The 51,115-nt window shown below is 55.8% G+C and carries 47 protein-coding genes and 1 riboswitch; of the genes, 31 read left to right on the forward strand and 16 right to left on the reverse strand.

All coding sequences use genetic code 11. The features are described 5' to 3' along the window. Nucleotides 1-276: 276 nt before the first annotated feature. Nucleotides 277-780: a DUF6622 family protein gene (locus EDC90_RS15185; protein WP_132313119.1), complete on the reverse strand. Its 504-nt coding sequence runs from the start codon at nucleotides 778-780 to the stop codon at nucleotides 277-279. Between the two features lie 80 nt (nucleotides 781-860). Between EDC90_RS15185 and EDC90_RS15190 the strand changes: the two genes are divergently transcribed. The 6 genes from EDC90_RS15190 (at nucleotide 861) to EDC90_RS15215 (ending at nucleotide 8,569) form a co-directional block, all read left to right on the forward strand. After that, nucleotides 861-1,697, forward strand: coding sequence for a LytTR family DNA-binding domain-containing protein (locus tag EDC90_RS15190; RefSeq protein ID WP_132313121.1), 837 nt, complete (start codon nucleotides 861-863; stop codon nucleotides 1,695-1,697). Nucleotides 1,698-2,116: 419 nt separating this feature from the next. Next, nucleotides 2,117-5,122, forward strand: a complete 3,006-nt coding sequence (locus EDC90_RS15195) for a helicase-related protein (protein ID WP_132313204.1) — start codon at nucleotides 2,117-2,119, stop codon at nucleotides 5,120-5,122. A gap of 4 nt (nucleotides 5,123-5,126) precedes the next feature. Further along, nucleotides 5,127-5,537, forward strand: a complete 411-nt coding sequence (locus tag EDC90_RS15200) for an RNA-binding S4 domain-containing protein (protein WP_132313123.1) — start codon at nucleotides 5,127-5,129, stop codon at nucleotides 5,535-5,537. 229 nt (nucleotides 5,538-5,766) lie between these two features. Beyond that, on the forward strand, nucleotides 5,767-6,105 hold the full coding sequence (fdxA, locus tag EDC90_RS15205) for a ferredoxin FdxA (RefSeq protein WP_132313125.1): 339 nt from the start codon (nucleotides 5,767-5,769) through the stop codon (nucleotides 6,103-6,105). 531 nt (nucleotides 6,106-6,636) lie between these two features. Continuing rightward, nucleotides 6,637-7,206: a CarD family transcriptional regulator gene (locus EDC90_RS15210; RefSeq protein WP_132313127.1), complete on the forward strand. Its 570-nt coding sequence runs from the start codon at nucleotides 6,637-6,639 to the stop codon at nucleotides 7,204-7,206. A 490-nt stretch (nucleotides 7,207-7,696) separates the two neighbouring features. Then, nucleotides 7,697-8,569 carry an RNA polymerase factor sigma-32 gene (locus EDC90_RS15215; RefSeq protein WP_132313129.1) on the forward strand — a complete coding sequence of 291 codons (873 nt, stop codon included), beginning with the start codon at nucleotides 7,697-7,699 and terminating at the stop codon, nucleotides 8,567-8,569. Nucleotides 8,570-8,624: 55 nt separating this feature from the next. Here the strand turns inward: EDC90_RS15215 and EDC90_RS15220 are convergent, their stop codons facing one another. The 4 genes from EDC90_RS15220 to thiB all read right to left on the reverse strand — a co-directional run bounded on the left by EDC90_RS15220 (nucleotide 8,625) and on the right by thiB (nucleotide 13,639). Beyond that, on the reverse strand, nucleotides 8,625-10,088 hold the full coding sequence (locus EDC90_RS15220) for a M48 family metalloprotease (RefSeq protein ID WP_165972855.1): 1,464 nt from the start codon (nucleotides 10,086-10,088) through the stop codon (nucleotides 8,625-8,627). Nucleotides 10,089-10,278: 190 nt separating this feature from the next. After that, complete coding sequence (locus EDC90_RS15225) at nucleotides 10,279-10,932, reverse strand: thiamine ABC transporter ATP-binding protein (RefSeq protein ID WP_132313133.1); 654 nt, start codon at nucleotides 10,930-10,932, stop codon at nucleotides 10,279-10,281. 10 nt (nucleotides 10,933-10,942) lie between these two features. Then, nucleotides 10,943-12,571 (reverse strand): thiamine/thiamine pyrophosphate ABC transporter permease, encoded by a 1,629-nt coding sequence (gene thiP / locus EDC90_RS15230; RefSeq protein ID WP_165972854.1) that lies wholly within the window; start codon nucleotides 12,569-12,571, stop codon nucleotides 10,943-10,945. A 51-nt stretch (nucleotides 12,572-12,622) separates the two neighbouring features. Further along, the gene (thiB, locus tag EDC90_RS15235; RefSeq protein ID WP_132313135.1) at nucleotides 12,623-13,639 is read right to left on the reverse strand and encodes a thiamine ABC transporter substrate binding subunit; all 1,017 of its coding nucleotides are present in this window, start codon (nucleotides 13,637-13,639) and stop codon (nucleotides 12,623-12,625) included. Between the two features lie 41 nt (nucleotides 13,640-13,680). Continuing rightward, nucleotides 13,681-13,800: riboswitch (TPP riboswitch) on the reverse strand. 186 nt (nucleotides 13,801-13,986) lie between these two features. Between thiB and EDC90_RS15240 the strand changes: the two genes are divergently transcribed. From EDC90_RS15240 to EDC90_RS15260, 5 genes are all read left to right on the forward strand, one after another. After that, nucleotides 13,987-14,424 carry an FKBP-type peptidyl-prolyl cis-trans isomerase gene (locus tag EDC90_RS15240; protein ID WP_132313137.1) on the forward strand — a complete coding sequence of 146 codons (438 nt, stop codon included), beginning with the start codon at nucleotides 13,987-13,989 and terminating at the stop codon, nucleotides 14,422-14,424. 395 nt (nucleotides 14,425-14,819) lie between these two features. Further along, the gene (locus EDC90_RS15245) at nucleotides 14,820-16,436 is read left to right on the forward strand and encodes a glucan biosynthesis protein (RefSeq protein WP_132313139.1); all 1,617 of its coding nucleotides are present in this window, start codon (nucleotides 14,820-14,822) and stop codon (nucleotides 16,434-16,436) included. Further along, nucleotides 16,420-16,599 carry a hypothetical protein gene (locus EDC90_RS15250; protein ID WP_132313141.1) on the forward strand — a complete coding sequence of 60 codons (180 nt, stop codon included), beginning with the start codon at nucleotides 16,420-16,422 and terminating at the stop codon, nucleotides 16,597-16,599. Before EDC90_RS15245 ends, EDC90_RS15250 begins: the two co-directional genes overlap by 17 nt. 50 nt (nucleotides 16,600-16,649) lie before the next feature. Beyond that, entirely contained in the window at nucleotides 16,650-18,473 is a 1,824-nt protein-coding gene (gene mdoH / locus EDC90_RS15255; protein ID WP_132313143.1) for a glucans biosynthesis glucosyltransferase MdoH, read from the forward strand. Nucleotides 18,474-18,479: 6 nt separating this feature from the next. Then, on the forward strand, nucleotides 18,480-19,631 hold the full coding sequence (locus EDC90_RS15260) for an OpgC family protein (protein ID WP_132313145.1): 1,152 nt from the start codon (nucleotides 18,480-18,482) through the stop codon (nucleotides 19,629-19,631). Between the two features lie 8 nt (nucleotides 19,632-19,639). Here the strand turns inward: EDC90_RS15260 and EDC90_RS15265 are convergent, their stop codons facing one another. Next, a complete protein-coding gene (locus tag EDC90_RS15265; protein WP_132313147.1) occupies nucleotides 19,640-21,157 on the reverse strand; it encodes an MDR family MFS transporter in 1,518 nt (505 codons plus the stop codon). 127 nt (nucleotides 21,158-21,284) lie between these two features. Here EDC90_RS15265 and EDC90_RS15270 point away from each other — a divergent pair, with 127 nt between their 5' ends. The 5 genes from EDC90_RS15270 (at nucleotide 21,285) to EDC90_RS15290 (ending at nucleotide 26,238) form a co-directional block, all read left to right on the forward strand. After that, nucleotides 21,285-21,803 (forward strand): MarR family winged helix-turn-helix transcriptional regulator, encoded by a 519-nt coding sequence (locus tag EDC90_RS15270; RefSeq protein ID WP_132313149.1) that lies wholly within the window; start codon nucleotides 21,285-21,287, stop codon nucleotides 21,801-21,803. Between the two features lie 48 nt (nucleotides 21,804-21,851). Continuing rightward, the gene (locus EDC90_RS15275) at nucleotides 21,852-22,514 is read left to right on the forward strand and encodes a thiamine diphosphokinase (RefSeq protein ID WP_132313151.1); all 663 of its coding nucleotides are present in this window, start codon (nucleotides 21,852-21,854) and stop codon (nucleotides 22,512-22,514) included. Between the two features lie 3 nt (nucleotides 22,515-22,517). Further along, entirely contained in the window at nucleotides 22,518-24,344 is a 1,827-nt protein-coding gene (locus EDC90_RS15280; RefSeq protein ID WP_132313152.1) for an ATP-binding cassette domain-containing protein, read from the forward strand. Further along, a complete protein-coding gene (locus tag EDC90_RS15285; protein ID WP_132313154.1) occupies nucleotides 24,344-24,895 on the forward strand; it encodes a gamma-glutamylcyclotransferase family protein in 552 nt (183 codons plus the stop codon). The genes EDC90_RS15280 and EDC90_RS15285 overlap by 1 nt, the downstream gene beginning before the upstream one ends. A 116-nt stretch (nucleotides 24,896-25,011) precedes the next feature. Then, nucleotides 25,012-26,238 (forward strand): AI-2E family transporter, encoded by a 1,227-nt coding sequence (locus EDC90_RS15290; RefSeq protein WP_132313156.1) that lies wholly within the window; start codon nucleotides 25,012-25,014, stop codon nucleotides 26,236-26,238. Here EDC90_RS15290 and EDC90_RS15295 read toward each other — a convergent pair. Beyond that, nucleotides 26,229-26,801: a L,D-transpeptidase family protein gene (locus tag EDC90_RS15295; RefSeq protein WP_207903927.1), complete on the reverse strand. Its 573-nt coding sequence runs from the start codon at nucleotides 26,799-26,801 to the stop codon at nucleotides 26,229-26,231. The genes EDC90_RS15290 and EDC90_RS15295 overlap by 10 nt on opposite strands. A 139-nt stretch (nucleotides 26,802-26,940) precedes the next feature. On the opposite strand from EDC90_RS15295, the gene EDC90_RS15300 reads away from it, so the two are divergent. Further along, nucleotides 26,941-27,624, forward strand: a complete 684-nt coding sequence (locus EDC90_RS15300; RefSeq protein WP_132313158.1) for a response regulator transcription factor — start codon at nucleotides 26,941-26,943, stop codon at nucleotides 27,622-27,624. An 86-nt stretch (nucleotides 27,625-27,710) separates the two neighbouring features. Continuing rightward, complete coding sequence (locus EDC90_RS15305) at nucleotides 27,711-28,157, forward strand: Crp/Fnr family transcriptional regulator (RefSeq protein ID WP_132313160.1); 447 nt, start codon at nucleotides 27,711-27,713, stop codon at nucleotides 28,155-28,157. Nucleotides 28,158-28,310: 153 nt separating this feature from the next. Here the strand turns inward: EDC90_RS15305 and EDC90_RS15310 are convergent, their stop codons facing one another. The 3 genes from EDC90_RS15310 to EDC90_RS15320 all read right to left on the reverse strand — a co-directional run bounded on the left by EDC90_RS15310 (nucleotide 28,311) and on the right by EDC90_RS15320 (nucleotide 30,719). Next, nucleotides 28,311-29,228 carry a rhodanese-related sulfurtransferase gene (locus EDC90_RS15310; protein ID WP_132313162.1) on the reverse strand — a complete coding sequence of 306 codons (918 nt, stop codon included), beginning with the start codon at nucleotides 29,226-29,228 and terminating at the stop codon, nucleotides 28,311-28,313. A 101-nt stretch (nucleotides 29,229-29,329) separates the two neighbouring features. Beyond that, nucleotides 29,330-30,241: a CHAD domain-containing protein gene (locus EDC90_RS15315; RefSeq protein WP_132313164.1), complete on the reverse strand. Its 912-nt coding sequence runs from the start codon at nucleotides 30,239-30,241 to the stop codon at nucleotides 29,330-29,332. A 1-nt stretch (nucleotide 30,242) separates the two neighbouring features. After that, entirely contained in the window at nucleotides 30,243-30,719 is a 477-nt protein-coding gene (locus tag EDC90_RS15320; RefSeq protein ID WP_132313166.1) for a CYTH domain-containing protein, read from the reverse strand. 165 nt (nucleotides 30,720-30,884) lie between these two features. Between EDC90_RS15320 and EDC90_RS15325 the strand changes: the two genes are divergently transcribed. The 3 genes from EDC90_RS15325 to EDC90_RS15335 all read left to right on the forward strand — a co-directional run bounded on the left by EDC90_RS15325 (nucleotide 30,885) and on the right by EDC90_RS15335 (nucleotide 32,502). Continuing rightward, nucleotides 30,885-31,526 carry a 2-dehydro-3-deoxy-phosphogluconate aldolase gene (locus EDC90_RS15325; RefSeq protein ID WP_132313168.1) on the forward strand — a complete coding sequence of 214 codons (642 nt, stop codon included), beginning with the start codon at nucleotides 30,885-30,887 and terminating at the stop codon, nucleotides 31,524-31,526. Between the two features lie 74 nt (nucleotides 31,527-31,600). Next, nucleotides 31,601-32,293, forward strand: a complete 693-nt coding sequence (locus tag EDC90_RS15330) for a GNAT family N-acetyltransferase (RefSeq protein ID WP_132313170.1) — start codon at nucleotides 31,601-31,603, stop codon at nucleotides 32,291-32,293. Beyond that, complete coding sequence (locus EDC90_RS15335; protein ID WP_132313172.1) at nucleotides 32,290-32,502, forward strand: hypothetical protein; 213 nt, start codon at nucleotides 32,290-32,292, stop codon at nucleotides 32,500-32,502. Before EDC90_RS15330 ends, EDC90_RS15335 begins: the two co-directional genes overlap by 4 nt. On the opposite strand, the gene EDC90_RS15340 is transcribed toward EDC90_RS15335, so the two are convergent. Further along, nucleotides 32,499-33,995: a UbiD family decarboxylase gene (locus EDC90_RS15340; RefSeq protein WP_132313174.1), complete on the reverse strand. Its 1,497-nt coding sequence runs from the start codon at nucleotides 33,993-33,995 to the stop codon at nucleotides 32,499-32,501. The genes EDC90_RS15335 and EDC90_RS15340 overlap by 4 nt on opposite strands. Nucleotides 33,996-34,104: 109 nt before the next feature. Between EDC90_RS15340 and ubiT the strand changes: the two genes are divergently transcribed. From ubiT to ubiV, 3 genes are read left to right on the forward strand one after another with little or no spacing between them, the layout of a single operon-like run. Next, a complete protein-coding gene (ubiT, locus tag EDC90_RS15345; protein ID WP_132313176.1) occupies nucleotides 34,105-34,611 on the forward strand; it encodes a ubiquinone anaerobic biosynthesis accessory factor UbiT in 507 nt (168 codons plus the stop codon). Further along, complete coding sequence (gene ubiU, locus EDC90_RS15350) at nucleotides 34,602-35,579, forward strand: ubiquinone anaerobic biosynthesis protein UbiU (RefSeq protein ID WP_132313178.1); 978 nt, start codon at nucleotides 34,602-34,604, stop codon at nucleotides 35,577-35,579. The genes ubiT and ubiU overlap by 10 nt, the downstream gene beginning before the upstream one ends. After that, on the forward strand, nucleotides 35,570-36,493 hold the full coding sequence (ubiV, locus tag EDC90_RS15355; protein ID WP_245511079.1) for a ubiquinone anaerobic biosynthesis protein UbiV: 924 nt from the start codon (nucleotides 35,570-35,572) through the stop codon (nucleotides 36,491-36,493). The genes ubiU and ubiV overlap by 10 nt, the downstream gene beginning before the upstream one ends. Here the strand turns inward: ubiV and EDC90_RS15360 are convergent, their stop codons facing one another. The 3 genes from EDC90_RS15360 to EDC90_RS15370 form a co-directional block, all read right to left on the reverse strand. After that, entirely contained in the window at nucleotides 36,494-37,534 is a 1,041-nt protein-coding gene (locus EDC90_RS15360; RefSeq protein ID WP_132313180.1) for a nickel/cobalt transporter, read from the reverse strand. Next, nucleotides 37,525-38,181, reverse strand: a complete 657-nt coding sequence (locus EDC90_RS15365) for a DUF1007 family protein (RefSeq protein ID WP_132313182.1) — start codon at nucleotides 38,179-38,181, stop codon at nucleotides 37,525-37,527. The genes EDC90_RS15360 and EDC90_RS15365 overlap by 10 nt, the downstream gene beginning before the upstream one ends. 83 nt (nucleotides 38,182-38,264) lie before the next feature. Further along, the gene (locus tag EDC90_RS15370; protein ID WP_132313184.1) at nucleotides 38,265-39,164 is read right to left on the reverse strand and encodes a LysR family transcriptional regulator; all 900 of its coding nucleotides are present in this window, start codon (nucleotides 39,162-39,164) and stop codon (nucleotides 38,265-38,267) included. A 539-nt stretch (nucleotides 39,165-39,703) separates the two neighbouring features. Here EDC90_RS15370 and odc2 point away from each other — a divergent pair. Together odc2 and EDC90_RS15380 are read left to right on the forward strand one after the other, a co-directional pair. Continuing rightward, nucleotides 39,704-40,837: an ornithine/lysine decarboxylase gene (gene odc2 / locus EDC90_RS15375; protein WP_132313186.1), complete on the forward strand. Its 1,134-nt coding sequence runs from the start codon at nucleotides 39,704-39,706 to the stop codon at nucleotides 40,835-40,837. Between the two features lie 127 nt (nucleotides 40,838-40,964). Beyond that, nucleotides 40,965-41,564: a GNAT family N-acetyltransferase gene (locus tag EDC90_RS15380; RefSeq protein WP_132313188.1), complete on the forward strand. Its 600-nt coding sequence runs from the start codon at nucleotides 40,965-40,967 to the stop codon at nucleotides 41,562-41,564. A gap of 163 nt (nucleotides 41,565-41,727) precedes the next feature. Here EDC90_RS15380 and EDC90_RS15385 read toward each other — a convergent pair whose 3' ends face one another. Both EDC90_RS15385 and EDC90_RS15390 read right to left on the reverse strand, forming a co-directional pair. Then, a complete protein-coding gene (locus tag EDC90_RS15385; RefSeq protein ID WP_132313190.1) occupies nucleotides 41,728-42,813 on the reverse strand; it encodes a lysine-2,3-aminomutase-like protein in 1,086 nt (361 codons plus the stop codon). A 97-nt stretch (nucleotides 42,814-42,910) separates the two neighbouring features. Beyond that, nucleotides 42,911-43,945: a LacI family DNA-binding transcriptional regulator gene (locus tag EDC90_RS15390; protein ID WP_132313192.1), complete on the reverse strand. Its 1,035-nt coding sequence runs from the start codon at nucleotides 43,943-43,945 to the stop codon at nucleotides 42,911-42,913. Nucleotides 43,946-44,246: 301 nt separating this feature from the next. Between EDC90_RS15390 and EDC90_RS15395 the strand changes: the two genes are divergently transcribed. The 5 genes from EDC90_RS15395 to EDC90_RS15415 all read left to right on the forward strand — a co-directional run bounded on the left by EDC90_RS15395 (nucleotide 44,247) and on the right by EDC90_RS15415 (nucleotide 50,818). Further along, the gene (locus EDC90_RS15395; RefSeq protein ID WP_132313194.1) at nucleotides 44,247-45,602 is read left to right on the forward strand and encodes an ABC transporter substrate-binding protein; all 1,356 of its coding nucleotides are present in this window, start codon (nucleotides 44,247-44,249) and stop codon (nucleotides 45,600-45,602) included. Between the two features lie 233 nt (nucleotides 45,603-45,835). Beyond that, nucleotides 45,836-46,846, forward strand: a complete 1,011-nt coding sequence (locus EDC90_RS15400; RefSeq protein ID WP_132313196.1) for a carbohydrate ABC transporter permease — start codon at nucleotides 45,836-45,838, stop codon at nucleotides 46,844-46,846. Between the two features lies 1 nt (nucleotide 46,847). After that, nucleotides 46,848-47,993 (forward strand): carbohydrate ABC transporter permease, encoded by a 1,146-nt coding sequence (locus tag EDC90_RS15405; RefSeq protein ID WP_132313198.1) that lies wholly within the window; start codon nucleotides 46,848-46,850, stop codon nucleotides 47,991-47,993. Nucleotides 47,994-48,035: 42 nt separating this feature from the next. Continuing rightward, entirely contained in the window at nucleotides 48,036-49,703 is a 1,668-nt protein-coding gene (locus EDC90_RS15410; protein ID WP_132313200.1) for an alpha-glucosidase family protein, read from the forward strand. A gap of 17 nt (nucleotides 49,704-49,720) precedes the next feature. After that, nucleotides 49,721-50,818, forward strand: a complete 1,098-nt coding sequence (locus EDC90_RS15415; protein ID WP_132313202.1) for an ABC transporter ATP-binding protein — start codon at nucleotides 49,721-49,723, stop codon at nucleotides 50,816-50,818. Nucleotides 50,819-51,115: the final 297 nt, after the last annotated feature.

Here is a 51,115-nt window from a genome sequence, read left to right on the forward strand (position 1 = left end):
ACGACCTGTGGAGAGCGGTAGGCCACGTGTGCGCACTGTTCTCGCCACAGGAATGCTGGAACTACTTCAAATCAACAGCATGCGTTGCAGACTAATCGCCCGATGCTCTAATATACTGAAAAATATGGTTTATAAATTGTTAATCCGCTATATCTGGTGGTGAACAAAACGGGAAAATGACGGTGTCAGCGATTCGTCTCTGATTCGTTCCGGCTTTGGTCTGAAAGTTAATTCTGGTGTCAGAATATGCGGATTTTTCCGCACATTCTGCTGTATTCACACCGCGTTTAAAACCGTGCGGGCCTTGTGGATATAGGCCGCAGAACGGGCGACGGAGAAGCCCGTGGCCAGACCGACAAAGAAATTGACCGTTGCCATGAACATCGGGTGAGAGCCAAGCTCGGGATTAACGGCCAGACCGGCATTTTGAACATAAAGAGCGGCAAAAAGCGTCAGAACCATCACCAGCGTGTGCCATTCACCCTCAATGTGTACGGTATTCTCACCGGCAGCTTTGAGACGGCGTTGCGGGCGGATGGCCAGAACCAGCCCAATGCCAGCAAGCGCTCCAAGGGCAAGGCCGGTGGCTGCTGCAGCTGCATAATCCAGTGTGACAAGACGATGAATTGCCAGGATCATGAACAAGGCAGGGATGATGACGAGCGCGCGCTGGTGTACGTCGCGTGCCTTAAACTGCTTGAGTCCGCGCAGAATGAGCACGACCAGAATGACCCAGACATAAATCGGCGTGCCTTCGATGATTGCGATGATCATATCCATTTCCTCGTCTTCCTTTCGGTTTTAGGACGCGATAATCTGCGGCCTTCAATGACGTTCAAGAGCCGCTCAGAAAAGCACACATGAATGAAACGCCGGAAAACTTCGTGGTTCGCAGTGGCCTGCATTTCGCGCTTCGTGAAATGCGGCGCGATTTCTCAAGCTGGCGTACATATGGTCTGCTCACGATTGTCATTCTGATCCTGGCCTGGTCTGGACCGTTCGGCACCCTGAGCGAGTTCGCCTTCGCAGAAAGGCTGGTTTACTGGGTCGCGGTTGTCTGTCTTACCTACGGCGCGGCACATTTTTTCGGCAATTGGGCCGGTTGGTATCTGCGCTCACACAAAGTGCCTGCACCACTGCATTTTGTTCTCATTACAGCGGCAGCCGGTTTGGCGAGCACAGTTGCCGTTATTCCCGTTACCATCCTCGTTTCAGGGACTGATGCTATTTTGCCGGGCGCGCTTTTTTCAACCGCCTATCATGCCTTTTTGGTCGCCGCTGCCGTCGTCGCCGCAATGATGCTTCTGGGAGAGAATGAACAACGAACCGAAAAGGCGGTGGACGTGGTTGCGGCGGATGAAAAGGCGACCCTTCTTTCAACGCCGCGGCTGGTTGCGCGGCTGCCGCTGCAAAAACGCGGGCGCCTGCTGTCTGTCAGTGTCAGTGATCACTATGTGGATGTCGTCACGTCCGCCGGCCGCGAAATGCTGTTGATGCGCCTGAAAGACGCCATTGATGAAACCGCGCCGGTTGAAGGGCTGCGTATCCATCGCTCACACTGGGTCGCGCTGGAGGCTGTCGCCGAAGTCGCGCGTGAGGACGGCAGAATTGTTGTGGTGACCTCAGCAGGTGCCCGCCTTCCTGTGAGCCGGACTTATCTGCCCGCGTTGCGTGAAGCAGGGCTTACGCCCGGGTAAAATCCGGCTTTTGTTCGCGTCCAGCTGTTAACACTTTGTCAGGAATGGTTAACAGTCGCGCTCTGCAATTGCCTGTTGTTCTCATGGCGGGCGTAACGCGAATCTAAATATAGATATGGAAATGAGTTCAATCGCAAAATGTAGCCGTGAACAAACCCGAAACTGAGTGGTGTCAGCGATTCGTCGTTGATTCGTTCGCGTCTGTTCTGAATATTAACAAAAACGCGCTTTTTCACCCTGAAATCTTATAGGCCCCTTGCTTGCAGCATCGTTGCAAGCCATTTATAAAGCCAGCGTTCGCTTTCATCGGCTTTCAGGAACAAGTGCGGTGAAAACTGATGATATGAAGCACGAACCGGGGGCAGGTGTTTTGGCCCTGGTTGCAGGAATTTGGGACCGGGACATTGAATGCACGCGCAATGATCTTGAGCGGTCGCGGCGTAACCGCGATGCTCGGTCCGACCAATACCGGCAAAACGCATTATGCGATCGAGCGTATGGTCGCACACTCATCCGGCGTGATCGGCTTGCCGTTGCGTCTTCTGGCGCGGGAGGTCTACGGGCGTCTCGTCGAGCGTGTTGGCGTCAACAACGTTGCCCTTATCACCGGTGAGGAAAAGATCGCCCCGCCCAAGGCGCGCTTCAGCGTTTGCACGGTCGAGGCTATGCCGCGTGAAGCCGATGTGGCTTTCGTCGCCATCGACGAAGTTCAGCTCGCCGGAGATCTGGAACGCGGGCATATCTTTACCGACAGAATCCTTCATTTGCGCGGCCGCGAAGAGACGTTGTTTCTCGGCGCAGCGACCATGAAGCCGATTCTGCAGTCCATGCTGCCCGGCATTTCGGTGATTGAGCGGCCGCGCATGTCGCAGCTGATCTATGCGGGACAGAAGAAAATCACGCGGCTGCCGCGCCGCTCTGCAATCGTCGCATTCTCCTCCGATGAGGTTTATGCCATCGCCGAGCTGATCCGCCGTCAGCGTGGCGGGGCTGCTGTGGTTCTGGGGGCTTTGTCTCCGCGCACACGCAATGCTCAGGTCGAGCTGTATCAAAATGGCGATGTTGAGTATCTTGTGGCGACTGATGCAATCGGCATGGGGCTTAATCTGGATGTCGATCATGTTGCATTCGCTCAGGATCGCAAATTTGATGGCCATCAATACCGCAATCTGAACCCGGGTGAACTGGCACAGATCGCCGGACGTGCTGGCCGTCATATGCGTGATGGCACATTTGGTGTGACCAGCCGTGTCGCCCCTTTCGATGCCGAACTGACGGAGAAGATCGAGACACATACATTCGACCCGGTTCGCGTTTTGCAGTGGCGTTCCAAGTCACTGGACTTTTCCTCGCTGGCTTCATTGCGAAGAAGCCTCGATGAGGTGCCGCGTGTGCAGGGGCTGACCCGCGCCCTGCCTGCTGTCGATCAGCGCGCACTGGAGTTTCTGGCCCGGAATCCGGAGATCGCCGAGAAGGCCGATCGGTCAGACCGGATTGAGATGCTTTGGGAAACCTGCGCACTGCCGGATTATCGTCGGATTGCTCCGGCACAACATGCCGAGCTGATTGCCTCGCTTTATCTCGATATCATCGAGCATGGAGCGGTGAATGAAGACTATATGGCGAAACAGGTGAAACATGCCGATCGAACGGATGGTGAGATCGACACACTTTCGGCCCGTATCGCCCAAATAAGAACCTGGACATATGTGTCGAACAGGCCCGGATGGCTTGCCGATCCGACACACTGGCAGGAAAAGACACGAAAAATCGAGGATCGGCTGTCAGATGCCCTGCATGAGAGGTTGACGAAACGCTTCGTTGATCGCAGGACATCAGTGCTGATGAAGCGCCTGAGAGAGAATGCAATGCTTGAAGCTGAAGTAAGCGTAAATGGGGATGTCTTCGTTGAGGGACATCATGTGGGGGAATTGGCGGGCTTCCGTTTCAAGGCCGCGTCGGGGGCTGAGGGTCCTGATGCCAAGGCAATTGAAGCGGCGTCGCAAAAAGCGCTTGCGCTGGAGTTTGAAGCGCGCGCCGCGCGTCTGCATGCCTCCGGTAATGGTGACCTGGCGCTGGATTCGTCCGGTCTGGTCCGTTGGCTTGGCGATCCCGTTGGCCGTCTGGTCGCCGGAGACAATGTCCTGCGGCCGCGTGTCGTGCTGCTGGCCGATGAACAACTGACCGGGGCAGCACGCGATCATGTCGTCGCCCGCATCGAGCGGTTCGTCAATCACCACATTCAGACTGTTCTGAAACCGCTTGACGATTTGTCTGTGGCAGAGGATCTGGATGGCCTGGCGCGTGGCCTCGCGTTTCAGCTGGTGGAAAATCTCGGCGTTCTGTTCCGTCGTGATGTGGCGAACGAGGTGAAGTCGCTCGATCAGGATGCGCGTGCTTCGCTGCGCCGCTATGGTGTGCGTTTCGGCGCCTATCATGTTTTCGTTCCGGCACTCTTAAAGCCAGCTCCGGCGGAGCTGATTACCCTTCTGTGGGCGCTGAAAAACGACGGCCTCGACAAGCCCGGCTATGGTGAGCTGATCTCTGTTCTGGCCGCCGGTCGCACATCGGTCGTCACGGATCCGAGTTTTGAGCGCGAATTTTACAAGCTTGCCGGCTTCCGTTTCCTCGGAAAGCGGGCGGTGCGGATCGATATCCTTGAGCGTCTGGCCGATCTCATTCGTCCGCTGACCCAGTGGAAACCGGAAGAGGGGGCGCAGCGTCCCGAAGGTGCATTTGATGGACGCCGGTTTGTAACCACGCCTGCGATGATGTCGATCCTGGGTGCGACACCGGATGACATGGAGGAAATCCTTAAAGGTCTTGGCTATCGTGCCGATACCGCGAGCCCTGACGAAGTTGCGCAGATTGAGGCTATTCAGGCTGAGCGTGACAAGGAGAAGGAACAGGCTTCCAAACCGGCAGGTGTGGCTGTTGAAACTGTCGCCAGAAAGCCGGCTGTAGCGGAACAGGCACAGAGCGCCGAGGCTGCGCCTGGAGAAGCAACAGCAACGCCTGAGAAGAACGAAGGCACTCAGCCTTCAGAGACTGAGCCTGCCGCCAATGCTGGAGACGATGCAGGCGCTGCATCTGCTGAAAGCGGGAACGCTTCTGAAAAGCCCGAAGAGGAAGAGCCCAAGCCGGTTCTGCTCTGGCGGCAGGGTGGTCGTAGTCAGAATGACCGTAACCGCACACAGCAGGGCCGCGGCAATCGTGGCGAAGCGCGTGGACGCGGAAATCAGAACCGCAAGGGCGGTGGCCCGCGTGGCGAAGGCGATCACAAGGGCGGCAAAGGACCGCGCAAGGATCGTCCCGGCGATAACAACAAGCAGCAGCGCCCGCAGCGCCGTGAACGTGACAAGCCGGTCGATCCGGATTCGCCTTTCGCCAAGCTGGCGGCTCTGAAGGCGCAGATGAAGCGGTAAATCAATGGTGGATGCGCGCGACACCGAAAATGCAGCCGTGTCGGCTCCGCAGCGGGTCGACAAGTGGCTGTTTTTCGCGCGTATCGTCAAATCGCGGTCACTCGCCCAGAAAATGGTGCGGGATGGGTATGTGCGCGTAAACGGCAGCCGCATCTACAGGCCAAGTGTCGAAGTTTCTGTTGGCGACCGTCTGGAGGTTTCGCTCCAGCGCCGTGAGGTTAGGCTGATTATAGCTGGTGCAGGAACCCGTCGCGGGCCTTATTCGGAAGCGCGCCTGCTTTATAAAGACGTGAGCCCGCCCCCGGAGGCCAGAGAGAAGATATCGGCTTTCGAGCAGGCTCAGCGGGTGCCCGGTTCCGGTCGCCCGACCAAGAAAGAGCGACGCGAGATGATGCGGTTTCGCGGTGATGACTGAAAGCCCGGAGAAAAAACGGCTTTTGGAAAAATCTACCCTACGCTTTCTGATTGGTAGTATGAAATAGCCTTGCCCGCGGCCCGGAAACCCATTACCTCACACCCATGAAAGTACTCATGCGCAGCTTCGTTTCTAAGCAGAGGTCGCGCAATCCCGGTAAATGGCATCCTGCGTTGGTTGACTGCGCATGTCAGCTTGCCGGAAAATGAAGGAATATCTGGAGTCTCGCATGACGTATGTCGTGACCGATAATTGTATCAAGTGCAAATATACTGACTGTGTCGAAGTCTGCCCGGTCGATTGCTTCTATGAAGGCGAGAACTTTCTCGTGATCCATCCTGATGAATGCATCGACTGTGGTGTCTGCGAACCGGAATGTCCTGCTGAGGCAATTAAACCGGACACCGAGCCGGGGCTCGACGACTGGCTGAAGCTGAATGCCGAATATGCAGAAACCTGGCCCAACATCACGATCAAGAAAGAGCCTATGGACGGCGCTGAAGAGATGGATGGTGTTGAAAGCAAGTTTGAGAAGTTTTTCTCCACCAAGCCGGGTTCGGGCGATTAAAGCGCCGGACGGAATTGCCTGATCAGTTTTTTTCATTGACGCGGTGCGTACAAACAAGAAACCCTGAGCATCCGGAGATGCGCAGTCACCGGCTGTTGTTTTGAGCCTGAAAATGGCTCAGATCTGGCCTCGGATTTGTCATTTTCGGTCCCTATCCGTTTTTTTGCGGCACATCACATTTAGGGGCTTGGCGAATGCTTTCAATTCGGTTAGGTCTCAGCCATGCTCCTTGTTCGCTGGCGGCATTTTGTCGCGGGCGTGTCTCGCATTGCTTTATCTTACAATTTATGATACAACTTCGGGACTGATCCAAAAAACGGCAGCTATGCCTGTTAGCCCGAGAAAGCAATCATCAAGCGTCCAACATTTTCCATGACCAGCAATTGGCTGCACGAGTCTGCGAATTCGTGACGTTTTCCATTGCCCGTTTAGCGGAGACAGTGGGCGGCAACCGCCGTTGACCGCCCATCCGGATGATCATTGTCCGGAACCGGCGCCCGCCGGATGCGTAACAGGGAGTTTGTAAAGCATATGACGATACAACAAAAAAAATCCTCAGGCCGTCACGGTTTCAAAACCGGTGAGTCCATTGTGTATCCCGCACATGGTGTCGGTACGATCAGTGCTATTGAAGAGCAGGAAGTCGCGGGCATGAAGCTCGAGCTTTTCGTGATCGATTTTGACAAAGACAAGATGCGTCTGAAGGTGCCGGTTGCCAAGGCGATGAGCATCGGTATGCGTAAACTGTCAGAAGACGATTTCGTTGAGCGCGCACTGAAGATTGTTCAGGGTAAAGCCCGGGTCAAGCGAACCATGTGGTCGCGCCGTGCACAGGAATACGATGCCAAGATCAATTCCGGGGATCTGATTGCCATTGCTGAGGTTGTCCGCGACCTTTACCGGGCAGATGATCAGCCGGAGCAGTCTTATTCAGAACGCCAGCTTTATGAAGCAGCACTTGATCGTATGGCGCGTGAAGTGGCTGCGGTTAACAAGGTTTCCGAAACAGAAGCCGTTCGTCTCGTCGAAACGCATCTTGCCAAAGGTCCCAAGCGCGGCAAGGCAACCGATGAAGACGATGCACAGGAAGAAGCTGCTTAATCAGGCAGCATTTCAGGTGTAGTGGCCCCAAACGGTCATTCATTGAAAATCCGGTCCTTTGGGCCGGATTTTTCTTTTTGAGGGCACGAAAAAACTGTGTTCTGCCATTGCCACCAAGGTCTGACAAAATGCCGGTCTGGCCAGACAAACAATCTTCCCGCAAACGCATTATCTCCCTGCCTGTCCGTTCCGCTGTGTTTTCGCAGTGGTCAGAAAGCTTGGCTGACAGCGCGATAGAGCGTCGGGCAAAAATCAGCTTCCGCTTTTCGATAATCCGATGCGTTAAAAGAAAGCATCTGAAGGGCTCCCACCTGAAATTGTCAGGAAAAGTGAACCAAATAGCCCTTTCTCACGTTTACACTTTTAGTGATCCGCCTGAAGCGTGTTTCCGGAGAAACGATTTCCGGTATCACCTGCCAGAACACATGGCTTTAAAGGCGGCTTTTCCCGGCTCTAACGCCGGGCGACAGGGGAACGCGGGAGACGTAAGATGAATCATTACAGCGCCGAAGATCACCGCATTGCCAGTGCAGCGATGGCCGCACCCTATCTCACGCGCGAGCAGGAAACTGCGCTTGCCACCCGCTGGCGCGAACGTGAGGACAATAAGGCCCGCAACGACATTGCAATGGCGCATTTGCGGCTGGTTGTCGCCATGGCGTCCAAATTCAAGGGCTTTGGCCTTCCCAAGAGCGATCTTGTGCAGGAAGGCTATCTTGGGCTTCTGGAAGCGGCGGCGCGCTTTGATCATGAGCGTGGCGTGCGGTTTTCCACCTATGCCAGCTGGTGGATCCGTGCCGCGATGCAGGATTTCGTGCTGCGCAACTGGTCGATTGTGCGCGGCGGAACAAGCTCTGCCCAGAAGGCGCTGTTTTTCAAACTACGCCGCTTACGGGCGCAGATTGCCGCACGTGACCGATCAATGAGCGCGCAGGCGATTTATGTGGAGATTGCCAGTCGTCTCGGCGTTCACGTGAATGACGTTCAGGCCATGGATGCCCGCCTCTCCGGCAATGATACCTCACTGCAGGCTCCGCTTGGCGGTGATGGCGAAGAAGATGGGGCTCAGCGTATGGACATGATTGTCTGTGATGCACCGCTGCCGGAAGAACAGGTCACCGGAATCATCGATGGTGAGCGTATTTCCCAAAAGCTGAGGTCGGCTCTGGCAAAGTTATCTCCACGCGAAAGTCGGGTTATCAAGGCTCGCAAACTTGCCGAAAAAGCAGCCACACTGGCGGAACTGGGTGATGAACTGGGCATATCGAAGGAGCGTGTGCGCCAGATCGAGGGGCGGGCTCTGGAAAAGCTGAAAGCCGCCATGACTGCAGATCCCCAGGCCAATGCATTGGTGCCAGCCTGAAACCGGCTTCAAGTCCGATCAATTTCTGATGTAAGCCTCAAAATGCCATGGTTGTTCACTGAGAAACAATCTTGACCTTCTGGCCAACAGAAAGTGATGCGCCTGCAGGCAGGGCATTTAATATCTGGAACAGCTCCAGCTTGCGGTTTGTGCCCATCATTCTTGCTGCCATGCTGGCAACCGTATCACCAGGCTGAACTTCAACGAGGCGTACACGAAGTGGCTGGACCGATGCGATTTCCTCCGGCGTCATCTTGTGGAAGCTGGAGCGCACCGAACTTGCGATTTCTTCAAGATTGGTGTTGCCGCGTGGCGTTGCCGTCAGAAGGCGATAAATATCGCCGCCAGAGCGGATAACCGTAACGTCAAACTGCCATTCCCCGGCATTTGCCCGCGCATTCGCGGCAGGCAGCCCGCCAATGGTCATGGCGCGCACAGTCGACGGGTCAAGCCCTGTTACCCAGCCGCTTTGAATATAGTCTTCCAGATTACGGCGACCATCGGCCTTAACCCCATCGAACCGGATTGCCACATTGTTTGGGCCTGTGGCCACAACGGAGTTGGCCTTGTCGGTCATGACGAAGCCTGGCGGAACCTGAAACGCGATTTTCAGCTCCGGGTGATAGAAATTCCGGTCACGAATATAGCCGTCTTCCGGGTTTGGGCCGAACAGCATGCCATTGATGCCATTCAGGAAATATTCCGAACCAATCTCGCCTGCTCCATCTTTCTTCGCGTATTGATCCGCCTGATCTTCTGCAAGCTGAATGCGCTGAGGTGTGCTGGGATGACTGGAGAGAAAGTCGAGGCTCGATTCACCGTCAGCTGAGGCTGACTCGTAAGCTGCGAAGGCTGCCATCGAGCGCAAGAAGCGGGCTGCGGCATGCGGGTCGTAGCCCGCTTCAGACAGCATACGGATGCCGATGGCGTCTGCCTCAAGTTCCTGCTGGCGTGAGAACGCAGCAAGACGCAGCTTGCCGCGTGCCGCGATCTTCTGAGCCTGTGCGCTGTCGGGAAGCACTTCGGCAACCACCTGATTGGAGATCGCCTCGGCTTCCTCGCGGCGTTGCCGCTCGATGCCATGATTGGCCGTCACATGCGCCATTTCATGAGAAAGAACTGCCGCCACTTCAGAAGCATCTGTGGCCAGGGCAAGAAGGCCGCGGGTGACATAAAGGTAACCGCCGGGCAGTGCAAACGCGTTGATGGTCGGCGAGTTCAAAATCGTGATCCGGTATGTCTGCTGCGGGTTTTCCGAAACCGCTGTCAGTGCGCCGGCGATGCGGGCAACCAGCTTTTCGACCTGAGGATCGCGATATTGTCCGCCGTAGGTCTTCAGGATATTCGGATGCTCGCGCGCGCCCATTGCCGCGTTTGGATCATTGCGGGTCAGCGCATCAACCGTTTGCAACCCCTGTTGATTTTCCGGAAGCACAAAATAACTGTCAGCCGTCTGGCAGGCACCGAGAAACAGCAAAGTGCACAATGCAGCGACCGTATTGAGGCGCCGTTTCCGCATCGGAGCGGCTGTTGCGACCGTTATTGGTCCCGACCCGTTTTTTCGTTCCATTCTCTAAGCGCCTGCTGATCGTTTGAACCGGAACCAATACAACGCCTGAGCGCGAATAAGTATCCGGCTTTTGGATGATGCCGCATCCCTCATTTGCCGCATCACACTGCACATTATGTGGCGTTCGGTTTAAAAACCGTCAATAGCGCGCTGAAAAGCGGCCATGTTCAATGACCAGTCGATGGTCGGCAAGCCGGTCCATCTCGTCTGGCTCATGAGACACCATGACAACCGTATTGCCGGTTTCGCGGTGAAGTTCAACCAGAAGCGCGCCCATTTCCGCTCTTGTATCGGGATCGAGCGCGGCAAAGGGTTCGTCCAGAAGCAGGACGGGACGGTTGCGCACCAAAGCGCGCGCAAAGGCCGCACGCTGTCGCTCTCCACCTGAAAGCGAGGCAACCTTTCGTTTTTCAAACCCTTTAAGGCCAACACGTTCCAGCGCCTTGCTGATGCGGGCCTTGTCATCCGGGCTCAGCTTCAAAGCGGGATCGATGCCAAGACCGATATTGGTGAAGATATCGAGATGCGCGAACAGGTTATTATCCTGAAACACCAGCGTGACGGGCCGATCTGCAATATGGATCCCGTTCATCACCTTGTCGCCGATTATGATGCGGCCTGTCGAAGGCGCCTCAAAACCGGCGATCAAATTAACCAGCGTGGTTTTCCCGGAGCCTGAGCGCCCTGTCACAGCGTTGATGGCACCTCCTGCGATGATACCGTCGAAGTTAAAGCGGTTCTCCCCCAGCGTCAGTGTGACATTTTCAAGCGCTATATCGGCTGATTTCATCATGTCGGTGTCCCTAAATCCCACCTGCTCTGGCCTTCTGGCCGCGCGTTCCGGCAATCATCAGCAACAGACAAACGAAGCCGAGAATAAGCGCAAGCCCGTTCGCATCAGCCGTGCGATAGCTGCCGAGGCGGCTGTAAAGCAGCCATGGCAGTGTCATCAGTTCGTTTCCGCCGAAAAGCGCGACAGCCCCCAGATCCCCGAGCGAGAGCGCCATGGCAAAGGCCATTGCCGTTGTCAGTGGTTTTCTCAAGCCCGGCCAGTCTATCGTTTTGAAGCGGTTAAAGCCTGAAAGACCGAGGCTTGCCGAAAGACGGGCTGTGCGGCTGCGGTGTATGGCGATGGCTGGCTGAAGAACACGCAGCACGAAAGGCAGGGCCATCAGCGTGTTGATGGCAACGACGATCACCGGCGCAGCCATTTCTGTCAGCCCGAACGGGCGCACCAGCAGGAACCAGCCGGTCCCCAGCACGATGGGCGGCACCAGAAGCACGAGAGACCCCATTGCGCCCATCAGGTCGGACAGGCCACGGTCAAAGGATGATGGGTGCTTCATCGCTGCGATCGCACTGGTTGCCGCAATAAAAGAGAGTGCAATGGCAAGACAGATAATCGCGGCGGAAAACGCAATTGAAAGACTTGTTGCAAGTGCACGCAGGAAAACCGGTTCCCGAATGATTTTAAGAAGATCGGCCTGAACGCCTTTGAAGACGATGATCAGCAGCGGCAGCGCCAGAAAAACGGCAAACAGTCCGATCAGTCCGGAATCAGCCAGCCTCAGGCGGCCTTTGCGGCTGTCGGGGCGCGTCTGAGTGGTATCGGCACTTGTTCCGGGATCCTTTGGCTTGGGAAAGAAGGAAAGCCCAAAAAGGACAAGTGCGGTCAGTACGATCTGCATGCCTGCCAGCGCCACAGCGCGTGATGGATTAAAATCGAAGCGCAACGCCTGATAAATCGCGACTTCCAGCGTTGTTGCTGCAGGGCCGCCCCCTAAAATCAGGACCAGTGTGAACGATGTTGCGCATAGCATGAAAACCAGACCGGCTATGCCAGGGATCAGCGGAGCGATGACCGGCCATTCGATGAACCGGAAGACCGAGCGCTGTGGCATGGAAAGCATTGCAGCAGATTTGAAGTACTCCTGCGGCACACGCTCCAGACCGGCAAGGAACAGGCGTGCGGCAAGCGGGAGGTTGAAATAAACATGGGCCAGAAGAATGCCCTGCAGCCCGTAAATCTGAAGCGGACGGTCATAACCGGCAAAAGCGACCAGGTCATTAAAGAGGCCCTGCCGTCCCCAGACACCAATCAGCCCGAGGGCGCCGATAAGAACGGGAAGGCCGAGTGGAACGGCCATCAGACGAATAATCCAGAGCCTGCCGGGAAAGTGTGGCTGACGGGCGAGCGCACGTGCGACCGGTATGGCGAAGATCACCGACAAAGCTGTTGATAGCAAGGCCTGAAACAGGGTGAACCGAAGAATGCGCCAGACATAAACGTCGCTCAAAACCGCAGAAAGCGCGGCCTCGCCGCCGGAGCGCAGCAGTGCAAGAACGGCCGCAGCAATGAACAGGCAAACCGCGCCAAGTGCGATGGCACCAGCGCGGTAAGAGCGGCGGAATTCTGAAGCAGACAGATACAAGGGCGCTGACTTTCGGTTGATAGGCTGAAGACCCGCTCAGAGCGCGTGGCGTTAGCGGGCGCTCATTGCGTTCAGCCACTCATCAATCCAGGCCTGCCGGTTTTCGGCAACGGTCTTCGGCGAGAACTGCAGCGTCTTCGTCGGTTTGACCGCATTTTCAAAAGCAGCGGGAAGTGGGTTCGACGTTTTCGCAGCAGGCATCATCCAGTTATGCGTCGGGATGGTATCCTGAAAGCCGGGCGTCAGCATGAAGGCCAGAAAGCGTTCCGCCAGCTCGGGCACATCCGTATTCTCAGTCATTGCTGCGACTTCAACCTGAATGTAAAGCGCATCGATATCAGCGGCCTTGTACCGTTCAGAATTTTCGGCAATTTCGTGATAGGCTGGCGATGTGGTGTAGGAAAGCACCATGGGCGCTTCACCATCGGTAAACAGGCTATAGGCTTCCGACCAGCCGGGTGTGACAGTGAGAATGCGCTTGCTTAGGCTCTTCCATTTGCCGGCGGCCTCGTCACCATAAACCGATTTCATCCAGAGCAACATGCCGAGACCCGGTGTCGAGGTGCGGGGGTCTTCAATCACAATTTTCTGGTTCTTGGGTCCATTGACGAGGTCATCGAGGCTGGTGGGCGGCGTTTCGATGCTTTCGGTGTCATAAACAACATCGAAATAGCCATAGTCGAAGGGAATAAAGGTGTCGTCCGACCAGCCGCCGGGAATATTGATTGATCCTTCAGGAAGGCTGACAGGCGCAAAGAGTCCGGTCTCGCGTGCTTCATAGGTCAGGTTGTTATCCAGCCCGAGAACGATGTCGGCCTGGCTGGTTTTGCCCTCAAGCTTCATCCGGTTCAAAAGCGCTACGCCATCGGCAACACTCACGAATTTAAGAGTGCAATCGCACTCTGCCTCAAACGCCTCTTTGACCAGAGGCCCCGGACCCCATTCGGCATTGAAACTTTCATAGGTGTAGACGGTGAGCACTGGCTTTTCATCTGCGAAAGCGGGGGTGCTGGCCCCTGCAAAAGCTGCCAGAGCGGCTAGCATCGTCAATGGAAGAATTCTCGGCATGACGCCACCTCCTTTATTGGTCAATGGGAAAAGGGCGTCGAATGTTTCGCGCATCTAATCCCTCCGCCGGTTTTAACCGGATCAGGTTCCTCGGGTTGGATCCAAAAGTCCTCTCAGCGTCGCCTTTCAAATTCAGTGCGACCGCACCCCGTTAGAGCAAGTTGATGAGTATCGCGCCCCGGCAGGTGATGCAAGAGCGGAAAACTCGGTGCCTGCGGGGTTTGAAACCAGCGTGGAAAAACATTAGGTTGGTGCTTCGCTTGGGCTTCCAAGCGAACCCGCCAGTCGTCATGCAAAGGAGTGTGTCGGCTCATCCTGAGAAGTGTTCGCAAGGAAGGAGCACACAAATGGCAGAAGCAAAGAGCGGGGACACCGTTCGTATTCATTACACAGGGACCCTGAACAACGGTTCGACCTTCGATTCCTCACAGGGGCGTGACCCGCTGGAATTTACCGTCGGCGCCGGACAGATCATCCCAGGTCTTGATCGTGAGATCGAAGGCATGAGCGTTGGTGATACGCGTCAGGTCAAGGTTGCCTCGGAAGAGGCTTATGGCGCGCATGATCCGCAGAAGGTTCAGGTTGTACCGAGTTCGGCCATGCCGCAGGATGCTGAAATCCAGCCCGGCATGCAGCTGCAGGCCCGCACGCCCAACGGCGACACCGTGCCGCTCGTCGTGACCAAGGTTGAAGAAGATCAGGTTACCGTTGACGCAAACCATCCGCTGGCAGGCGAAGATCTCAATTTCGCTATCGAGCTTGTGGAAATCGTCAACGCTGCTTAAGTATACCCGATAACGGAACGAATTGTCTGGTGACTGCAATCCGGGTGCGCCGCAAAAAACTTTTCGGCCTGAGCCCGGCATGATTGTGACCGGATGATTTTTTTATTTGAGGCTGGAGTGCGAAATCGCATTCCAGCCTCTTTTTGTCAGTAGCATTTTCCAGAAGGGCAATTTATGAACGAGACGGTTGAAAAATGCGATTTATTTTGCCGGGGATACGGAACCACAGCCCTTCTGTTCCGTTAGGAAATCGACTCGTTTTTTAGCATGAGCAGCCGCTTCGGGATTTCAGACCTGTTGCGGCTCAATTTTGGCGGGCGGTCCGACGGAAAAGTTATTGGGCGACAGGCGTTTTCGATTAGGCGATTGGTTGGTTTGAATTGGTTGGACGGATTATGAAACGACGCAGCTTTCTGACGCAGACGGCCGTGGGGGCCTTCGCGTTCTCAGGTTTATCAGGAAAAGCTTTCGCGCAGGATGCGCCGGTCGAGCCGGACAAGGTGCCGATGCAAGGCGAGAATACGCAGCCCGCCGAACCGCAAGAATCCTTCTCTTTTGACAAGCTGACAGAGCAGATGCGGGTCAAAGCGTCGAAGCCTTATTCTGCGCCAGCCGAGAACGTGCCCGAAGCATTTCAGAAGCTGGACTACGATGGCTATCGTGCAGTGCGGTATGATCCCAACAAGGCGATCTGGCGTGATCGTTCAGCGTTCCAACTTCATGTTTTTCCGCTTGGCTGGCTGTTCAAAACGCCGGTAGACATTTACGAGGTCGCGGGTGGCGAAGCCGAAAAGCAGGTTTTTTCAGCAGACGATTTCATCTTTCAGCCGCCACTCAATCCTGCGGACTTTTCAGGCGTCGAGCTGCCGGGCGTCGCCGGTTTTCGCATCAATTATCCGCTCAATCGTCCCGATGTCAGCGACGAACTGATTTCATTTCTCGGATCTTCCTATTTCCGCGCTCTTGGTGAGGGCAATATCTACGGACTTTCAGCGCGCGGCCTTGCCGTGAATACGGCAACACCGTCCGGCGAAGAGTTTCCCCGTTTCTCAGCCTTCTATGTTGTGCGCCCTGAAACCGGCACGGAAAAGATCACTGTTTTTGCTGCTCTGGATGGGCCGAGTGTGACCGGCGCTTATCGATTTATCATCACGCCCGGCATGAATACGCGGATGGAAGTGACGGCCCGATTGTTTTTCCGGAACGAAATCGAGCGTCTGGGCGTTGCCCCCATGACTTCGATGTATTTGTTCGGACCCGCAAACCATCACGCTTTCGACGATTACCGTGAGCGCGTCCACGACAGTGAGGGCCTTAAGATCGTTCGCGCGGACGGAACAGAATTATGGCGCAGCCTGCACAACGGCAAGAAGCTGGCCAATTCCTATTTTTCGGAAACCAGTCCGCGTGCCTTCGGGCTTTACCAGCGGCATCGGGATTTTGAAGATTATCAGGATGCCGAAGCACATTATGAGCGTCGCCCGTCACTTCTGGTCGAACCGCTCAGCGACTGGGGTGAAGGCAATATCTCACTTGTCGAGATTCCGACGGATAAGGAAGTCAACGATAATATCGTCTGCTTCTGGCAGCCGAAAGAAAAGCCGCAGGCCGGCGGGTCTGCGGAATACAGCTATCGTCTGACCTGGGGGGCGATCGAAGAAGATCGGTCCCGGCTGGCGCGTGTCGTTGAGGTGCGCAGCGGTGAGGGCGGTGTATCCGGCGGAAACAGTGCCGACGGTGTGCGTAAGCTGATCGTCGATTTCGCCGGTGGCGCGCTGGATGATGCTGTTGCAAGCGCCAAGATTTCCGAACGTCTGCACGTCACCAATGGTGAGGTTGTGCATTCCACTGTTTCGGCGATCCGCAATGAGAATATCTGGCGCCTCGCCATCGACATCAAGCCTGATGGCGACAAGCCTGTCGAGATTGTCGGCGCGTTGACGAACGGCGATCGCGACATATCTGAAGTATGGCTTTATCAATGGAGAATGGGTGATGACCAACCGAATTGAAGAAAATCATACCGAAGCAGAGATCAGTCGCTATTTGCCCGACGCTGCACCGCTGCCGATGCCTGAGCAGGTCATCGAACGTGCTGGCTTTGTCTCGCGGATCGTTTCGGCACTGGTTCCTCCCCTGCAGAGCATTCCCGGCCTTCGGTCGCTTCGTTCCTGAAACTCTTAAGACCAAGGTTCACGGCCACCGTCATCAGCCAAGGGTAAATCATGCTGGCTTTCCGGCGTACTATATCCGTTTTATTTTCTGCCGCTGTCGCGCTCATCGCATCGCGACTGGCTATTGATGTTTTTTTCGCAGATGGCATCGATTTCGTCGATTACATCCGGATTGCGCTTTGTGCTGCGACTGCGGCCTGGATTGCCTGGGGTGCATCCTTGGGCGTCGGCGGGCTGATTGGCGGGAAGATGAAGACGCCGCCGCGCGCGAGCCTGAGCGAGAGCGGATTAAGTGCCAGAACAGCTATTTTGATCCCGGTCTATAACGAGGATCCCCGCGAGACATTTTCTTCTGCGCTGGCAATGGCCAACAGTCTTGCCCAAACCGATCATGCGGACCTGTTCGATATCGTTATCCTTTCCGACAGCCGCAACGAAAGCGTGGTTGCCGAAGAGGAGGAGTGGTTTCGCAAACTGCATGCGGACATGCCGCGACAGGTTGGCGCGTTTTACCGCCGCCGTACCGATAATGCCGGTAAGAAAGCCGGAAATATCGGTGATTTCGTGCGCCGTTATGGCGCGCGATACACCTATATGCTGATCCTCGACGCAGACAGCCTGATGGAAGGTGAAACCATCATCGAGATGCTGCGCCGGATGGAGGCAGAGCCAAAGCTGGGCCTGCTGCAGTCTCTGCCAAAAATCATTGAATCTGAATCATGGTTTGCACGCGCTCTCCAGTTTTCCGCTGGTCTTTTTTCGCCGATTTATACGCGCGGTCTGGCACGCATGCAGGGCAGTGAGGGGCCGTTCTGGGGCCATAACGCCCTTGTGCGCACCGAAGCTTTTGCTGAAAGCTGCGGCCTTCCTGCACTTTCAGGGCGTCCGCCTTTCGGGGGGCATATCCTCAGTCACGATTATGTGGAAGCTGCTCTTCTTGCCCGCAAGGACTGGATCGTGCGGGTCGATTACGATCTTGAGGGCTCCTTCGAGGAAGGTCCGCAGAATACGGTCGATTTTGCCAAGCGTGACCGTCGCTGGTGTCAGGGTAACCTCCAGCACATCCGGCTTCTGTTTGCGCCGGGCATCAAGGCCTGGAACCGCTTCACGTTTCTGCAAGGAGTGATGGCTTATGTCAGTTCACCGCTCTGGATGATGTTTATTGTTGCTTCTGTCGTTGCGCCGCTTTTTGCGCCTGAGCCGGACTATTTTCCCAGTCCCTATCTGCCCGCAATGTTCCCCAAAGCTGAAACAGCGCTGGCTGTCACATTGCTCGTTGGCGTCGGCGGCCTTCTGATCGGGCCAAAACTGCTGATCGCGCTTCGGTCAGGGCTGACGGGTGAAGCGCGGCGCTTCGGTGGCTTTGTCCAGGTGTTCTGGTCAACACTGATGGAAGTGGTCTGGTCTTCTATTCTGGCGCCGATCACACTGATGTATCAGAGCCGTTCGGTCATGCAGGTCGTGCTTGGTATGGATGGCGGCTGGCCGGCCTCCAATCGTGAAGGGCACTACCTGTCTCTTGAGGATGCATTTCGCGCCAGCTGGTGGATTTCGTTAACGGGCATCCTCATGCTTGCCGGGGCTCATTTCTTTGCCCCGGACCTGTTCTACTGGTTGATGCCCATTGCCGTGCCCCAGATTATCAGTCCGTTTCTGATTTCAGTGACATCATCGCGCACAAGCGGTCGGGTCGCATCGGCGCTTGGACTGTTTCAGACAGTCGAAGAGTTTAGCCGCGCTGCAATCATGATCGAAAAGGATCAGGTTCTGGCGCGCTGGAGGCCTGAAACAGTTTCTGCTGACATTTCTGAAGCAGAAGGTGGCATTGAGTCTGCCACCGATAACCAGCCCGACCTTTCGGGCGTAAAAGGATAGCGTTGATTGAACAAGGCAGCGGCGCCATCGGGCGCGGTGGGTACTTCAGTGCGAGGTGGCCGCGATTCGCGGATCGACGTTCTGCGTGGTCTCGCTCTGATTACGATCTTCGTCGATCACGTTCCGGGCAATCTCTATTCCTATTATACTTTCAGAATGATCGGTTTTTCCGATGCGGCAGAAGCGTTTGTTCTGATCTCTGGCATTGCAGCCGGTCTTGCCTATAGCCGTCATTTCCAGCCCGGCAAAACCAGCTCTGCGATTGCCCGCATTCTGCGGCGGGTGCGGACGATTTATCTGGCGCATATTTTCGCTTCGCTGGCAGCTGCAGTGATGATTGTCGGTGCGTGGCATATCTTCGGTCTGGATGAGTTCATGGCATCGTTTGGCCTGAAGTGGCTGTTGCAGGCTCCGGCTGCCGCACTGGCCGGGCTAATGCTGCTGACCTATCAGATCAGCTATTTCAACATCCTGCCGCTTTATGTCGTGCTGTTTTTGTTTCTGCCCGGGCTGCTTCTGCTTGGTACGTGCCGGATCTGGCTTATGCTGGCGTGTTCTGCAGCCCTTTGGCTTGTTGCGCGGTATTTCGGTCTGAAACTGCCATCCTATCCGGGTGAGTATACCTGGTTCTTCAATCCGCTGTGCTGGCAGTTTCTGTTTGCAATCGGTCTGGCGGTTGGTATTGCCGCCAAGAAGGGGCGGGTCCTGGTCGGCCCGCACCCCGCTCTGCTGGGGGCTGCCGCGGCGTTTATCGTATTTGCAGCGTGGTGGCGTCTTTCCGGCGAGTATGCATTTCCATGGCCGGATTTCGTGCCGGACGTGCTGGCTGATACCAGCAAACAGACACTGGGGCCGGCGCGTATTCTTCATATTCTCGCGGTTGCCTATATCCTGTCATGCCTGCCCTTCTTGAGGCGGCTGTTTGAGACGAAGCCATTCTATCCGGTCATGGTTATGGGGCAGGCCAGCCTTGTAACCTTTGTCAGTGGTTCGCTCATTGCTGTTGTATTTCAGGTCATGCGCGTCACTGTTCCCCTTACGCTTCTTGCAGATACGCTGTTGCTTTTAGCCGGTTTGAGTGGGCAGTTTTTGCTGGCGCAGTTCCTCCTGCGACGCAGCGGCCGGCTCTTACCTCTCGAACGTGTTGCAACGGCGTGAAGGCCAGATCAGGCTCCGGCTTTGCCGGACTTTGCCTGAGAATACCCAAGCTCCGATGATTTGACGACGAGCGCTGCAACAAGGCCCAGTCCGGCTGTCAGGGCAGCAAAAAAGAACACGTTTGCAAATGCACTTTCATACGCTGAAACCGCGATGGCGTGGGCCGATTCACCGAGCTGTCCAAGAGCGACCGGCTTCAGATCCGAGACCGGACCCACGCCGGGAATGCTGCCAGCGGCATCCAGGCTTTTGCCCAGAAGTGCGCCGTAGATCGAAATGGCTGTCGCAGCGCCAATCATCCGCGACAATGTGACGGTTCCTGTCGCCGCGCCGATATCGCCGCCACGGGCGGCATTCTGAACGCCCAGAACCGGGACCTGCTGGCCGAGACCGATCCCTATTCCCTGCAGTCCCATCAAAACGGCAATGAAGAAAAGCGGTGTTTCGCTTCGTCCAAAAACACTGAGCATAATGAAGCAGAATGTGCTGAGCGAAAGCCCCAGAATAGCATAGGGCTTGTACCGCCCGCTTGCGGACATCAGTCGCCCGCTGGTTAGGGAGCCAACAACAATGCCGGTCGTGACAGGAATAAAAAACAAGCCTGCGCTTGCCGGAGCGAGCCCGAAGACGGATTGCAGGAAAAGCGCGAAATAATTGACCATACCAATCGCCACCGCGCCACTGGTGATGGATATTGCGATCAGAAGTGCAACGGTCGGATGCGCCAGAAGCAGCAGCGGAATAATCGGTTCGCGGGCGTGTCGCTCGACCCGGATCCAAAGCAGGATGCAAACACAGGAGATGGCCAGCACCGTGAAACTGCCCGGTGCTGTCATGGAGCCGAATATCTGGGAAGAGTCACTCCACAAAACAATCCCGGTCACTGAGATTGCAAGCAGAATGGTACCGGCAAAATCGATTGTCGGCGTTCGGTTCGGCTTGCGGTTTGGCATCAGCATGAACAGTCCGATCAGGACAATCAGCCCAAGCGGCAGGTTGATCAGAAAGATCGACCGCCAGCCGAACGCATCGGTCATTGTCCCGCCCAGGATCGGGCCCAGGGCACCGGAGGTCATGATGACCAGGCTAGCATAACTCTGATATTTCGGCCGTTCCCTTGGTGAAAACAGATCGGCATTCAATGCAAAGATTGAAACCATCAGACCGCCGCCACCGAAGCCCTGAAGAACACGCGCTGCAATCAGTGTGTTCATGGAAATTGCCAGACCGCAAGTCAGTGAGCCGATCAGAAAAATCGTTATGGCCGTCATAAGAACATATTTACGACCGATCAGGTCGCCGAGTTTGCCATAAAGCGGCATAACCGCGCAGGTCGCCAGAAGATAGGCAGAGGCGACCCAGCCAAAACGCTCCATCTGGCCGAACTCACCGACAATTGTTGGCAAAGCTGTTGAGACGATCTGATTATCGAGAGTCGCCAGAAACATCGCCATCAGCAGGAACAGGAACGCGGCGATCCGCAGTTTCGGGTTCTCGACCAGCGAGATGAATGGCTGTTCTTGCATGAAATGGAGGCCTGAAATGTGTGCTTTTGGCATGTAACAGTGAGATTGGCATAATAATGTCAATGGCATATATTTGCAAAGTGCATATTTCGAATATGGAATTTTGAATAAAGGGGCTGGGAGTACAATGGACGCATCGGACAGCGACAGGAAAGGCGGCGCCTCTCTGAAACGGCTTTCTGCAACGATGACCCGCAATCAGCTGCTCATGCGCAGGCGTGTTATCAGCCGGGTCACGATTGCGGCAGTTGCTCCGGCATTGGAGGTGACCCACCTCGATGTCCTTGATCTCGTAAAGCGCCTTGAGGCTGACGGAGAGGTGACCATCGGTGCTGTTGCTGAGGGGATGCGTATTGATCCCTCACGTGCCAGCCGCATTGTTGCCGAACTGGTCAGTCAGGGGCATCTTGAGCGCCGGATTTGCCAGTCCGATGCGCGTCGGTCCATTCTGGTGGTAACGGCAGACGGTGAAGCGCTGGTCAGTAAGATCCATGCGGTGAAGCGCAGACTTCTGGAAACCATTACAGAGGACTGGAATGCAGAGGAGCTGGAAGCGTTTACCGCTCTCTATGAGCGGTTCGTAAGTGCGCTGGAAGACTATGCCCACGATTATGCGCACCAGCATTGTCAGGGAAGCGAAGGCTGAGGCGAATCTGCTTTCGTTTCGTCCCTATATTCGCTATTGCCTTACGGCATGAGCAACAGCGATACCTTTACCATTTTGCTTTCCGGACATCTGGATATCAGCGGCAGGCTTAAGAAAGCCGTTGCCGGAAGCCGGTTCATTGCAGCCGATGGCGGTATGCGCCACGCCGAGGGGCTTGGCATCATTCCGGAACTTTGGGTTGGTGACTTCGATTCGACGGATGAAGGACTTCTGAAGCGCTGGCCGGATATCGAGCAGAAGAGCTTTCCGCCGGAAAAGAACGAAACCGATGGCGCACTGGCTGCGGGCGAAGCGATTATTCGCGGCGCCGGTAAGATCATCATGGCCGGCGCTCTGGCGGGCGAACGCACCGATCACGGCCTGATGAACATGCTGTTCGCCGTCAATATGGCTGAAAACGGCTGTGAGATGATGCTGACCACCGGAGTGGAAGAGGCCTATCCGCTTCTTGCAGGTGAAACCGTGATCGATATACCGCCAGGTGCGCTGTTCTCAATTCTTGGGTTTTCCGACCTTCATGGTCTGTCGATTGAAAATGCCGGCTATCCGCTGGATGGCTTTGAAGCACCGTTCGGTCTGCCGCGCACGGTCTCCAACATTGCAGGCCACACGGATGAACCTGTTCGCATAACCTTGAAAAGCGGCCGTGGCATCATCATTGTCCGGCCCTATGATTTTTCGGGAGTCTGAGTTTTGGCCCCGCCAATTCTGAAACTGGATGATATTCATTTAAGCTTCGGCGGCACGCCGCTGTTGCAGGGTGCGGGTCTGCAGGTTGAGCCCGGCGACCGGATCTGCCTGGTCGGGCGCAATGGTTCTGGCAAGTCGACTTTGCTGAAGATTGCTGCAGACATGGTCGAACCGCAGTCAGGCGAAGTGTTTCGTCACCCCTCCTCGACAGTGCGGTATCTGGAGCAGGCACCTGATTTCTCCGGTTTCGCAACAGTCGAAGATTATGTCGTTGCCGGTCTTGCGCCGGGCGATGAGCATTATCGCGCGACCTACCTCATGGAGCATCTGGGCGTGGAGCCGGGTGCTGACCCGCGTACGCTCTCCGGAGGAGAGGCCCGCCGTGCTGCACTGGCGCGTGTTCTGGCGCCTGAACCGGATATCCTGCTTCTCGATGAGCCGACCAACCATCTTGATCTGACCACGATTGAATGGCTGGAAGGTGAGCTGGCCGGGACGCGTTCGGCGCTGGTTCTGATTTCGCATGACCGGCGTTTTCTTGAAAATACCACCACGGCAACGGTCTGGCTGGATCGCGGTGTTTCGCGACGGATGAACCGTGGTTTTGCCCATTTTGAAGAATGGCGCGACAAGGTTCTTGAAGAAGAAGAGGCTGAACAGCACAAGCTGGCCCGTGCCATTGTGCGCGAAGAGCACTGGCTGCGCTATGGTGTGACGGCGCGGCGCAAGCGCAATATGCGCCGTCTTGGCGAGCTGCACGATATGCGTGCGCGCCACCGGGAACATCGCGGGCCGCAGGGCACGGTCAACGCCACAGTGACGGAAGGCCGTGAGAGCGGCAAGCTGGTGATTGAGGCTGAAGATATAACCAAGTCTTATGGCGACCGTGAGATTGTCAAACCGTTCTCACTTAAGGTCAGCCGGGGCGAGCGGATCGGTCTTGTCGGCCCGAACGGTGCGGGCAAGACGACGCTGCTCAAACTGCTGACCGGTGAGCTGGCCCCCGATAGCGGCTTTGTCCGCCTTGGCGTCAATCTGGAAATGGCGACAATTGATCAGAAGCGTGAAGAGCTGAACCCTGATGACACGCTCTCGCATTATCTCACAGACGGACGCGGCGACACGCTGCTGGTCGATGGTGAGCAGCGTCATGTAACCGGATATATGAAAGATTTCCTGTTTCAGCCGGAACAGGCCCGCACCCCCATTCGCAGCCTTTCCGGTGGCGAGCGCGCCCGGCTGATGCTGGCGAAGATCCTCGCGCGACCCGCAAATCTGCTGATCCTTGATGAGCCGACCAATGATCTGGATATCGAAACGCTCGATCTTTTGCAGGAAATCGTCTCCGGTTTTTCCGGCAGCGTCATTCTGGTTTCGCATGATCGTGATTTCCTCGACCGCACTGTCACGGCAACCATAGCCCCGGCGAACCCTTTGGCCCCAGATGGCGAGTGGCTGGAATATGCCGGCGGCTATTCGGATATGCAGGCCCAGCGCAAAGGCGCCGAAGCGGAAGCCAGAAAGGCAGAGAAAAAAGAAAAGCAGGCGGCTCAGGCCAAGGCTCAACCGAAGCAGGATCTGCCAAAGAACAAGGGCAAGCTTTCCTACAAGCAGAAATTCGCGCTCGAAAATCTGCCGAAGGAAATCGAAAAGCTGGAAAGCGATATCGGCAAGCTTGAGGAGAAGATGGCTGAACCTGACTTTTTCACGCGCGATCCTGCCGGTTTCAATAAGGCCGCAGGTTTGCTGGAAAAAATGCGTGAGGACCTGTCGTCAAAGGAGGAAGCCTGGCTGGAGCTGGAAGTTTTGCGCGAGGAACTGGAGAGATAATGCCTGCTCGGTTGCACTATTTTGCCTATGGTTCCAACATGCTGGCTGAGCGGCTTCAGCGGCGTTGTCCCTCCGCGCAGCTGTGCGGCGCTGCAAGGCTTGATCATCACGCACTCGATTTCTCCAAAGTCGCCAATGACATATCCGGAAAGGCGACGATTTTTCCCGCTTCCGGTCATCACGTTGAAGGTGTCCTGTTTACGCTGGATTGCTCCGAACAGGTTTTGCTCGATGGCTTTGAAGGTCTTGGCAAAGGCTATGACCGTCTGAATGACGTTCCGGTTCGTCTCCTGTCTACCGGCGAAACGATAACGGCGATGACCTATATCGCGATGGAAGAATTTCGCGATGCCACGCGCCGCCCCTTCGACTGGTATCTCTGGCTTGTGCGTGCCGGTGCACGCCAGAATCGTCTGACAGACAGGCATATCGAAAGACTGGCGGCTGAACCTTTTATCGTCGATCCGGAAGAAGCGCGCAGAGCCCGGCTGGAAGCGCTGGATATCTTAAGAAAAGCCGGTTTTGATCCCGGCACCCCGGAGGCATTTTAGAGTGCTTTCACCATTGCAACCTTAACAAACGGCTCCATAAAGAAAGTCGGTGTGATAAAGGTCATGCTGATCGGGCCTGGTGGCCGGTTGTTTGATTTGAGACACGAAAGAAGCAGATGGCGCAGTCACAGGAACCTCATAACAGCGTCAGAAAACAACGTTGGATCGGGTCATCTTCCGCATCCGCCCGCGTTCCGTTAATCCCTTCGGTTTCGGCGGCCCGTTGGCTGTTGCTCGGCGTTGCTGCCGCTGCGATCTATTTCTTTCATGGCTTTATCGTGCCGGTGCTGGCAGCCCTGATCATTGCCTTTGCCTCACAGCCGATCTTCAACGATCTTAACCGGCGTCTGGGCAATCGCCGTGCGCTGACGTCGGCAATCGCGATTTTCCTGATCCTGCTTTTTCTGATCCTCCCGATTGTCTTTGCCGTTATTTATATGTCGCGTGAGCTGGAGGCGTGGATCATCTGGGCGACCGAGGCCAACAGGATTGGTGCGCCCGCGCCGGACTGGATTTTCAACCTGCCGGTCGTGGGGCAGTGGATTGCAGAAAAGTGGGAAACCTATCTCGGGCAACCCGGTGATATCGGCCAACTCATTCAGGCTGTCAGCGGAGAGAATATCGGCGGTATTTATCGCACCGCTCTGTTCGTTGGCGGTCGGGCATTTGGTCTCATTCTGGCGGCGCTGTTCATGCTGATTGCGTTGTTCTTTATTTACAAGGACGGCCCCAAATTCGTCGGTCAGCTGGACATTATCGGCGAACGTTTGTTTCCAAACCGTTGGCAGAGGATTTCCCGCGTCGTCCCGGCCACCATTTCGTCAACCGTCACAGGCATGACGCTGATTGCCATGGGGGAGGGCGTTGTTCTGGGCACGGCCTATTATCTTGCAGGGGTGCCGAATTATGTTTCCTTCGGACTGATAACTGCCGTCATGGCAATGGTTCCGGGTGGCGCGCCGCTGACCTTTACATTGATTTCCGGTTATCTGATTGCGCGCGGAACGCCGGTTCACGGGCTGGCGCTGCTGGCCTGGGGAACGATTGAACTGTTCATCGTCGATAAGACCCTGCGTCCGCGTCTTGTTGGTGGCCCGATCAAACTGCCATTCCTGCCAACCTTCTTCGGTCTGGTTGGCGGTGTTAAAACCATGGGGCTGATCGGTTTGTTTCTGGGGCCGGTTTTGATGGCGCTGATGGTCGCGATCTGGCGTGAGTGGGTGCTGGAAGCGGCAGACGGCGAGAAAACACCGGAACAGGAAGCCTATTATGAGGCAACAGAACATCACGAGGCGTCGCGCCTTCCGGACGAAACCGCAGCCCCTCCATCCGGTCAGTCGTGAACCACCAGCCTGAGACCGCGTTTCAGGTGCGGCAGCAGCAACGCCATGTCCCGTGCGGTAAGTGCGATGCAGCCAGCAGTCGGGCCATGATCTGGCCGTTTCAGGTGAAAGAAAATCGCTGAACCGCGATTGCGCACTCTCGACGTTATGTTCCAGTCCAGAACAATAACGGCGTCATAAATATGATCGTTACGGCGCAGGAGTTCATAGCCGCCATCGAAAGGCAGGCGAACGGGACGGTTATAATTCGGTGAGGCTGGATCATCGCACCATCCTCGCCGGGTTTCCGATCTTTTCAGGCGGAGTGGAGAAGTCGGCCAGACCGGCTTTCGCCCGGCGGTGTAGCCATAAAGAAGCGGCATGGTGGCAATGGGCGTCTTGCCATCGCCTTCACGCTTTCTGGCCGTTGTGCCATTCCTGCCGATGCTGGCCTGAAAGACCCGCGGCCCGAAGCGCAGGATCGCCCGGTGCGCCGGGCCGGCCGGTGCGCGCCGGACAGAGATTGCCGGTAAAGGCCGCCTTCGGCGTGCTTTAGTCGTGGAGTTTGTCGCGCGTTTCTTCACTTTTTTTTGCTTTGTACGTGAAATCGTTTAATTTCATAGCAATATGCCCGCGGAGGCTATGCCGCAATGGTTGCTGGAACAGTGATCAGAAGAAAGTGAAAGCGGTTGAGAGCAGTGACAACGTGAAAGGGCACGCTGGATGACGTCGAGAACGATATTGCTGGTCGATGATGATCAGGATCTGCGCGAGACGCTGGTCGAGCAGCTCGAGCTTTATGAAGAGTTTGATATCCTGTCGGCGGAAAGTGCGGCAGATTCCCTGCGGATGCTGAAAGAAGGCCAGGTCGATCTTCTGATCATGGATGTCGGCCTGCCTGATATGGATGGCCGCGAAGCCGTGAAAATGGCGCGCAAGAACGGTTTCAAGGCGCCGATCATCATGCTGACCGGTCATGATACCGATTCCGATACAATTCTGGGCCTTGAAGCTGGTGCGAATGACTACGTCACCAAGCCGTTCCGCTTTGCGGTTCTGCTGGCGCGTATTCGCGCTCAGTTGCGTCAGCATGAGCAGAGCGAGGATGCAACCTTCAACGTTGGACCTTATGTTTTCAAGCCGGGACAGAAGCTTTTTACCACGGCTGATGGCAAGAAAATCCGACTGACAGAAAAGGAGGCCTCGATCATCCGCTATCTTTACCGTGCGGAGCAGAAGGTTGTGACGCGCGATCTGCTGCTGGAAGAGGTCTGGGGTTACAATTCCGGAGTGACAACACACACGCTCGAAACCCACGTTTATCGCCTGCGCCAGAAGATCGAGATGGACCCTTCAAACGCCCGGATTCTGGTGACCGAAAATGGTGGCTACAAACTGGTACCGTGAGGCCGCCAGACTTAGGTATCACCATATGGTGAAGGTCGGCGGTTCGTGTTAAAGGGCGAACGAACAGAACATGGAGGGCACCAAAATTGGCACTGGCTGACGATATCGCGGCGTTGCGCAATGCCGATCTGTTCTCCGGTTTTTCTGAAGATCAACTTAGGCTGATTGCCTTTACAGCATCCCGCAAAGCATTTTCCGGTGGCAGTGTCCTTTTTGAAGAAGGAACTGTGAGCGACGGAGCGTATCTGATCGCCAGCGGCCAGCTTTCGCTTGAGGCCGGTGGCCGGTCGCTTGGTATTGCTGGGCCGGGAAGCCTGCTGGCCGAGACAGCGCTGATCAGTGCTTTGCCATACCGGCTGACGGCAACAGCTTCGCAGAGTGCTGAGGTTCTGTTGATCCAGCGCACGCAGTTCATTCGTCTGGTTGAGGAATATCCTGCCATTGCTTCGGAGATGGACCGGCGCTTGCGCAAGAGCTTTGAAGAGCTTGTTGGCGCGCTCAACTCCGTCAAAACGCGTCTTTCAGATTTTTAGAGCGCCGTGCATCCATTCGGATGCACGATACTGTAGGGCATTTCGCGGTCGAAACGTCCGGCATCGGCGAGACTGCGGTTGCTTATCATGGCAGATCCGCTTTTAGATAAAAGCCGGTCTTCGACAGACCGGTTTTTTCAAAGAGGGTCCGAATCAGGCGCCGATATGGCGTTCGCCACGCGCTTTTGCGAGGACGATCTGATGCTGGCGCTCACGGAAGCGCTGACGGTCTGCTTCGGAATACTGGTCGTGGCAATGGGGGCAGGATACGCCCTCTTCAAAAAGCGGTGACAGCTTGTCTTCCGGTGTGATCGGCTGGCGGCAGGCATGGCAAAGCTCATGCTCGCCTTCTTTCAGGCCATGGGTCACCGAAACGCGCTCATCGAACACAAAGCAGGCGCCATCCCAAAGGCTTTCTTCTTCCGGCACCTCTTCCAGATATTTCAGGATGCCGCCTTTAAGGTGGTAAACTTCCTCGAAGCCCTGCTCTTTCATATAAGCCGATGCCTTTTCACAGCGAATGCCGCCGGTGCAGTACATGGCGACCTTCGGCTTGTTGTGCAGGCCCTTGTTCTCAGCCACCCAGCGCGGAAACTCGCGGAAGGTCTTGGTGTGCGGATCGACTGCGCCCTTGAAGGTGCCGATAGCCGTCTCGTAATCATTGCGCGTGTCGATGACGATCGTATCCGGATCGGAGATAAGGTCGTTCCAGTCCTTCGGGTCGACATAGGTGCCGACCGTCTTCAAAGGATCGATAGCCTCGACGCCCATCGTCACGATTTCCTTCTTCAGGCGCACTTTCATGCGATAGAAGGGCATTTTGGAAGCGTGGCTTTCCTTGTGTTCCAGCGCGGCAAATTCCGGACGTGCGCGAATGAAGGCCAGCACATTGGCGATGCCCTCAGGCGTTCCGGCAATCGTGCCGTTAATACCTTCGGCTGCCAGAAGAAGCGTACCTTTGATGCCGTTTTCTTCTGCTTTGGCCAGAAGCGGCGCACGAAAAGCCTCATAGTCAGCAAAGCGCGCAAAGTGATAAAGGGCCGCGACCAGATAAGGACCATGGTTTTCCATGGAATTGCTCCGCGTTTCTTGATTTTCGCCAGTTTTCATCATGGCGTTGGGCAATACACCCATCCCTGTTCTTTGGCAATCGGTGGGGCGGTCTCTGCCGATCAATTCTCAGCGGCGTTTCGCCACAATTTTCTGATGATAATTGCTTCATCCTTCGCTTCATCGGTGAAGATGCGGCGCGCCGATCTGATCGCCTGCTTACGCAGTTTTTTACGCATTGAAACCGCCACCTTGCAGCTGAGGGCGCGATCTTCAGCGGGAAGTATCAGCTTTTCTTCGCCTTCCAGCAGCGCAATTAACACGCTCAGATCGTGCTCATCTCCCAGCACGTCGGCCAGTGACTTTGCATCCTTGCGCTTTGCTTTCATCGCAGATGGCCAGACATCAGAAACGAGGGCGCAATACATCCAGTAATTCTGGCTTCGCTTTCTAAGCTCGTGAAAATCCTCATCCGTGCCGGTCGCCTGTGCCGTCATCAGGGCAACCTGCGCGTCCGACAATGTTTTCTTCCAGCCTTTGGCGATGATCTTTGCTGCCGGTTTGTCATTATCGTCGAAGTGATGTGATGCCGCAGCGTCAATCGCGGCGTGGCAGGTTTGAATGGCGGCTTTGACCTTCTCCTGCAGCTGTCCGTCAGGGGCTGCTGTGCCGGAACGTCTTTTCTGCAGCGCTGTCTCAAGGTGGGCCAGCGCCATATCGGCCCTGGGGGCAGGGTTCTTCTCCCGCAGGCGATCGACACATTCCAGAAGTGCGGTTGCGTCCCGTTCTGCCGAAATGCTGGCGGCCATATCCCGAATCCGGGTGTTCTCTGTGCGGGAAAAATCCTTGGCGCCGGGGCGTACCAGACGATAAAGCCCGCGAACGCGCTTGAATTTCTTGCGGGCGTCATGAACGGCTTCATGCAGCCCCTTTGGCTGATGTTTCAGGATCTTAACCGCGTCTTCGAGCTGGGAAACGGCGACCGACCGGAAGGTTTCTGAAAACGGTTTTTCCGGCTTGAGGGTATAGCTCATTTCACTCTGTCTCCTCCGGCACGCCGCCGGTCGTGGAAAGGGTATGGTTCAGATAGCGGTTGTCGCCGGTGACTTCCCGGCCCAGCCATTCCGGAAACGCCGGTTGTGTATCTTCATCCGGCAATTCCACTTCGGCGACGATCAGTCCCGCATGGGCACCGTGAAACACATCGATTTCCCAGACAAAGTCGCCATCTGGCAGGCGGTAGCGGGTTTTGTCGATAATCACACCGGTTGCGTGTTCAGCCATCTCACGCGCATCGTCAATCGGGATATCATATTCATATTCGTCTCGGGTCATGGCAGCGGTTCCGATCTTGATCGTCAGCCTCGCGCTCTGATCATTGAAAATCCGCACCCGCAGGGATCGATCCGGCCCACCCATGATATAGGCCTGGGTCAGACGCGTTCCGGCCTCGGCCAGATCTTTCCATTCGTCACCTGAAACCAGAAACTTTCGCTCGATTTCCTTGGCCATGCGTGCCACTCCCTGCTTGTCCGCAGCATTATATGTTTAATCGAGATCAAACTGACATAACAAAAACAAGTTATGAAGATGCTAGGCGCGGTTTAGGCTCGACTTGGTGCCTGCAGCGCGGTATTTCAATTGCACCCTGAAGTGCGTTAATGAGGCAGAGCGACCATGGAAGCCAAAACTGATAATCTCTTTAAAGTTCTCACTGCGCAGCCGGTCGTTCCGGTGCTGATCGTTGAGTCGGTCGAGCACGCTGTTCCGCTGGCCCGCGCACTTGTCGAAGGCGGCCTCAAGGCTCTGGAAATCACATTGCGCACGGATGCTGCGCTGGATGTGATCAAGGCAATGTCTGACGAGATTGAAGATGCCGTTATCGGCGCAGGCACAATCCTGTCAGCAAAGGATTATGAAGCTGCTGAAAAGGCCGGAGCCAAGTTTATTGTATCGCCCGGTATCAACGGCGATATTCTCGATGCAGCCGATGACAGCGATATTCCGCTGCTTCCCGGTACGGCAACAGCCAGCGAAGTGCTGTCGCTGCGTGAAGAAGGCTACCGCGTCATGAAGTTCTTCCCGGCAGAGCAGGCCGGTGGCGCGCCCTACCTGAAGGCTTTGTCTTCTCCGCTTTCCGACATCAAGTTCTGCCCGACCGGTGGTATCTCGCTGCAGAATGCACCGGATTACCTGAAACTGCCGAATGTGCTTTGTGTTGGTGGTTCCTGGGTTGCGCCGAAGGATCTGGTTGCCAAGGGTGACTGGGACGGCATCAAAAAGCTCGCAGAAGATGCCTGCGCAACGCTGAAATTCTGATTTCCGGTATCAGATGGGACGGGTGCCATTTTGGCGCCCGTTTCCCGTTTTAATGGGCAGGGAGGAATAACGTCATGGCGGACTTGTCTGATTTTTCACCGCGACTTCGCCCGCAGCCTGTTCATCAGCGCGGGCTCTATGTAACGGTCGAACCCTACAGTCCCGAGGACCACGCCGAGCGCTTATGGCTTGCCCTTGGTGGCTCGCCTGATGCGGTCAGTGCGTTACTTCATTTCTTTCCACAGGCCGATTTTTCCAGCTATTCCGGATTTACCGACTGGCTTTCGCATCAAAACGACAGTGGTTCATGGATCACGCGAGTTTTCAGAAAGACCGGTGACGGCGCTGTTGTCGGCATGGCCAGCTATATGCGCATCGACGAAAACAATGGATCGATTGAGGTCGGTTCGGTTGCGCACGGATCGGAGATGCAGCGCTCTGCAATGGCGACGGAAGCGCATTATCTTCTGGCGCGTCACATTTTCGATGATCTCGGCTATCGGCGCTATGAGTGGAAGTGTCACAACGACAATGCGAAGAGCCATGCTGCGGCGAAGAGGCTGGGGTTCACTTTTGAAGGTATTTTCCGGCAGCATATCATTGCCAAGGGCCGAAATCGCGATACTGCCTGGTATTCTATGATTGATGGTGAATGGCCGGAACGGCGCCGTGCATTTGAGGCCTGGCTCGCGCCCGGTAACTTCAATGCGGACGGAACCCAGAAAAAGAGCCTTGAAAGTTTTCGCAAAGAAGGGAGCCAGCGATGAGTGAACCGGCCACAAGTCGCTCAACACTGATTGCCGCAGCGCTCATCTTTGCCGGTATGCTGCTGGGTGGTTACTTCCTGCCTGATATCGTCAATTTCGTCGCGCAGTTTTCACCATGGCTTGCCGTTGGCGTTGGTATTCTTTTTGTGCTCGCCGTGTTTTTCGTCTTCTGGCTCAGAGCACGATATCAGCGCCGTCACGAGCGTTAATCGAGGCCCAGCTCCTGCCAGACGTTGTCGATTCGCTGGCTGACATCCGGCGACATCTTCAAGGTCTCCCCCCACTCCCGGTCGGTTTCAGTGCCGATTTTGGTCGTTGCATCCAACCCCAGCTTGCCGCCGAGGCCTGCTTTCGGCGATGCAAAATCGAGATAGTCGATCGGCGTATTTTCAATCATCATGGTATCGCGCGCGGCATCGAACCGCGTCGAAAGCGCCCAGATCACGTCCTTCCAGTCGCGTACATTGATATCGCCATCCACGACGATGATCAGCTTGGTCATGTTGAACTGGGAGAGCATGGACCAAAGCCCCATCATGACCCGCCGCGCCTGTCCGGGATAACGCTTGTCGATAGCGATCACGATTGCGCGGTATGAGCAGGCCTCCGGAGGCAGATAAATGTCCGTCACCTCGGAAAACTGCTGTTTGACGAGCGGTATGAACAGCTCATTCATCGCCTCGCCCAGAACCGATGGCTCGTCCGGCGGGCGCCCGGTATAGGTGGACAGGTAAACCGGTTTTTTCCGCATCGTAATAGCGGAAAGCGTGACGACCGGGAACCGTTCAACTGCGTTGAAATAACCGGTGTGATCGCCATAAGGGCCTTCGTCAGCTTCTTCCGTTGCAGAAACGCTGCCTTCGAGCACGATCTCCGCGTTCGCCGGAACCGGCAAAGGCTGGGTCACGCCACTGGCGATACGGGTTTTCTGTCCATTCAGAACGCCGGCGAAATCCAGTTCGCTCATGCCCTCCGGAAGTGGCATCACCGCAGAGAGTATCGTGGCGGGATCGGCGCCGATGGCGATGGTCACGGGCATATCCTTGCCCGCTGCCTTCCATGAACGGAAATGCTTGGCGCCGCCGCGTTGTGACAACCAGCGCATGATGAGCCGGTGCCCGTCCAGGACTTGCATTCTGTAGATGCCGACATTGATATCATTGGGATTATAGTGATCGCGCGTGATGACCAGCGGCCAGGTGACAAGCGGTGCCGGTTCACCGGGCCAGCACCACTGAACCGGCAGGCGATTCAGATCGGCCTCTTCGCCGCGCCAGATGATGGCCTGAGAAGGGGCGTGGCTTTGGGTCTTGCTGCCGAGCGACAGGGCGGAGCGCAGGAGTGGCAGACTGCCCATGGCCTCTCGGAAACTGGCTGGAGGGTGCGGCGATTTCAGAGCGCTTAAAAGCGCTGCAAGCTTGCCGATTTCACCGGATTTCAGCCCGAATCCCCATTCGATCCGCTCGCGCGTTCCAAAGAGGTTGGCGACAAGCGGGATCGGGCTGATGTCACCGCGATCATTCACTGGTTGTTCGAAATAGAGCACCGGTCCGCCTTTTTGCAGAACGCGCCGGTGTATCTCTGTGATTTCGTGTTTAAGAGCGACAGGGCGGGTGATGCGCTTGAGCCTTCCCCGCTTTTCCAGCGTGGTCAGGAAGTCCTGAAGGCCGTCATAGCGGCGCGGCTGCGTGTCATGTTTCATGTGCCATCAATGGCTTTGAGAAAAGCGGCGGTCTTTGCGCTAGCTCAAATCGCTGTCGCCTGACAGTCGATAGTTTGCGGACCATGAAAGCTTAGCGAAAGACAAGACAATGCAGTTACCGCCCGTCCTCGCAATTCCATTCGATCTGGTCCCCATTCCGTTGGCGGAAAGGACCGCCAACATGTTGCTGAAACGTCTGATGCGTCAGCATCCCGGTTTGTTTGAGCGTCTGGGTGAGCACAAGTCCAAGCGTTTTGCCTTTCGCCCGGCAGACCTGCCATTCACCTTTCTGATCGAACCGGCAGAAGAAACGGTAACGGTTTTACGCTGCGACGCCGAAATCCATGCCGACGCTGTTATCGAAGGGCCATTCTTTATTCTTCTGGCGCTGATGGAAGGGCGTCTCGATGGCGATGCACTGTTCTTCTCCCGTGACCTGCTTGTCAGCGGTGACATGGAGGCAATGCTGGCCCTTCGCAATGCGCTGGATGACTGCGACATCGATCTGCCGAAAGACCTTTCAACGCTTGCCGGGCCTTTTGCCCCGATGGTGGCGCATACGGCAGCCCGCATTCGTGGAAAAGTGCTCTTTGAGGAGCCGCGATCATGGAACTGATTTGCCCGGCGGGAACGCCGTCTGCCTTTCGCGCGGCGGTCGAGGCGGGCGCCGATGCGGTTTACTGCGGATTTCGTGATGAAACCAATGCCCGCAACTTTCCGGGGCTGAACTTTTCCCGCGATGAACTGCGAGACGCCATTGTCTATGCCCATCAGCACGGGACGAAAGTGTTGGTGGCGCTGAATACCTTCATGCGCGCGGGTGCGGAGGACATCTGGTATCAGGGGGCTGCCGATGCTTCCAGGCTGGGCGCCGATGCGCTGATCCTCGCCGATTTCGGCCTGATGGCGCATGTTGCAGAGCATTACCCGGAGCAGCGTCTTCATGTTTCGGTTCAGGCTTCTGCCTCCAATCCGGAAGCGATCAGCTTTCTTGTGGACGCTTTCAACGCAAAAAGGGTCGTATTGCCGCGTACGTTGACGATTGCCGACATTGCGCGGATCGGCAAGTCCGTGAAATGCGAAATCGAAGTCTTCGTGTTCGGTGGCCTTTGCGTGATGGCGGAAGGCCGCTGTTCACTCTCCTCCTATGCAACGGGAAAGTCTCCGAACATGAATGGCGTATGCTCACCGGCCAGCCATGTGCGCTATCGCCGCGAGGGCACTGACATGGTTTCCGAGCTTGGTGGCTACACCATCAATCGCTTTGGTGATGGTGAGGCGGCGGGATATCCGACGCTTTGCAAGGGGCGGTTCGATGTGGGGGAAGCCTGTGGCTATGCCTTTGAAGACCCGGTTTCTCTGGATGTGATGAGCGAGATTGATGCGCTGCGTGCAGCTGGCGTTTCTGCTCTGAAGATTGAGGGGCGCCAGCGCGGTAAAGCCTATGTGGCTGAAGTCGTCTCGACACTGAAGAAGGCGCTGGATGCCGCACCGGAAGACCGCGCAGCATTGCTGGCGCGTCTTAAGGGCCTGTCGGAAGGCGGAAAGACAACATCCGGCGCTTATGAAAAGAAATGGCGGTAAAAATGGAAGACGCAAAGCTCACGCTCGGCCCGGTCTATTATCTTTGGGAAGGTGAGAAATGGCGGGATTTTTATTTCCGCATCGCCGATGAAGCGCCGGTCTCGCGTGTCGTCGTCGGGGAGACCGTCTGCTCAAAGCGCCAGCATTTCATCGAACCCTACATGGCTGATGTCATCGAGCGGCTTGAGGCCGCGGGCAAAGAGGTCGTGCTGTCCACCTATGCACTTGTGACGCTGAATCGCGAAGTGCGACAGATCCGGGATATGGCTGAGGACCTGACATACATGGTTGAGGCCAATGACCTTTCGGCGCTGAGTTTTCTGAAAGATCGTGCATATACGGTTGGCCCGCTGGTGAATGTTTATAATGCGCCCACGGCGCGGCTTCTTTGCCAGCGCGGAGCGACCGCGATTTGCTTGCCGCCGGAGTTGCCGCTGTCGTCGATTGAGGCTATCGCTGCCGAGAAGCCCGGGCTCGACCTTGAAGTTTTCGCCTTCGGCCGAACGCCTCTTGCGATTTCTGCCCGGTGCGCGCACGCCCGTTCGAAAGGCAAAATCAAAGATAATTGCCAGTTCGTCTGCAAAGACGATCCTGACGGGCTGACGGTACGAACACTCGACCGGCAGCCATTCCTCGCCCTCAATGGCGTGCAGACTGTGTCACACACCTGTCAGGCGCTTCTGGGCGAGATGGGGGGGCTGGCGGAGGCAGGCATTGCCCGCTTCCGCCTGTCGCCACAGGATTGCGATATGATTGCCGTCTCAAAAATCTACCGCGCTGTGCTGGATGGACGTACCGAAACCGGAGCAGCCCTGGAGCAGCTGAGGGCTGTGTATCCTGCCGCGCCGCTTTCCAATGGCTTTCTTTACGGCAAAGAAGGTGCAGCCTTCGTCGCGGCAGCACGTTCGGCCTGATTATCCGGTCAGAGAGGCCGCAAAAAGTACCAGCCCCATGAGCATCACGGTCATCGCACCGGCGATTTCGATTGTATAGCCAATCACCTTGCCGCGTCTGCTCTCGCGCCCGGCAAGGCGCACCGCAACGCCCTTGGCCGAAACGGCTAGAATCGCAAGCACGGATACCGTGATGGCCGTGCCGATGGACATGGCGAAGACCGAGGCAACACCGCCGACAACAAGGCCATTCAACAGTGCGAAAGTGAGGACGATGAGCGCACCTGAACAAGGCCGCATGCCGATCGCCAAAATAGCTGAGCCAGCGCCCTTCCAGTCGAAACTCCTGCCGCCAAGGGCAGAGGGGTCCGGCATATGCTGGTGGCCACAGCCGCAATTCGGGCCATGAACGTGGTTGTCGGAAACTTCCAGCGCCTGAAACCGGCTCTGGCCATTCTGGTTTCCAACCATATCGATGCCGCTGGCAAATTGCATTTTTCCAACGGAAGATTTGCCGAAAAAGATCGAGCGGGTTTTGGAAAACAAAAGCCATGCGCCGAAAACGGCGACGAGCAGAAAACTCGCTCTTTCCATGAACATCGTCGCATCGCGCATGGAGACAGAGGAGCCACGTAGCACCAGATAGGCGGTTCCGACCAGCAGAACGGCTGTGACACCCTGGGCAAGTGAGGACAGAAACGAGATTAGAATTCCACGCTTCAGTTCTGTTTCATTGGCGATAAGATATGAGGAGATGACGGCCTTGCCGTGGCCGGGACCTGCTGCGTGAAACACACCATAGGCGAAAGAAAGCCCGACCAGACCAAGCACCTTCATCGGGTCATCGCGCATGGCCTTAAGGGCTGCCGTCAGGGCATGGTAAAACTGTTGCTGGTACTTGTTGATTGTGATCAGCACATGCTGCAGCGGCCCGAAAGACGAGGAAAATGACGGTTCTGCACTGCCGATGCCAAGGGGCGTTTGCGCCTGTGACACAGCGGCACCTGCAAGAAAGGCAATCAGCAGGAGAAAAAGTGGAAACAGCAGCTTGATCAGTCGCATCTTATGTCCAGCTTGGTCGCAAACAGCTTGCTCATATCGGTCGGATCACTGAAAAAGGCAGCGGTCAGTGCATCCTGGTTCTCGTTGATCACTTCGTCCGGGTCGGGCCGCAGGATCGCTTTCTTGCACTGATTGAAGGCATCGCCCATGGTGACGATGTCATCGTCGCTTTGAAAATCGATCGCTGTATAAAGTGTCGGATCATAAACGCCGAAGGTTAAGTGTCCGCTCAACTTCAGCGGTTTTGCCGGCTCTGCAGCGAAAAAAAGCAGAAGTTGTCCGTCCTTCATATCGGCATGGATGACATCCGGCTTCTTCAGTTTGACGTCTTCTCCATTGTCAGTGATCTGGGTGTAATAGTCATAGTCGCCAAGAGAATCGCGCACGGTATCGCCGATGTCGGTTAATTCATCCCCGGTCAGTTTATTGTCCATATTCGTATCGTAGTCGAGGATGACGGATGATGAAAAGAACTCGTCAAAGCGCCAGACATTCTGCAGTTGTTTAACGTAACCGTTATCATCAGCAACAACTTCAAGCCGTGCATCGACAAAGACATGCGGATGGGCGGAAGCGCTGCCGGATGAAAGCAGACCGACCGTGAAGGCTGCTGCAATGGCAGCCAGAGATCTTGTTGAACCGTCCATGATGATTCCGTGACGTGGGTCAGATGTTTTTTTCTTACGGCGAAATTGAGTCAGAAACATGCTCCCGCATCTTACCTTGCGCTTTACGCGCTGGTTTCACGAAACCATTTCGACAGGTAGTCCACGAAAGAGCGCACTTTGGCCGGAAGGTAGCGGCGCTCCGGATAAACAGCATAAATTCCGGCCCGGCGCGGAATTTGATCATCGAAAAGCGTCACAAGTTCACCGGCCGATACAGCATGGCGCGCAATGAAGTCGGGGATCAGTGCAACGCCAAGTCCCGAGCGTGCTGCGCGCATGGTTGCCATCGGCGAATTGACCTCAATCGGTCCTTTGATCGGGACGGAATAGCCACTGCCGTCGCTGCTTTCAAAGCGAAGCGTGTTATATGAGCGCGAATTGGTATCGATGATGAAGGGTATGTTCGAGAGATCTGCAGGTTTTTCGAGCGGTATTTCCAGATTGTTCAGCCAGTCCGGTGATGCACAGATCCAGTTGCCGAAATCGGCCAGCTTGCGGGCAATCATAGCGGAGTCATCGAGCGTGGTAATGCGGATGGCGACGTCATATCCTTCCTCAACAAGGTCAACGAACCGGTCTTCCGCAACAATCTCCAGCGTCAGGTCTTTGTGATCGCGGGCAAAGTCGACCATCGACTGGCCGATATGGGAATCGACGAATGATCGCGGCACTGAAATGCGCAAGCGGCCACGCAGGTCGGTGTTGTTGGCACGAACTGCGTCAGAGAGATTGTCGATCTCCTGCACAATTTCTTCTGCGCGGCGATAGTAGAGAAGCCCGGCCTCGGTCAGCGAAAATTGTCGGGTTGTCCGGTTCAGCAGAAGAACACCGAGATCGTCTTCCAGCTCGCGCACATATTTCGAAAGCAGGGCTTTGGATCTCCCGGTTTTGCGGGCGGCGGCAGAGAAGCCTTCTGCTTCCACCACTTCCAGATATGCCCGCATGCGTGTCAAAGTATCCATAACCGCTCCTGATCAGCTGCCGCGAAAATTTTGTTTGAATTTTGTCAAACAGATAGCATGTTCGCGGTCGAAACTGACACGAATTTTGCGAACACGCACTTGATTTTCCAGAGCAATAAGCATATTTCTCCGCTTGCCCAAAGTCGCGCGTGCCTGTGGGTGTCCGCCGACCCTCGAATATTGGTGAGGATATCGGTATGGTACCTGGAATTAACCCCTCCAGTCGCTTCCCCGGCCAACCGGACAAGCGAGGACATCTTGAAGCAACGACGGTGCGGGCCTTTCTGGTGTCGTTCAGCTTTCCAACAGCTGAATACTCATAGAGGCACATACCATCATTGCCGGAAGTGCGGTTGGGATATCCCTCCAATCCAAGGCAGACAAAGCCGAACCTGAAACCTTTACGGGTGGGTTCTATCTTGAGCGGTCGCCGCTGCAACAATCACCGGGGTCTCCACCGGCCGGTTTTGCTGCACGGAACGATGCGCCCTTTGTCGACCCTTTTTCAAGGGTCAATGCTTCGAAAGAAGGGGGTTACCATGACCACCGAACGTATCGCGGAATTCTTCAAAACGCGCCGCCCTGAAGGGCCTTGCCTGGTTGTCGATCGCGACGTCGTGCGCGAAAACTATCAGGCGTTCCGCCATGCGCTGCCTGACAGTGCAATCTATTACGCGGTCAAGGCCAACCCTGCACCGCAAATTCTTGAGCTTCTCGCCGGTCTCGGATCAAACTTCGATTGCGCCTCTGTGGCTGAAATCGAGATGGTTCTTGAGGCTGGTGCTGGCGCCGAGCGTATTTCCTTCGGTAACACGATCAAAAAGGAGCGCGATATTGCCCGCGCTCATGCGCTCGGCGTCAACCTTTTTGCTGTCGACTGCCATGAGGAAGTTGAAAAGATTGCGCGTGCAGCACCCGGCGCAAAGGTTTTCTGCCGGGTTCTGACCGATGGAGAAGGCGCTGAATGGCCGCTTTCGCGCAAGTTTGGCTGCGTTCCGCCAATGGCTGTTGACGTTCTTGTCTATGCACACCAGCTGGGCCTGACGAGCTATGGCGTGTCGTTCCACGTTGGTTCGCAGATGACTCAGCTTGACGCATGGGATGCAGCACTTGCCGATGCCAAGCGGGTTTTTGCCCAGCTGGCCAAGCAGGGTATCGTTCTTGAGATGGTCAATATGGGCGGCGGTTTCCCGACCAAGTACCTGCGCGACGTGCCATCCGCAGAAGCTTATGGTCAGGCGATCTTTGCAGCGCTTTCACGCCATTTCGGCAACCAGTTGCCGAAGACCATCATCGAGCCGGGCCGTGGTATGGTCGGCAATGCCGGTGTCATCAAGGCTGAAGTCGTTCTGGTTTCGAAGAAGTCGGACGAAGATGCGCATCGCTGGGTTTTCCTCGATATCGGCAAATTCGGTGGTCTTGCGGAAACGATGGATGAAGCTATCCGTTATCCGATCCGCACCGAGCGCGATGAAGACGAAATGGCGCCCTGCGTGCTGGCAGGTCCGACCTGTGACAGTGCAGACGTGATGTATGAAAAGAACATGTATCCGCTGCCTCTGTCTTTGACGATCGGTGATGAAGTGCTGATTGAAGGCACCGGTGCCTATACCACGACCTATGCCTCAGTGGCTTTCAACGGGTTTGAACCGCTCAGATCCTACGTGATCTGATACCATCCCGTCATTTTCTGCACACTTGAACCCGGCGCGGTGAGAAACTGCGCCGGTTTGAGCCAGCCGGAGTGTTCATCCGCCCGGCTATCTGTTGCAATCCCGCGTTTTTTAGGGGATCAGAGTCATGCCCCATGTCTTTGAAGAAATCGTCAGCCTGTTCCAGGCACCTGCATTTGTGATCGAGCACGAAGCCGCTGTGGACGTTGTCGCGCGCGAAACCCTGCTCGACCGCGCCATGGGGCCGAAGCGAAAGAAAAAGTCATCGGAGAAACTGCGCCGCAACCGCCTTCCCGCAGAAGGGCTGGCGCTCGTTGCACGCGATGAAGACGGTCACGTTGTCGGCACAGTGCGCCTCTGGCATGTCGATGCCGGTGTTAATGCTTTTGGAAACCCTGTTCCGGCACTTCTGCTGGGTCCCCTGGCTGTCGATCCGTCAATGGCAGGTAAAGGTGCAGGTTCTGCGCTGATGCGGGCCGCCATCGACGCTGCACGCAAACGCGGCCATGGTGCGATTTTGCTGGTTGGCGATCCTGAATACTACGCGCGTTTCGGCTTTTCTGCCGGTAAAGCGCAGCATCTGGTTATGCCCGGCCCGTTCGAGCGGCATCGTTTTCTGGGCCTTGAGCTGAAGAAGGACTGGCTTGCCGGTGCCTGCGGGGTTCTCGTGGCAACCGGAACCCGGCTGTCGGTCCGTCGCGGGAAGAGCGAGCGCCGCGCCGCCTGATATCTAAATAAAAAGTGGATGTGAGATTCACATTCGCAGCTTGCCGGAACGTGTCCGACGAACTTGTCCCCCGTGTCCCGAAGCATGTCAGCTTAGTCTGTTTTGGTTTGAGCGCGGGGTTTTCTTTTTAGCCATCATGTTGGCTGGAGCGGTGTTATTGCTGTCAGTCTTGATCCGCTGCGATCTCTTCATAGTGGTGGGGTTGTCCGCAATAATCCGTCACTGTGAAACTACCGTCATCATTTTCCGAAAGGTAAGTCGGGCCGATGGGAACCTTTCCGTGCCCGCCGGGAATATCGAGCACATAAGCCGGCTGGCAGAGGCCTGAAACACGGCCACGCAAAGCCCGCATGATCTGCTGACCGCGCCGGATGCTGACGTGAAAATGGCCGACACCGCGGGCTTTGTCGAGCTGATGCAGATAATAGGGTTTGACCCGGTTGGCGACCAGCTTGCGGAACAGGTCAGCCAGCGTATCCGCATCGTCATTGACGCCTTTCAGCAAAACGGTTTGAGAAAAGAGCGGAACGCCGTTGTTCACCAGTTTCGCAAGCCCTCCTAAAACATCGGGCGTCAGTTCGTTTGCATGGTTGACGTGAATGACAAAATGCACGGCCTTGCCGGATTTTCTCAAGGCTTCAACGAGGTCCGCTGTAATGCGTTTCGGATCGGCCAACGGGGCGCGGGTGTGCAAGCGGATCACGGCCACGTGGTCGATTGTGCCGAGAGCTTCCATCAGCGCTTGAAGGCGGCGATCAGAGAGAACAAGCGGATCTCCGCCGGAAAGAATCACCTCCCAGATGCTTTCTGTCTTGCGGATATAGCTGAGCGCGTCATCCATCGCTCCGCGGTTCAGCGCTTCTTCGGGGTGCCCGACTTTTTCGCGCCGGAAGCAGAAGCGGCAATAAACCATGCAGGTGTGTGTGGGTTTCAGCAAAACACGATCAGGATAGCGGTGGGTGACGCCTTTTGCCTTCTCATAAACAGCGTCGCCGATCGGGTCTTCCATATCGTCAGCTTTGAAGGAAAGCTCCCGACCGTCAGGAATATACTGCACGAACACGGGATCATCGTTACGCGCGCCAGACAACTGATCGATGATGTGTGGCGTAAGTCGAACGGAGAAGCTGGCTTCTACCACCTGAATTGTTTCGCTGTGTTCAGCAGGCACAAGACCTGTTTCGATAAGTCCTTTTGCGCCGGTGATCGCTTTGCTGCCCGATCCTCGTTTTCTGGCACGCTGTTCCATTGGCCCTTCCGCTGCTTTCTCTCAACGCGCAGAAGCAGTGCGGGATGGGTTTTGTCAACAGAAAGCGCGGCAGAAACAAAGCAGGCTGGCAATCCCTTCAGGCTTTTTCCTTCACCGGAACCGGTCCGGTGGAGGCGCGCAAGACCAGCTCGGGGCGCCAGAGTTCCTGAAAATCATCGGTTTCTTCGCCATTGATACGCTGGATAAGGCGTTCGGCAATGCGCTTTCCCGCCGTGCGCAGCGATGAACGCGTTGTCGTCAGCGGAACGGTAAAATGCTCCGGCCGCAGAACCGGCAGAACGTCGTCATAAGAGATCAGCGAAACATCGCGACCGATCTGTTTGCCAGCCTGGTTTGCAGCGCGCACAACGCCGAGCGCCTGCACCATGCTGGCGCAAAGCATAGCCGTTGGTGGATCAGGCTGCGCCATAAAACCAGTCGCTGCCCGTTGTCCGGCTTCTTCTGTCATGGTGGTAGAGCAGTGCAGCAGAGGATCAAATGACAGACCCATCTCCTGCATGGCTTTAAGCGCGCCATTACGGCGGCGTACCGCAAAGCCCAGCGTCTCGTCGCCATTGATCAATCCGATGCGGCGATGGCCCAGTTGCAGCAGCAAACGCACGGCCTCGTAAAAGGCAGCTTCATTGTCAACATCGAGAAACGGATAAGGATGGGGCGCGGAAAAGAAGCGGCCATGAACAATAAATGGCAGGCCGAGGCTTTCCATCAGGTCGATGCGCGAATCATTTTCGCGAATATAAGCCAGGCACAGCCCGTCGACATTGCCACCGGTGGCCAGTGTCACAAGGCCGGATACTTCGTCCGCCGGGTCGGAGGGCATGACGACGAGATGGAAGTCTTTCGCGCGCGCCGTCTCGCCGACGCCACTCAGAAACTCTCCGAAGTGGAGGTCGGACATTGCTTCCGCGCCAACCGGCATCAGGAGCCCAATGGAACCGGCCTTGCCGGTTGCAAGGTGTTGTGCCGTGCGATTGGGGCGGTAACCCGTCTCTCTTGCTGCACGTAAAACGCGCTCGCGGGTTGCCGCGTTGACCTCCGGATAGCCATTCAGCGCCCGGCTTACGGTGGTCGGGGAAAGGCCGAGCCGCGCCGATAGTTCTTTGAGATTCACACTCTTATCCTCCCTTGCGCCGGGAAAATATGTTCAGGACGAAAATAGGACATTTTTTCCAAAGCGCTTTGACTTTGTACCAAGCGTTCCGGCTTGTCGGAAAGTCATTTTTGTTTGAATGCTGAAAAAAATTATCCGAATATCGCCAATCTGCGCAAAATTTAGGTTCATTATAACGAAAGGGGTTGACTCAAAGCGGCGACAAGAGAATTCTCTAACCTTGTCAAAGCGCTTTGGAAAAGTCGCTCTTAGACAGTTGTGACCCGTTTGAGGGGGTCAAATGTGATGGGAGGTAAATCACATGAATAAAGTTCTCATGACCGGCGTGGCCGCACTCGCGCTTTCTGCGAGCGTCGCTGGCGCAGCCGATCTTAAATTCGCGCCCGGTGAAGATGCAAAGTTCAACTGGGATAGTTACAACCAGTTTGCAGATTCTCATGATCTGAGTGGTCAGACCCTGACGATCTTTGGGCCGTGGCTTGGCCCGGACAAAGATCTCTTTGTCAGCATTCTGAATTATTTCGAAGAAGCCACCGGGGCCAATGTTGAATATTCCGGCTCTGATTCCTTCGAACAGCAGATCGTGATCGACACGCAGGCCGGCAGCCCGGCCAACATTGCCGTGTTCCCGCAGCCCGGCCTTGCCGCAGACCTTGCCGCCAAGGGGTTTCTGACCAAGCTCAAGCCGCAGGTCGGTGAGTTCCTGGAAGAAAACTATGCTGCCGGTCAGTCCTGGGTTGATCTGTCGACCTATGCCGGACCGGACGGTGAAGAGGGCCTTTACGTTTTCCCGTATAAAGCAGACCTGAAATCGCTCGTCTGGTATGTGCCGGACAACTTTGATGATGCCGGCTATGAAGTGCCGGAAACCATGGAAGATCTGAAGGCGCTGACCGAGCAGATCGTTGCAGATGGCGGTACACCCTGGTGCATCGGTCTTGGTTCGGGCGGCGCAACCGGCTGGCCGGCAACGGACTGGGTCGAAGACATGATGCTGCGCACGCAGCCGCCGGAAGTTTATGACCAGTGGGTTACGAACGAAATCCCGTTCAATGATCCGCGTGTTGTCAACGCGATTGATGAATTCGGCTGGTTTGCCAAGAACGACAAGTTCGTTGACGGTGGCTCTGCTGCTGTTTCTGCAACTGACTTCCGCGACAGCCCGAAGGGCCTCTTCGATTCGCCGCCGAAGTGCTACATGCACAAGATGGCGTCGTTCATTCCGTCCTTCTTCCCGGAAGGGATTGAGCTCGGTCTTGATGCCGACTTCTTCTACTTCCCGTCCTATGAAGGTGAGGATCTTGGTAAACCGGTTCTCGGTGCCGGTACGTTGTTTGGTATCACCAATGACAGCCCGGCTGCCGAAGCCTTTATTCAGTTCCTGGAAACCCCGATTGCGCACGAAGTCTGGATGGCCCAGTCAGGCTTCCTGACACCGTTCAAGGGTGCGAACCCGGAAGCTTATGCCAACGACACAATGCGCGGTGAAGGTGAAATTCTCACCGAAGCCACGACCTTCCGTTTTGATGGTTCTGACCTGATGCCCGGTAAGGTGGGTGCAGGCGCTTTCTGGACCGGCATGATCGATTATGTCGGTGGCAAGTCTGCAGAGCAGGCTGCAACCGAAATCCAGAAGTCCTGGGACGCGATCAAGTAACAATCGTCAGATCCGGCTAAATCTGTCATACTGCGCCGGGCCCGTTGGGCCCGGTTGCATCTGACCTCCTTCGGCAGGGCAGGGACAGCGCGGGACCATATCAGGTCATTGGCATGTCCGTTTTGCGCCCTGTGCAGGAACAGCGCTCCGGGACGGCGAAAGAACCTTAATAAAACAATGAGCAGAGCGGACTGGTCGTCAAGACTGCACACCGTTCTAGGGAGTTGAAGGGCGTGGAACAAATAATCAAAGCCTTGGTGGCCGTCGTCATTGGCGTTGCCGTTGCCGTGGCCTATTTCTATGGCTCCAACAAGCTGCTTGACCTGATTTTCCCGTCTAATACGAAGGAGCCGGGCCGGGGTGCCAGAAACCTGCGTATTTCCGGAATGATCAGGCCGTGGCTGTTTCTCGGGCCTGCATTGCTGTCACTTTCGGTTTATCTGATCTATCCGATCGTCGCGTCAGTTGACTATTCACTGCACGGTCCGGCCGGAGATCAGTTTGTCGGTCTGGCCAATTACAGATGGATGTTGTTCGATCCTGAATTCCGCCAGTCGATCTTCAACAATATGCTGTGGCTGATCTTCGTCCCGGCGATGTCGACCTTCTTCGGTCTTGTGATCGCCTGGCTGACGGATCGCATCTGGTGGGGGTCGTTCGCAAAGATGATGATCTTCATGCCGATGGCGATCTCGTTTGTTGGTGCTTCGGTCATCTGGAAGTTCGTTTACGATTATCGCGGTGAAGGCGCTGATCAGATCGGTATCCTCAATGCGATCGTCGTGTCGCTTGGCGGCGAACCGCATGTGTGGATCGCGATGCCGTTCTGGAACAATTTCTTCCTGATGGTCATCCTGCTATGGATCCAGACCGGTTTCGCCATGGTGCTGCTGTCTGCTGCGCTGCGGGGTATCCCGGAAGAAACCATCGAAGCAGCCGTCATCGACGGTGCCAATGGTTTCCAGATTTTCTTCAAGATCATGATCCCGCAGATTTACAACACGATCGCCGTGGTCTGGACGACGATTACGATCATCGTACTGAAAATCTTCGATATCGTTCTGGCGATGACCAACGGGCAATGGAATACGCAAGTGCTGGCCAATCTTATGTTTGACTGGATGTTCAGAGGTGGCGGTGATTTCGGTCGCGGTGCAGCCATCGCAATCGTGATCATGGTTCTCGTGATTCCGATCATGATCTGGAACATCCGCAACGCCAATAAAGAGATGGAGGGCCGCTGATATGTATGCACACAAAAGGTCCCCGCTCGTCTGGTTCTCTCACATTACCGTTTTGTTGCTCGTCGTACTCTGGACGGTTCCGACCTTCGGGCTTCTGGTCACGTCTTTCCGGGACAAGGATCAGATTGTTGCTTCCGGCTGGTGGACGGCCCTGTCGACATCGACACAGAACCTGATTTACCGCACACCCGGTGCTGATGGTCAGGTTGAAGAAGACGGCGTTTATGTCATCAGTGGGAATGCGCTGGAAGGCAGCGCGGGAGAGGTCGCCAGCTTTGGTACATCATCTCTGCGCCCGTCCGAATATGAAGTCGGACAGACTGTCGATATCGATGATGGGCAAACGCTGACTGTTGACGAAAATGGCGATTACCGGATGGTCTCGCAAGAGCCGTTCGAAGGCCGGCGCGGTCAGCGCATTTTCGTGACTGCTGAAATTCCGCCACGCTTCACGCTGGAGAACTATCGCAACGTTCTGACATCAGAAGGGATCGGACAATCCTTCCTGAATTCGCTGACCGTTGCCATTCCTTCAACCATCATTCCGGTTCTGGTGGCCGCTTATGCCGCCTACGCCCTGTCATGGATGAAGTTTCCGTTCCGTAATCTTTTGCTGGCGATTGTTGTCGGGCTGCTGGTTGTACCCTTGCAGATGTCACTGATTCCGCTTCTGCAGATGTACAACAAGATTGGCCAGACCTTTAACGTGCCATCGAAAACCTATGTTGGCATATGGCTTGCGCATATGGGTTTCGGTTTGCCGCTGGCCGTCTATCTGCTTCGAAACTATATCGCCGGTCTTCCGCGGGAGATCATGGAATCTGCGCGTGTGGACGGGGCGAATGATTTTACGATCTTCAACAAGATCATTCTGCCGCTTTCCTACCCGGCGTTGGCGTCCTTCGCGATCTTCCAGTTCCTCTGGACGTGGAACGACCTTCTGGTTGCGACGGTTTTCCTTGGCAACAGTGAACAGACGATTGTTCTGACGGCGCGTTTGCGTGAACTTCTGGGCTCGCGTGGCGGCAACTGGGAGATCCTAACGGCATCGGCCTTCATCTCGATCATCGTGCCACTTATCGTCTTCTTCGCCCTGCAGCGTTATCTCGTGCGTGGCCTTCTGGCCGGTTCGGTGAAGGGCGGTTGATTGCCGCCCCGCTGCCGGAGCTACAGAAATCAGGACAACATCATGACTGATAAAACAACAAAAAAAGTTGCCGTCGATAAGGATTGGTGGCGCGGAGCGGTGATCTATCAGGTCTACCCCCGCTCATTCCAGGATTCCAACGGCGATGGCATTGGTGACATCCGCGGCATAGCTGACCGGCTTGACTATATCGCCGGCCTTGGTGCGGATGCCGTCTGGATCTCGCCATTCTTCACCTCTCCGATGAAGGATTTCGGCTACGACGTTTCCAATTACACCGATATCGATCCGATGTTCGGCACACTGGCTGACTTCGATCACATGATCGAAAAGGCCCATCGTCTTGGCCTCAAGATCATGATCGATCTGGTGCTTTCGCACACTTCGGATCAGCATCCCTGGTTTGTCGAAAGCCGCTCAAGCCGGGATAACCCGAAAGCGGACTGGTATGTCTGGGCGGATGCGAACCCGGATGGATCGCCACCGAACAACTGGCTTTCACTGTTTGGCGGTTCTGCATGGCAGTGGGATTCGCGGCGCCTGCAATATTATATGCACAACTTTCTGACCTCTCAGCCGGATCTCAACTTCCACAGTGAAGAGGTTCAGCAGGCGCTTCTGGATGTCGCCCGCTTCTGGCTTGAGCGTGGCGTTGACGGTTTCCGCCTTGACACGATCAACTTCTATTTCTGCGACAAGCAGCTGAGAAGCAACCCGGCTCTGCCTGTGGAACTGCGCAATGACAGCACGGCGCCTGCGGTTAATCCTTATAACTATCAGGAACATCTTTACGACAAGAGCCAGCCGGAAAATCTCGAATTCCTGAAACGTCTGCGTGCGGTGATGGAAGAATTCCCGGCGATTGCCGCTGTCGGCGAGGTGGGCGATGCGCAGCGCGGTCATGAGATCGTAGGCGAATACACGTCCGGCGATGACAAGATGCAGATGTGTTACGCATTTGAATTTCTGGCGCCCCAGCGTGTTACGCCGAAGCGGGTGGTTGAATCGATCAATGCATTTGACGCGGCTGCGCCGGAAGGATGGGCCTGCTGGGCATTTTCCAACCACGATGTCGTTCGCCATGTGACCCGCTGGGGTGCTGGTGTTTCCGACACGGAAGCCTATGCCAAAATGCTTGGTGCCCTGCTGATGACGCTCAAAGGCTCGATCTGCCTCTATGAGGGGGAGGAGCTTGGGCTGAGCGAGGCTGATGTCGCGTTTGAAGACCTGCAGGATCCCTACGGCATTGAGTTCTGGCCGGAGTTTAAGGGGCGCGACGGTTGTCGTACGCCGATGGTCTGGCAGGCCGGAGCGGCCAATGGCGGTTTCTCTACAGCCGAGCATACATGGCTTCCGGTCGCGCATGACCATGTCATGAAAGCGGTCGATGTACAGGAGGGAAATCCCGCGTCTGTGCTTGAGCAGTATCGCCGGTTCCTCACCTTCAGGAAGGCGCATCCCGCACTGGCCAAGGGTGGCATCCGGTTCTACCCGTCAGACAATGAAGATCTGCTGATCTTCTCTCGTCACAATGACGGAGAAACGGTTCTTTGCGTTTTCAACATGTCTGAAGCGCCGATGACGGCCAGCCTGCCAGAAGGCAACTGGGCCGCCTTTACAAGCGATGATCACGGCTTCGTTTTCAAAGCCGATGGCAATTCCATCACACTTCCTGCCTGGGGCGGTTATTTCGCCCGCCACGGAGAATAAAGGGAAAGGGGCGAAAAATGACAGGCGTTACTCTCGAACAGGTTAAGAAAAAATACGGCAATGTCGAGGTTCTGCACGGGATCGATCTTGAGATCACGCCCGGCGAATTCGTGGTTTTTGTCGGGCCATCCGGCTGCGGCAAATCCACGCTTCTGCGTATGATCGCAGGGCTCGAAGACATTTCAGGTGGCAAGATTTCGATCGACGGTCAGGTCGTGAACCAGATTCCGCCGTCCAAACGCGGCATTGCCATGGTGTTTCAGACCTATGCGCTTTATCCCCATATGTCGGTATATGACAATATGGCGTTTGGTATGCGCATCGCCAAGGAAAGTAAGGAAGAGATCGACCGGCGTGTGCGTGCGGCAGCTGAAATGCTGCAGATCACGCCCTATCTCGACCGGCTCCCGAAAGCGCTTTCCGGTGGTCAGCGTCAGCGTGTGGCCATTGGGCGCGCCATTTGCCGCGATCCGAAAGTCTTTCTCTTCGATGAGCCGCTTTCGAACCTCGATGCAGCTCTGCGTGTGGCAACCCGTATCGAAATCGCCAAGCTCAACGAGTCAATGTCCGATACGACCATGATCTATGTGACACATGACCAGGTTGAGGCCATGACTCTCGCAGACAGGATTGTCGTTCTGTCCGGTGGTTACATTGAGCAGGTTGGCGCGCCGCTGGAGCTTTATGAGCGTCCGGCAAATCTGTTCGTCGCGCAGTTCATCGGCTCTCCGGCAATGAATATCATGCCGGTCACGATAACCCGCACGGGCGAAACCACGGAAGTTGAGCTGCGTGATGGTACCCGCTTTGAGGTGGCTGTCAAAACACCGGAATCGGACAAGGGCAAGAAGGCAAGCTTCGGCGTGCGGCCCGAAGATGTCCGGCAGGCCGAAGAGGGCGAGAAATATCTCTTCGAAGGCAAGGTCTCGATCAGTGAAGCGCTGGGCGAAGTCACTCTCATCTATATCGAAGGCGAACTTGTTGATGATGATCCGATCATCGTTAAACTGCCCGGTATTCACGAGGTGAAAACCGGCAGTTCGATGCGGTTCACTGCGGACGAACCAAAGCTGCATCTGTTTGATGAAAACGGAAAGAGCTATCTTTACCGTTGATCGGCTTTGCTCGCATAACGGATATGTCAGGCCCCGGTTTCACAACCGGGGCTTTTTCGTTTCCAGAACGTTCGGCAGTGCATACCGGTCGTTGGGATGCAGAGAACGATACGTCGCGAGCTTTTCAGGTCATGTGGTCTTACAAAAACGGTTGCGGGCTTGAAAAGCGCAAATGTGAACTCGAAAACGCGGTTTCGCGGTCGCTTAGAGCGTCAGGCGCGATGAATGAATCGTATGGGATTCCGTTTTTGTGTGATTTGTGATTCCTTGTGTCAAAGGAGATTTCCGATGACCCGA

It is taken from the genome of Martelella mediterranea (genome assembly GCF_004342225.1).
Classification (GTDB): domain Bacteria; phylum Pseudomonadota; class Alphaproteobacteria; order Rhizobiales; family Rhizobiaceae; genus Martelella; species Martelella mediterranea_B.

Coding starts and splice junctions, on each gene's coding strand:
- EDC90_RS15185 (WP_132313119.1), bottom strand. CDS start 780: ATGGATATGATCATCGCAATCATCGAAGGCACGCCGATTTATGTCTGG.
- EDC90_RS15190 (WP_132313121.1), top strand. CDS start 861: ATGAATGAAACGCCGGAAAACTTCGTGGTTCGCAGTGGCCTGCATTTC.
- EDC90_RS15195 (WP_132313204.1), top strand. CDS start 2,117: ATGATCTTGAGCGGTCGCGGCGTAACCGCGATGCTCGGTCCGACCAAT.
- EDC90_RS15200 (WP_132313123.1), top strand. CDS start 5,127: ATGGTGGATGCGCGCGACACCGAAAATGCAGCCGTGTCGGCTCCGCAG.
- fdxA (WP_132313125.1), top strand. CDS start 5,767: ATGACGTATGTCGTGACCGATAATTGTATCAAGTGCAAATATACTGAC.
- EDC90_RS15210 (WP_132313127.1), top strand. CDS start 6,637: ATGACGATACAACAAAAAAAATCCTCAGGCCGTCACGGTTTCAAAACC.
- EDC90_RS15215 (WP_132313129.1), top strand. CDS start 7,697: ATGAATCATTACAGCGCCGAAGATCACCGCATTGCCAGTGCAGCGATG.
- EDC90_RS15220 (WP_165972855.1), bottom strand. CDS start 10,088: ATGCGGAAACGGCGCCTCAATACGGTCGCTGCATTGTGCACTTTGCTG.
- EDC90_RS15225 (WP_132313133.1), bottom strand. CDS start 10,932: ATGATGAAATCAGCCGATATAGCGCTTGAAAATGTCACACTGACGCTG.
- thiB (WP_132313135.1), bottom strand. CDS start 13,639: ATGCCGAGAATTCTTCCATTGACGATGCTAGCCGCTCTGGCAGCTTTT.
- EDC90_RS15240 (WP_132313137.1), top strand. CDS start 13,987: ATGGCAGAAGCAAAGAGCGGGGACACCGTTCGTATTCATTACACAGGG.
- EDC90_RS15245 (WP_132313139.1), top strand. CDS start 14,820: ATGAAACGACGCAGCTTTCTGACGCAGACGGCCGTGGGGGCCTTCGCG.
- EDC90_RS15250 (WP_132313141.1), top strand. CDS start 16,420: ATGACCAACCGAATTGAAGAAAATCATACCGAAGCAGAGATCAGTCGC.
- mdoH (WP_132313143.1), top strand. CDS start 16,650: ATGCTGGCTTTCCGGCGTACTATATCCGTTTTATTTTCTGCCGCTGTC.
- EDC90_RS15265 (WP_132313147.1), bottom strand. CDS start 21,157: ATGCAAGAACAGCCATTCATCTCGCTGGTCGAGAACCCGAAACTGCGG.
- EDC90_RS15270 (WP_132313149.1), top strand. CDS start 21,285: ATGGACGCATCGGACAGCGACAGGAAAGGCGGCGCCTCTCTGAAACGG.
- EDC90_RS15275 (WP_132313151.1), top strand. CDS start 21,852: ATGAGCAACAGCGATACCTTTACCATTTTGCTTTCCGGACATCTGGAT.
- EDC90_RS15285 (WP_132313154.1), top strand. CDS start 24,344: ATGCCTGCTCGGTTGCACTATTTTGCCTATGGTTCCAACATGCTGGCT.
- EDC90_RS15290 (WP_132313156.1), top strand. CDS start 25,012: ATGGCGCAGTCACAGGAACCTCATAACAGCGTCAGAAAACAACGTTGG.
- EDC90_RS15300 (WP_132313158.1), top strand. CDS start 26,941: ATGACGTCGAGAACGATATTGCTGGTCGATGATGATCAGGATCTGCGC.
- EDC90_RS15310 (WP_132313162.1), bottom strand. CDS start 29,228: ATGGAAAACCATGGTCCTTATCTGGTCGCGGCCCTTTATCACTTTGCG.
- EDC90_RS15315 (WP_132313164.1), bottom strand. CDS start 30,241: ATGAGCTATACCCTCAAGCCGGAAAAACCGTTTTCAGAAACCTTCCGG.
- EDC90_RS15320 (WP_132313166.1), bottom strand. CDS start 30,719: ATGGCCAAGGAAATCGAGCGAAAGTTTCTGGTTTCAGGTGACGAATGG.
- EDC90_RS15325 (WP_132313168.1), top strand. CDS start 30,885: ATGGAAGCCAAAACTGATAATCTCTTTAAAGTTCTCACTGCGCAGCCG.
- EDC90_RS15330 (WP_132313170.1), top strand. CDS start 31,601: ATGGCGGACTTGTCTGATTTTTCACCGCGACTTCGCCCGCAGCCTGTT.
- EDC90_RS15335 (WP_132313172.1), top strand. CDS start 32,290: ATGAGTGAACCGGCCACAAGTCGCTCAACACTGATTGCCGCAGCGCTC.
- EDC90_RS15340 (WP_132313174.1), bottom strand. CDS start 33,995: ATGAAACATGACACGCAGCCGCGCCGCTATGACGGCCTTCAGGACTTC.
- ubiT (WP_132313176.1), top strand. CDS start 34,105: ATGCAGTTACCGCCCGTCCTCGCAATTCCATTCGATCTGGTCCCCATT.
- ubiU (WP_132313178.1), top strand. CDS start 34,602: ATGGAACTGATTTGCCCGGCGGGAACGCCGTCTGCCTTTCGCGCGGCG.
- ubiV (WP_245511079.1), top strand. CDS start 35,570: ATGGCGGTAAAAATGGAAGACGCAAAGCTCACGCTCGGCCCGGTCTAT.
- EDC90_RS15360 (WP_132313180.1), bottom strand. CDS start 37,534: ATGCGACTGATCAAGCTGCTGTTTCCACTTTTTCTCCTGCTGATTGCC.
- EDC90_RS15365 (WP_132313182.1), bottom strand. CDS start 38,181: ATGGACGGTTCAACAAGATCTCTGGCTGCCATTGCAGCAGCCTTCACG.
- EDC90_RS15370 (WP_132313184.1), bottom strand. CDS start 39,164: ATGGATACTTTGACACGCATGCGGGCATATCTGGAAGTGGTGGAAGCA.
- odc2 (WP_132313186.1), top strand. CDS start 39,704: ATGACCACCGAACGTATCGCGGAATTCTTCAAAACGCGCCGCCCTGAA.
- EDC90_RS15380 (WP_132313188.1), top strand. CDS start 40,965: ATGCCCCATGTCTTTGAAGAAATCGTCAGCCTGTTCCAGGCACCTGCA.
- EDC90_RS15385 (WP_132313190.1), bottom strand. CDS start 42,813: ATGGAACAGCGTGCCAGAAAACGAGGATCGGGCAGCAAAGCGATCACC.
- EDC90_RS15395 (WP_132313194.1), top strand. CDS start 44,247: ATGAATAAAGTTCTCATGACCGGCGTGGCCGCACTCGCGCTTTCTGCG.
- EDC90_RS15405 (WP_132313198.1), top strand. CDS start 46,848: ATGTATGCACACAAAAGGTCCCCGCTCGTCTGGTTCTCTCACATTACC.
- EDC90_RS15410 (WP_132313200.1), top strand. CDS start 48,036: ATGACTGATAAAACAACAAAAAAAGTTGCCGTCGATAAGGATTGGTGG.
- EDC90_RS15415 (WP_132313202.1), top strand. CDS start 49,721: ATGACAGGCGTTACTCTCGAACAGGTTAAGAAAAAATACGGCAATGTC.